The sequence below is a fragment of the Thalassolituus sp. genome (assembly GCF_034111725.1).
In the GTDB taxonomy this organism is placed as follows: Bacteria; Pseudomonadota; Gammaproteobacteria; order Pseudomonadales; family Oceanobacteraceae; genus Thalassolituus.
In genome coordinates this window covers 1-55,079 of the sequence record NZ_JAWUWR010000011.1, presented here as the reverse complement: position 1 = coordinate 55,079, position 55,079 = coordinate 1, and the positions used below count along the sequence as shown (strand labels likewise).

Below are 55,079 nucleotides of genomic sequence, written 5' to 3'. Positions count from 1 at the left end.
TTAACTAGCGGAAAGCTGACGGCGGATTTGGGATTGGAAGATCTTAATCCTGAAACTGATCGTTTCATGCTGTGCGGCAGTCCTGCCATGCTGGCAGACTTTACGAAAATTCTTGATGAGCGCGGATTCAAAGAAACTCGCAGTGGTGAATTAGGTCACTACGTGATTGAACGGGCCTTTGTAGAAAAGTAAGCGGGGTTGGCTGTGGGCGTTATTCAAACGCTGACAGCCACTTTTTAAGCAAGGTATTCAATTGTGTTTGATCATCTTGTGTCAGGTTATTCAGAAGTTTAGTTTCTATCTTTAAGTGCTCTACGATCATTTGATCTATGAGTGCTTTGCCGTCTTTTGATAATTGTACGAGTAAACTACGACGATCATTTTGATCGTGGATACGCTCAATCCATCCCGCTTTTTCGAGGTGATTCAGGCGATTAGTCATTGCTCCCGATGTCAACATAGCTGAGCGGAACAACGCCGTTGGAGTCATGCAATAGGGTTCGCCATTTCTCAGTAATGTCGCTAATACATCAAACTCGCCGGTCGCGAGCCCGAACTGCTGGTGGACGGTCTCGATTGCGGTTCTCAAGTGCTGATATAGACGATAAATCCTTCCAATTGGCAGCATAGGGTTTGGGTCTAGATCGGGTCTTTCTCGTTGCCATTGTTTGGCAATCTCATCGATATGATCATTAATTGATGTATGTGATTCGTCATCTGTCACGGGTTGCTGCTCTTATCTGGATAGACTGTAAAATTATGCCGTTAGATTTATCTTAATGTAAAGGTAATTGCCTCTTGGTGTATAACCATTTATCTTTCAATAAAGAATCTTTATATGAAGGTAGTTTATGCAGCTGCAACCACAAAGTACGCTATCTATTTGGCTGATGGCTTTAATGGCGCCAATCATTTGGGGAACGACTTATTCGGTTACTCAACGATGGCTGGTTGGAATTGATCCTTTTTGGCTGGCCGCTTTAAGGATCAGTATTCCTGGATGCTTAATGGTATGGATGGTTCCCAAGTCGGTATGGATCCAATTCGGTTGGCGCATTGCTTTGCTAAGTATGCTGAATATTGCCATTTTTACATCGTTGCTATTTATTGCGATCGGGCGTTTGCCGGGTGGTATTGCAGCAACCTTGGTTGCCACGTTACCTCTGCAAGTAATTATGATTCGCGCGATCTTCGGTATACGCCCAGAGATGCATCATGTGTTTGCCGCTATCGGTGGCGTGCTTGGGGTCGCTTGTTTAGTTTGGCAATCAACAGAATCGTTAGATTCATGGGGTGTGGCTGCGGCTTTATCGGCGAGCTTTATTATGGCGTGCGGTAGTTTGCTGACGGCGCGTTGGATTAAGGATATCCCGCCGCTGCAATTCACCAGTGCTCAGCTGTTTATTTCTGGGGTGGTTTTGCTGCTCTACGTAATTTTAAGTGGTCGCGAGGTTCCCGATATTACGCCAAGTGGCATGCTGGCATTGGCTTGGTTAGGCCCTATTGGTATGGGCGTGGGTTATTGGGCGTGGTTTCGGGCGATGAAAGCTATTCCAATTCAACGGCTGAGTTTTTTAGGATTGGTCAATCCTGTTGTTGCGGTGCTTGTCGGGATATTTTTTATGTCCGAAGAGATTAGCATGGGACAGCTCTTTGGCATGTGCTTGGTTTTGCTATGCGTTGTCGTAGGTCAACGCAAGTAGCGTTTTAGAGTTGCAAACTAAGCCTATCAAATTTGGCACCAATTCTGCTGTATCCCTCTAAATATTGGGTTTTGACGGCTTTTCGTCAGAATTTCGTCGAGTTTTGAATGCTCGAACGCCATAAAAAGAATGATAGAGGTGATTATATGGCAGGTCATGGGAAAGTTAGCTCGGTATTAGATTGTTTACAGGGCGCGTTAGAGATTGCCCGCTTGTTTCGTGCATCGGGTTACGTGCTCGATAAAAGCGAGATGAAGCGTCTATTAGCCGAACTGGTTGGCTCTATTTCAGAAGCTAAGATGGAGCTGTCGATATTGCAGGGCAATGTTGAAGACAAAGACGCTGAGCTGATTCGCTTAAATGAGGTCTTAACCTATCGCGGCAATATGCGGCGTCGCGGCGATGCTTACTATCGTACATTGGATAGCAAGCCCTATGGCCAGCCGTATTGTTCCTATTGTTGGGAGAAGGACAGCCAGCAGTATCACTTGCACAATCGTATCTTGAGCAAAGAAGTTCGTGTTTGCCCGCATTGCAAAAACGAGTTCCAAGCTGCGCGCACGCCATATTTCGAAGCAGACAAACTTGCCGTGTGAATAGCTAGCGCGTGAATTTTTAATTCCTCATAGCGGCTGGCTTACTTGGCCGCTATCATGAGCGCTAATTTGGTTTGCCTATAGTCGTTAATGCCATGCGTATCTCTTTGTTGGTTCCCTTGTTACTAGTATTGTCGTCTCTCCTCTGTGCGCAAGAGGATGACAACCTTCCGGTATTTGGGGCTGTTAATTTTGAATCAGACATAGCCACCGAATCTCAGCGTGTTGAAGTGCTTTCCGAAGAGGAGCTTGATCCTACCGTTCGTCAATTTCGGGGGCTAGTAGAGAAAATACAAACAGAACGTTTAGCGTCATCTAATCCGTATGTGCTGCTTCCTCATCGGCCTAACTATATTTTGCCTCTAACATATCAAGTCCGTCCTAGTGATAAAGAAATAGAGCGAGCCATTAGTAATGTAAGTGGTGGTGATGGTACGCGTGAAGATGGTTTTCAGCATGTTGAAGCCGTGATGCAGTTAAGTATCAAAACAGTTCTTGCTGAAGATGTGCTAGGCAAGTTGAGTAAAGTTGAATTTGGTTATACCAGTGTGTCGTATTGGCAGGTATACAATGCAGCCATCTCTAAGCCATTTCGCGAAACGAACCACGAACCAGAGTTAATGTTTACCTGGCAGTTGAAAAACTATTGGTTGGATTTGGTTGGGGTGTCATTAAATCATCAGTCAAATGGTCAAACGAGCACTCTATCTCGTAGTTGGAATCGGATCATCGGCGACGCCGCTGTTGTTGTTCCTATTGGTGTCTTTCACATGCGCGCATGGTGGCGTATTCCAGAAAGTAAGTCTGCGGATCCTGAAGATCCAAGCGATAACGACAATCCAGACATCGAAGACTACTTAGGATACGGTGAATTAACGTATTTGCATGTGATGAGACATCACCAATTTATGATCACTTTACGTGATAACTTAGATTGGAATGAAAATCGAGGCTCGGTTAATTTAGGTTGGAGTTTTCCATTGACCCGTAAAATGAAAGGGTACGTACAGTATTTTAATGGCTATGGTGAAAGCTTAATCGATTATAATCGATACCAAGAACGCTTTGGTATTGGTATTAAATTGAGCGATTGGTTCTAGCATTACTAACAATAGTTATTTCACCAGTTTAGAGAAATTGCATGTTGACCTTTGGTCTGATTATTAACCCTTTTGCGGGCATTGGCGGCGCTGTTGGTTTAAAGGGGAGTGATGGTGAACTCGTTGTAGCTGAAGCTTTTGCTCGTGGTGCTGAGCAGCGCTCCGGTGTGCGTACCGAACAAGCTTTACAAGTGCTTTTGCCCTACCGAGATCACTGTCGATTTATAACTTGTCCAGATGATATGGGCGAGAATTTGTTGAAGAAGCTTGGCTTTGATTATCAAACCTTGCCGATATCTATGGCTCAACCAACCTCTGCTCAGCAAACCCGTGAAGCCGCTGAATTCATGTTGTCGGCAAAACCAGACGTCCTTGTTTTTGCCGGTGGCGATGGCACTGCACGCGATATTTGCGCTGTGATCGGCGAGCAACTTCCTGTACTCGGCGTCCCTGCCGGCGTGAAAATACATTCTAGCGTTTATGGTGTTACCCCAGTGGCGAGTGGCGAAGTATTACGTCATTTGTTGGATGGCAAGCTGGTGGATATCCGCGCAGCAGAAGTACGTGATTTAGATGAAGATGCATTTCGCCAGAATCAAGTTCGCGCCAAACACTACGGTGATATGCGGGTTCCTCAGGCCGGACATTTTGTCCAAGCTGTTAAGCAGGGTGGAGTAGAGGATGAATCGTTAGTTGTTGCTGATATCGCTGCGGATATCATTAATTCTATGGACGAGGACGTCGTGTATTTGATCGGCTCAGGTAAAACGACGCTAGCGATCATGGATGAACTTGGTTTAGACAATACTTTGTTGGGTGTTGATGCCGTACTTAATCGTGAATTAATAGCCCATGACATCAACGAACAACAGATTTGGGCACTGATGCAAGAGCATGCACATTGTAAAGCGGTAGTGAGTAGTATGGGGGGGCAAGGACATATATTTGGACGCGGAAATCAACAGTTTAGTCCCCGAATTTTGCGAGGAATGGGTAAAGACAATATTTTAATTATCTCTACCAAAACGAAAATTACAGCGCTTACTGGGCGGCCTTTAATTATTGATAGCGGCGATACCACTCTCGATCAAGAGTGGCATGGAACGGTTGAAGTCATCACAGGCTATAACGATCGTATTGTGTATCCTATCGCGTAATTACAGGCGCTTTAATCGACTTTTAAACGGGCAGTATTGTGCGACAAGCTAATCGCCAGTTCCTTTAATTTACTGCCTGCACCAGAGGCATCTTGTGCCTGATAGTGACAAGATACTGCGAGTCCATTGATTCGTCCTACATTACGATTTATTTCTGCTGCCGCAACCGTTTGTTCCTCTGCTGCTGTAGATTACTGGCTTTAGAAACTTCATTGGTAATGTGCGTCAGCGTTACCGATGCATCAGATACTGAATTTGATGTGCCTTTAACAGCAACAGTCGTATCACACAGTACTCCCAGCAAATGATCGAAGGAGTTCGACAATGAACCAATTTCATCACGCGAATTGAAGTTGACTCTTTGGGTGAGGTCGAGATTTTGTGAAATATTGCGAATTTTGCTGGTAATCAATTGAATGGGTAAATAGATAGTTCGAGATACCATGGTGATTAAAACAACACTAATACCAATAATAGCGGCAATGACGATGCCAAGTGTTATAAAAACATTGGTTTGAAGCTTTGCTACTGCGTCTCTCAAAGCGTTTTGCATGATGTTTAACGCGTCTTCGGTGGCATGAATTTTGGTGCGCATATCACCAATTAACCCTTCACTTGGGCTCATGCCTACGGCTTCTTGTTCAGCAACTAGGCCTAAGAATTCGGTTTCATAGTTCTTCAATGAGGCATTAAGGTGGGTTAAATCTTAACTGACGGAACTCTGCCATTTGGCTAATAAATTTATCGCGATACTTGAGATCAAGACGCAACATAAAGTCCTTTTCGTGGCGACGAAGCATGAGTACTTGATAGAGTACATCGTATTGATTGTCTGCCTACGCGTCGTCCTCGATTTGATGTACGGCCTCACGCAGCCGTCCGTAACGCCCTGTTGTTGTTACTAACTACCGCATTAAATTGAACAGCATATGCAGCAATGATATCGCTCAGCTGGCTAACTGGAGTGGTGCTTAAATTTAACGCTTCTAGATCTTTTAACAAGCTGGTGATGTGAGCTTGCATTGCTGTAACGCTATCGTTAAATTTGGCCTGATAGGACACGTTGTTGCGAGCTAGAAAATCCTTTTCATGGCGACGTAATAACAGAATATCGCTTTGCACTCGCTCGATATTGATCTGTGTTTCACTAAGAAGTTTGGTTTTAACGAGCTGCTGAACACTAGCAAAGGCCATGATCCCAAGCCCAACAACGACAAGTCCAATGATGACGCTGTGGCGCATCTTGATGTTTAGGTTGTCTAATAGCATGTCCAAAATCCTCTACGTAGTGCTTATAGCCTAGCAGGCTAAAAAGCAATGTGCAGAGAATCTGCGGAGAAGTAGTATCGACACTCTCGTGGGAATCAGACGATCAGTTGATTACATTTCGATAGGATAGGCCGGTTTTTTCTGAATCAGTTCTATCTTATAGCCATCGGGATCTTCAACAAATGCAATCACAGTGGATCCTCCTTTTACTGGCCCTGCTTCACGAGTGATTTTGCCACCGGCAGCGCGAATGGCGTCACATGTCTCGGCGGCATCATCGACTTCGATTGCGATATGACCGTAGCCACTGCCTAAGTCATAGCTGTTTTGATCCCAGTTATAAGTGAGTTCTAACACAGCTCCTTCAGACTCGGATTGAAAGCCAACGAAAGCTAAAGTGTACTTGTATTCCTCATTGTCGCTGCGACGCAGAAGCTTCATACCCATAACTTGGGTGTAAAAATGAATGGCAGCGTCGAGATCGCCAACACGTATCATAGTGTGCAAAATTCTCATCGTTAAATCCTCTTACCGGTTAAATATTTAATCGCTCGTTTTGTCTTTAAACTCACACAAATCTTCAATCAAGCATGAACCGCACTTAGGTTTTCTGGCGACACATACGTATCGTCCATGAAGAATGAGCCAATGATGTGCATCCATTAAGTATTCTTGTGGTACCAAGCGCAAGAGTCGTTGTTCTACTTCATCAACGTTTTTTCCAGGAGCGATTTTAGTACGATTCGATACCCTAAAAATATGAGTATCCACTGCCATCGCAATCTGCCCAAAAGCGGTATTCAACACAACGTTGGCTGTTTTACGTCCCACTCCGGGTAAGGTAACAAGATCATCGCGGTTATCCGGCACGATACTGTTGTGGCGTTCGATTAGCAGTTCTGCCATCTTGATGACATTCTTGGCTTTGCTATTAAATAAGCCGATCGTTTTGATGTACTCTTTTAGGCCTTCTTCGCCTAACTTCAGCATAGCTTCTGGGGTATTAGCGACAGGAAAGAGCTTGCGTGTTGCTTTATTGACACTCACGTCGGTTGCTTGAGCGGATAGCGTTACGGCCACTAACAACTCATAGGGTGAGCTGTATTCTAGCTCCGTAATGGGGGTCGGATTTTCAGCCCTAAGTCGGTTGAATATTTCGATGCGTTTTTGTTTATTCATAAAAGTAGACGCTAGCAATTTCAATTGAGGCAATGGTATCACAGCCAGAAATAGTCGCTTCTTTACACTTTATTATTAATTTTATCATTAGTGCGCGACATTGAGATCGAGATGCATTAACTTACACGGCAGATCCATTCCTGCCAGCAGTTGAGTTTTCGCTATGCACATTGGGCAATCCTACGTTTTTAATTACCGCGTTACCGAATCAGATACCTGCGCATTGACCGCGACGGACCAGGCTAAAGTTCTTTCAACACCGCAAATTGTGGCCTTGATGGAGCATTCGGCTCGTGAGTTGTTGCAACCCGCGTTAGTCGATGGCGAGGCATTGGTTGTACAAACTACCATTCTATCGGTTATCTCACCGGTCAGTTTAGGTGCCGAACTGATGATTGAGGCTAGTTTTCAGGGGGTGTTGCACGGTCTGTACGAGACCGACATTTCGATATCCGATCTCGCGGGCGTTGTTGCACGCGCTCAGCTGGTGCTGTCACCTGGTAACACTAAAGAATACTATCAAGCTGCGTTGAAACGGCAGCGCGGTATTTCAGCTGTTTGAGTTGGAATAGGACGGCATTTAAAAAATGTTCATACGATTATTAATGTTAAGTAAAGTTCCTGCAAACTAACCTTCTAAGCTTTACAAAACTACACATTCGGGGTGTCTTTTTCTGTCAATTCGGTACTATGCGCCAAATTCAAATTTGTACCGTGTAAACAAGGACTGAACATGAATAAGCATCCAATCTTAAAAGCAGGCTTGATCGCACTAGGCGCTCTTGCGTCTACCTCTGCCATTGCCAATGAAAATATGTATATGACGTTTGGTGCAGGTTATTTTGACAATGATCCGTTCGGTGATGTTTACGACGAACAAGGTATTAGAGCTCGTCATAGCTACGAAATTGAAGCATCACTAGGCTATATGTTTAACAATAATTTCGCGGTAGAGGGTTCAGTTGTTATGCCATCTCCGACCCAAGCCTCTGAGCGTGCTGATATCAATCAGTTTCGTTTAAGTGGTTTGTACTTTTTCGGCGAAAAAGCATTAAAGCCATACGTGGCACTTGGTTTAGGTCAGGAAGAGTTTGAAAAAGATGGTTATCCATCGCTCGACTCTCGAGGTGGCTTTTTGTCGCTAGGTGCTGGCATACAGTACGAAATGAACGATGAGTTTTTTGGTCGTGTGGAAGCGCGCATTGATGATTTACAAGACAATATTTCATACCACGCCGTATACATGTTGGAAGTCGGTTATCGCTTTGGCATAGAAAGCAGCGATCGGGTTGCCAGCTATGACGCGGAAAAATCTGCTGTTGCCGCCAATGACTTCTCATCGGAATACTATGATGGCTGCTGCACCGAGGGCAAAGCCGAAGATGCTGGCTCTGCAGAAGCAATGCAATTGGATACCGAGCAACTTGCCGCTTTACCTGCGACAGCAGCGGGTTCGAATGACGATGATCATGGCGGTATTGCTAACGATCTTGATCAGTGTGCACTGACGGCTAAAGGCTTAACGGTTGATGCCAATGGCTGTGCTCAGTTCACAGGTTCTATCAGTAATGTTTTGTTCGAGGTCGAGTCGTCGGTGTTGTCAGTATCGATAAAGTAGATGCTGGACGATGCTGCGAACGAGCTAGCACAATATCCAAATGCTTCTATCACTGTGTCTGCCTTCACCGATAACACAGGTCCTGAGACGTTTAATAAAAACCTCAGCCAAGAACGTGCTAACAACGTGCGTGCTTACCTAATGAAGAAGGGTGTAAGTGCTGATCGTATTGATGCAAAAGGGTTTGGTGAAACCAGTCCTGTTGCGAGCAATGATACTGCTGAAGGTCGTGCTCAAAATCGCCGCGCCGTCTTTGATATTAAATAAGATCTCTTAGTTATTAGCGTTAGAAAAACAAAAGGCCTCGATTTGTTTCGGGGCTTTTTTGTATATGTATTTTGGATTTACGGGCTTAGAAATGAAGAGGGCCTAACACATGTTATGTTAGGCCCGAGCAGGGAGTGTCTGAGCTTTATTCTTGTATTCGTCGCCGTTGTTATTTTTATTCTATCGGTGACGTCGCTCTTTTTATTACTGCTGTTGTTATCGTGGTGAGAGGCTGTTTCGCTTCTTCTGATTCTAATGTTAGTCATGTTTTTTAGGTTTACATTGGCTGTGAGCAAATCGACACAAATAGCCACCTACTGAGTTACATATCAGTACAGGGGTTTACAGTGTCGGGAAAATGACTGATTTACAATTGTTCAAAATACTATTTTGGTCAAAACTTTGACCAAGCAATAGGCGGCGTGCTTAAAAAATTACGAAGGGCGTTGCGGTGTTGAGAGGCCAAAACTGCGTTTACAGCTTCAGCCTCGCGAAGGTCTAACGATCGTTAGACCTGTTGGAGTAAGCGGACGCTTAGTTATTCGCGTGTAATTCTTCGTTTAGAGCAATTGCACTCTTGTTGGTCACACACTCAACAGCACCAGAGATAGAGTTACGACGGAACAGTAGGTCCGATTTACCGGCAAGATCACGACCCTTAACAGTATCGACAACTTGCTTTTGATCATCCAATACTTGGATCTTAGTGCCTGCAGTAACGTACAAACCTGATTCCACCGTACAACGATCACCTAGTGGAATACCGATACCAGCGTTCGCACCTAGTAAACATTTTTCGCCGACTGAAATGATGATGTTGCCGCCACCGGATAGGGTGCCCATTGTCGAACAACCGCCACCTAGATCTGAGCCGTCGCCAACAACAACTCCAGCAGAGATACGACCTTCGACCATAGAAACGCCCAATGTACCGGCATTAAAGTTAACGAAGCCTTCATGCATGATGGTTGTGCCTTCACCAATATGAGCACCTAAACGTACACGCGCAGTATGCGCAATACGTGTGCCGCTTGGCACTATGTAATCGGTCATACGTGGGAATTTATCAACGCTGTTAACGCTGAGTAATTCGCCATTCAAACGTGCTTTTAACTGTGCTTCGGGAAGTTCTGCTAGATCAATTGCACCTTGGTTTGTCCAAGCAACGTTTGGTAGTAGACCAAACATACCGGCCAGATTAACACCGTGTGGTTTAACCAAACGGTGCGACAGAAGATGCAGCTTGAGATAAACCTCTGGGGTGCTGGTCGCTTGTGCATCGGTATCTAAAATTGTCACAGTGATTGGACGAACGCTTTCTGTACATGCGCGTGCTAACGCAGCTTGCTCTGGGGCTACTGCTTCAATGGCATCAGCGAAAGCGGTTAGTTCACCACCATCGACATCCAGTGCCACGTTGCCACCTTCGTAGCCCAAGGTTTCAAGAGCCGCATTAACTAAGCTATCGGCAGGGTGTAATAATGGCTTTTGGAAGTACACTTCCAACCATTCGCCTTTGCTGTTTTTAGTACCTACACCGATAGCTAGTGCAAAAGTTGTCATGGGAATTCCTCACATTATTTCTTGTAGTAGATGTTTGTATTCGTCGGCTTTAAAACCAAGATGTCGAGTGCTGCCGGTATCTAATAGCGGACGCTTAATGATTGATGGGTTCTCTAGCATAATGGCCCGAGCAGAAGTCTCATCAATGGCTTCTTTAACGTCGTCTGGTAGCTTCCGCCAAGTCGTGCCTCGGCGATTTATTAGCGCATCCCAACCAGGGCTTGCTAACCAAGCGTCCAATAACACCGCTGGTAGGCCATCTTTTTTGTAATCATGGAATTCATAGGCAACGCCGGCATCATCAAGCCATGTGCGGGCCTTCTTCATAGTGTCGCAGTTTTTTATGCCGTAGAGGGTAATCATATCCAGTCCTACAGGGCTCTGTTCTTGAGTCTTGGCTAAATTCATTTGGCCATTTGAGGATGCGAAGGATACCAGAAGGCAGGAAGAGGTTCAGCCCAAAGAGGGGGAATTGGCGTCTTGAAGCAGTTATCGGCTTAGTTCGTGCTTAGTAAGGTTCACAAACAAATGATATTCGGTCTCTAATGACTCATATAACAAGTTATCTTTGGCGCTTTGTAACTCTTCTTCGTTTGCCGACTCAAGCTGCAGCGCAATTTGAGCAACTTTAATGGCGCCAACGGTCAACGCTGGACTTTTTAACTTGTGGGCTTGGCGATGGATGGCATCGATATCCAATTTGTCTAAAGCTAACTTCAATGACGCCAGTATTTCTGGACTCGTTTCGCAGAAAATATCGTAGATACTTATCAGTAGTTCTTGGCTGTTGTTGAGGCGAGATAACGCGCCTTGTCTATCCCAAATAGCGTCTATATCTAGAACTGGATTTTGGATTGATGTCGAAATATCTTCTACGTTTTCTATATAAAACTTAAGTTTAAATATCAATTGATCGAAGTCGACGGGTTTCGCTAAGTAGTCATTCATGCCAGCAGCTAAACACCTCTCTTTTTCCCCCGACATTGCGGCAGCTGTTAATGCGATGATGGGTATAGCAGCGTACTTTTGGCCTACTTCGCCATTCCGAATGCATTGAGTTGTTTGATAACCATCCAGTTTTGGCATCTGACAATCCATTAAAATGATATCAATGGAGCTCTTGTTGTATGTCTTCAATATATTTAGTGCATCTTCACCATCAACGGCTTCGAGAATAGTGCCATTTTGTGCCTCCAATAGCCCTAGAACAACGGATCTGTTTGTGAGGTTGTCATCTACAACAAGTATGGTGCAGTTAGCCAAAAAATCACCTATGTCTGGCGTGATAGACCTTGTTGAGCTAGCAATATCTACAGTAGGTTGAGCTAACGGTATTGTAATTGATAAGAGATTAGAAGGTAATTGGTGGTTCAACAAGGTTGGTTTTAAACTACTTGGCACAGACTAACGTGTTACTGAGTTCAATTATATTACAGATAGTTTAGCCTAATTTTCTGTACCGTTATTGCCAAAACAGGACGCTTTGCTCGATATTGGCCTGTTTAGAGCTATTGCTATTGTGTGTTAGTCTATTCTTACTAGGTTCAGTTGTTATTCCACGGCTATCATCGAGTGCTTCCTGAGCTGGTTAAAGCCATCATCAATCAAGTACAAACTATTATTGTTGATTGCGGCTCCCTTGTTAATGATCTCTTGTTTTAAGTTGCTAGATATCGCGAATATTGCTAATTAGAGACCGTACAAGCAGCGGTAGAACTAACCCCGATCAATAGCTAACTGGCTCTCGAGCTGTAGAAAGAGGGAGGCAGGACCGCCGACTTTATCGGCGATTACGTCAGGGTATTTGTTTTGGAAGCAGAGTAGATAGCTACATATTTTTTAGTTAATCAGCGCTGTAAACACTCGCGAATAAATTCCAAAATAATATTGATTTCCTTCTCGCATACTTCATGTGCCATCGCTAAACGATGGCTCTGTGGTTTTAATCCCAGCTCTTGCAGGGCGATGAGGGTGTCATCGGCCAAGGGTATTGGTACGACCATATCCTCAGTGCCATGAACTAATAATATGGGCAGTTCGCAATGAGATACGTGTTTTGGTGCCTTGATCAAATAGGTCGACAACGCCATTAAACCGGCTAAGGCCTTGGGATGGGTTAATGCACATTCCAAGGCCACGGCGCCACCTTGTGAAAATCCGGCTAATAGGATGCGGTTAGCTGCAATACCGAGCGCTATTTGTTGATTTATTAGTTCGTTTATTTGCGCGCAAGTTTCAGCCACATGTTGTGGGTTAACAACACGAGAGGGATTAACAGCTAATATGTCATACCAACACGGCATAGGCATACCGCCATTGATAAAAACCGGCCTAATCGGTGCTTGTGGAAATATCCAACGAATAGCGTGTTCAGCTAAAATAGGACTAAGCATCTTTCCTATGGGATAAAAATCGGATGCATCTGCCCCTAGGCCATGGAGCCAAATAATACAGCTATCTGCCTGTTTTTCAGGCTCAATAGATAGTATTTTTAATGAGTTATTTGTCTTCATTTTAATGGGTAAATTTCCGCTGTAGGGATATCAGAATATACCGGCGGTTGTTCGATGTCGTTCTCTTGAAACACATTCCACCAAGCGGATATCCTGCCATCTTCATAAACACCTATGGTACCAAATTGTAGGAATACCGATTCGCTCTGCTGCGGAGTCATAAAAATAAAGTCATCTTGCTTTATATCGCTATCCACGGGAATGCCATACATTTCTTGATTGCTTGAGCGACCAAAAATTTTGCAATGTTGGGTATCTTCAGGGTAACAAGGATCTGCTAGCCAGTTGCCGCCATAGATAAAACAAGCCCGCTTAGGCAATACACCAATAATACGCAACATGGTTGATATAGCAGGTGTTAACGGAATTTCTGGTTTAGAAATATTTTTTAGTATCGGTGCGGCGATAAAGGCTGCCTTGTGGTGATGCTCTAATGTTTCGGCGGAAAAATTAGAGGGCATTACTAAGGCCGCGCCCGCAGCAATTTCATTCACGAGTTTAGAATTGTGGTACAGGGTGTAGGTAGTACTGCCGCCAGTATTAATGCATAGGTTGTCGAGAATGTGATCACCCAATTCTGCCTTTGCCGCATTTAAAAAATTTGTATAGCGACCTTGTGTATCGGCGAAGGCGCCTTTTATGCCACCTAATATCAGCGGCATTTTAGTGATATGGGCTTCGTAACCCATTAAGCCACTGAGCGTAAGATAATTAGAGCGACGAATAAATCGAAGGGCTGCAGTGAAGTCGGCAGTATTGCGAAACCCTCCTCGATGCAAACCAACGTCGATTTCCAAGCATATGCGAAGGCGCAGATTACGTTGACTCGCTAGGTTTTCGTATTGCTCTAAACGTTCCATGCTGTCGATCAGCCATTGGAGTTGTAATTCGGGCGCAAAGCACATGCTACTTGTTTGCCCTGAATGCCAATCGTAAAACTCCTGAGCGGCACGCACAGGCATAGGTTTGCCCATCAAAATGTCGGACGATGGAATATGATTAACCAATTGCAGTAAAAATGGCAGGTGAAAGCACATAAGGCGCTGGGTTCCCGTTCTCCGCATAACATACTGGAGTAGCGGGATAGATGGCAGCGACTTCGTTACAAGGCGATATTCAAAGCCTTTGTTTAATACATCTATTACGTGATCAATGTTTCTGTCGAGACGTGCTCTATCTATGATTAGAGTCGGGGTGCAGACGCCGGCGGTGTGTAGTGCTGCAGTGATACCTTTAAAATACGCGTCGTTCATTAGGAACCCGAGTCAATTAACATTATTACTGTTGTTATTATGACAACACTATAATGCCAGTGAGACGAATAATCCACGGTTATGCCCATTTGGGCCAATCTCTAGATGAACGACGGTGAGTTTAGAAGAATAACCCTGCTTCTAGCTGAGCTTCTTCGGTCATCATGTCACGATGCCAAGGGGGATCGAAAACCAGTTCAACACTGACTTTAGTGACGTTTGGCACCTTAGCTACGCGGTACTTAACATCGGATATCAACACTGGTCCCATGCCACACGTCGGCGCTGTCAGAGTCATATCAATGACGACTTCTGTGTCGCGAATCTTAATACCGTAGATTAAACCAAGATCGAGTAGGTTGATTGGGATTTCAGGATCATAAATCGTGCGTAGGGCTTGGCGAACTTGTTCTTCATGAACGGCACCATCATCGTGATTTTCAAACACGATCTCTTCGGCTTCTAAGCCTAACGCTGCGGCATCAGTACCATCAACACGCACCATATTGCCATTCATGGTGACAGTGTAATTACCACCAAGGGCTTGGTTAATAGTTACGAAGGTGCCCGCGGGAATAACCGTGGGTATGCCAGATGGAACCTGACGAGCCGGACATGCTTCTTGCGCGACCACCATGCGGCGTTCCATATTCTTCTCCAAAATCGTTTTAGCCGCAGGGGCGATTAGTAAATAGACAGGAACTAATATTACCTATTTTAAAAATTTAAACCGAAAACGACTCGCCACATCCGCACAAATCTTTTGCATTCGGGTTATTGAATTTGATTGTGCTGTTTAACCCTTCTTTGGTGAAATCGATCACAGTACCACGTAAGTATGGCCGTGCTTCTTCCGACACAAACAAGGCAACATCGTCGGCTACTTGAATGGTTTGATCGCCATCAGTTGCTTGTTCAACAAATTCAATATCGTATTTAAAACCAGAGCAGCCGCTCTTTTTAACGCCTAAGCGAATGCCCGCCATATTAGCGTTTTTAATTAGTTGTTTACGAATATGCGCGATAGCGGTGTCGGTCATGCTGACATCGGCCATAGCATTAGGATCAAAGGTTTCGATACTCATAGTGTTTCCTTCTATCCGTTACAGTAAAAACATTTTGGCTTTTTCAAGGCCAGCAAATAAGCGTTCAACATCGTCTAATGTGTTATAAAAACTGAACGACGCTCGTACTGTACCTGGTATTGCATATTGATCCATCAATGGCATTGCACAATGATGACCCGTGCGCACGGCAATACCTTGTTGATCGAGTAGGGTGCCTACATCCCCAGGATGTGCATTAGCGAGTAAAAAGCTAAACACACTGGCTTTTTTTGCAGCAGTACCAATACGACGAATATCTCCGAGCTGCTCAGCTAGTTCATTCGCTTTCAGTAATAACGAGTCTTCGTGCTTGGCTAATGCTACGCGATCGAGCGTATTTAAATAATCAATTGCCGCAGCTAAGCCAATGGCACCGGCAATATTTGGCGTACCGGCTTCAAATTTATACGGCAATACATTGTACGTCGTTTTCTCAAACGAGCAGTGCGCAATCATCTCGCCGCCGCCTTGGTATGGGGGCATTGCATTGAGTAAATCTTCTTTGCCGTACAATACGCCGATGCCGGTAGGCCCGTACAATTTATGACCAGAAAATGCGTAAAAATCGACGTCTAAAGCCTGCACGTCGACATTCCAATGCGATACCGCCTGAGCACCATCGACCAAAACTTTAGCACCAACTTCGTGTGCCATCTTAATAATGGTTTCGACTGGGTTTATGGTGCCAAGTGCGTTCGATACATGCACGACAGATACTAGCTTCACCTTATCGCTCAACATGGTGGCAAAGGCGTCCATATCAAGCTCGCCATTTTCCTTTACTGGAATTGGGCGCAATTTAGAGCCAGTTTGCTCACACAGCATTTGCCACCGCACTATGTTGGAGTGGTGCTCCATGCCGGTGACTAGAATTTCGTCACCCGCTGTTAAATTCTGACGACCCCAAGTGGAAGCCACGAGATTGATGGACTCGGTTGTGCCGCGTGTCCATACAATTTCTTCAGATTTCTTTGCATTTAAAAACTGTTGTAATGTGACACGAGCCCCCTCAAATGCTTGAGTCGCTCGGTCGCTTAAAGTGTGCGCACCACGATGCACGTTCGAGTTGTCGTGCGCGTAATAATGCGCAAGCGCGTCGATGACGGCTTGGGGCTTTTGCGTCGTCGCACCGTTGTCTAAATACACTAATGGCTTGCCATTAACGTCTTGGTTTAACGCTGGAAAGTCGGCACGAATTCGCAGTATATCTGCATTGGTCATGCATGTTCTCCCGCTAATGCCTTGGCCAACTCAGGACTACGACCAAAACGTTCAGAAAGAATAGGGTAAAGCCATTCGCCTACACCGGTATGAACCGTGGCAGCTAATAGTTCGTTAATAAAACCAAAGCTCAGCATGATCTCAGCATCTTTGGCGCTGATGCCACGGCTTTGCAAATAGAAACTGGCTTTCTCATCCAGTTGTGCAACGGTTGCGCCGTGAGCACATTTTACATCGTCGGCGTAGATTTCTAATTCTGGCTTGGTGTAAATCTCTGCAGTATTGGTTAGCAACAAATTCTTATTGCTTAATTCAGCCAAGGTTTTTTGTGCATCCGGGTGAATATGAATACGACCGTTAAATACGGCTTTGGATTTGTGATTCATAATCCCACGGAAAACTTCATTGCTAGTGCAATGTGCCGCCTTGTGTTCGATACAGGTGTGAAAGTCGATCAACTGCTGGTTTTGCGGAACATAAATACCCGCCATTTCGCAGTGCGAGCCACCAATGTTGTGATTTACCACCACATCATTACGGGTTAAACGAGTACCTAAGCCAAGGTAGAAGCCGTTGTAATTGGCATCGCGTTGCAGATCAATGTGCGTGCTACCAATATGCAGTGCATCTTCTTGCATCAGCTGTAAGCGGTAATGTGTGAGACGCGCATTATCTCCGACAACAATTTCGGTTACTGTATTCGTGAAGCTATTTTGATTTTCGTTAGTCGAGCCAAAGTGTTCAATTATATTGGCACTGGCACCTTGCTCTAACACCACCAATAAGCGCTCGTTTAAGGTGAATGCGCTTTTTTGTTGCGTCGTAATGTAGCTGATTTGCAATAGGGTCTCAGCTTGCACATTGCGATTAACCAGCACAAAGTAACCATCACTAATCGCAGCATTGTTAAGCTGGTTGAATACATGTCCGCTTTTGTCACTTAGGGTTTGGCCTAAGTACTGAGCGATCTGATCTTTTTGATCTGCGTTGGCATCGGCAAAACGAACAATGCGATTAAGCGCAGCTTCGTCGGATAGCTCTGCGCATAACTGGCCATTAACGAGTACCAAACGATCAGCGTTGATATTTGGAATCGTTACTAAGGTACGAATCGCATCAATATCAAAATCGGCAGACTTTGCTCGAGAGGCGAAATTGCCGGTTAGCAAGGTATGTAGCGATGTATATTTCCACGCTTCTGTTTTACGGTTAGGCATACTGGCTTGGGCAAATGCACTGCGGCCACGCTCATTCAGCGTGCTCAATAGTGCCAATGGTGTTTGCGCTGTGGCTAACGCCAGTTGCTGATTTTGAAACTGCTCAGGCATGTTAAGCGGCTCCGTTGTCTGCGGTTTCTAACCAGCCATAACCTTTTTCTTCTAACTCTAAGGCCAGTTCTTTACCACCTGATTTTACGATGCGGCCGTTAGCCAATACGTGAACATAATCCGGTACGATGTAATCCAACAAACGCTGATAGTGAGTAACTACAATAAAACTGCGGTTAGCATCACGCATGGCATTAACGCCTTCTGCTACTACTTGTAATGCGTCGATATCTAAACCTGAATCAGTTTCATCAAGAATGCACAGGCTCGGCTCTAGCATCATCATTTGCATTAATTCGTTACGCTTTTTCTCGCCGCCGGAGAAACCTTCGTTAACACCGCGCTTTAAAAAGCCTTGGTCTAAGTTAACGGCTTTGCATTTTTCTCGTGCCAATTTCAAAAACTGCACAGAATCCAATGCTTTTTTGCCTTGGTGCGCACGTACCGCATCAACAGAGGCGTTTAAAAATTCGAGATTCGATACACCCGGAATTTCAACAGGATATTGGAATGCCAAAAACACACCTTCGCGGGCGCGTTCTTCTGTATCCATTGCAAAAATATCTTTACCGTTCAGCGTTGCTGTGCCGCTAGTCACTTCGTAACCTGGGCGACCGGCTAGTACGTTACCAAGAGTACTTTTACCGGCACCGTTAGGCCCCATGATGGCGTGTACTTCCCCCGGCTTAATATCCAATGATAAACCTTTCAGAATATCTTTTTCTTCAACGCGGGCGTGTAAGTTATTAATGCTGATCATGCTGTTACCTTGTTTTCATTAGCCTCACTTAATTCGTTTTATTGGTTGATTAAGTTGGGCGTTAAATTTTAATTTCGACTCATGGAATTAGCGGATTGGCCATCGCCACTGCTCGCTTCGCTCCCTGAGTACCTCCTACAGGATCTGACTACTTCAATTCAACGAAGTAATCGGTTAACCGACAGAACCCTCAAGCGAAATCTCTAATAGCTTGCCTGCCTCAACCGCAAATTCCATCGGCAACTCTTTAAATACTTCTTTGCAAAAGCCATTAACAATCATAGAAACGGCTTTTTCAGTATCTATACCGCGTTGCTGACACAAAAATAGTTGGTCATCACTTACCGTAGAGGTCGTTGCTTCGTGCTCAATAATTGCAGAAGGGTGCTTGCTCTCGATATAAGGGAAGGTATGTGCGCCACACTTATCACCAATTAATAGCGAGTCACACTGGGTGTAGTTACGAGCGCCTTCGGCTGTTGGATTCATTCGCACTAAACCGCGATAGGCGTTCGAGCTTTTACCCGCTGAAATACCTTTCGAGATGATGGTCGAGCGCGTATTTTTACCCAAATGAATCATCTTCGTGCCAGTATCGGCTTGCTGATAATTGTTGGTTAACGCGACGGAATAAAATTCACCGATGGAATTATCGCCTTTTAATACACAACTTGGGTATTTCCAAGTAACAGCAGAACCAGTTTCCACCTGAGTCCAACTGACCTTAGCGTTGGTATGGGCAACCGCACGTTTAGTCACGAAGTTGTAACTACCACCTTTACCTTCGGCATCACCTGGGTACCAGTTTTGTACTGTGCTGTATTTGATTTCAGCATTATCTAACACAATCAATTCAACGACGGCGGCGTGCAATTGATTTTCATCGCGCATGGGTGCAGTGCAGCCTTCGAGGTAGCTCACATAAGAACCTTCGTCGGCAATAATCAATGTACGTTCGAACTGACCCGTTTTGGCTTCGTTAATACGAAAGTAAGTTGATAGTTCCATTGGGCAACGCACACCCTTGGGAATATATACGAACGAGCCATCACTAAATACCGCACTATTTAACGCCGCAAAATAGTTATCGCGTTGAGGCACCACACTGCCCATGTACTTTTTAATCAGCTCAGGGTGCTTATGTACCGCTTCTGAAATTGGCATGAAGATGACGCCGGCTTCTTCTAGCTTAGCTTTGAACGTTGTACCAAGAGACACAGAGTCGAATACCGCATCGACGGCAATACCTGCCAGCGCCATCTGCTCGTGCAATGGAATGCCGAGCTTGTCGTAAACTGCCAATAACTCAGGATCGACCTCATCTAAGCTCTTTGGCATGTCGGCCAAGCTCTTGGGGGCAGAGTAGTAGGACACCTCTTGATAATCAATCTTCGGGAAATGAACATGAGCCCATTCAGGCTCCTTCATATCCAGCCACTGGTGATAGGCCTTCAAGCGCCACTCCAGCAACCACTCAGGCTCGCCTTTTTTGTTCGAAATAAAACGGACAGTATCTTCGCTCAGGCCCGCAGCAAGGGTCTCTGACTCGATATCACTGATAAATCCGGCTTTGTATTCCCCGCCCATGCGGCGTTCGATTTCGGCGTTACTACTCATGGCGATCTCTCTTGGGTGTCTGGCTCATGAATGCTCCTGGCGTGCCTGCGGGTTGCGCGAAGACGAGCTAAGAACCATGCTTGTGGCGCTGATTTGCGTGTGCGTTCTAATGCGCATCATTCTACCAAATCTCAACGCTGTATCGGAGTATTTTACTCGGGTATCGCAATCAATACCAACTTGGTATGATTTGATTTATGGTGATTCTATCAAAGAGAATGAATTCTGACCAATCTACTGGGGTATTTGTTCTCAAAGTCTCGCAAAATCGACCTGTCAGATGGTTCATACAAGCAAAATAAGGCGTTAAAAGGTGGGATTATGCTGAAGATCGGCAAACTGACAGATTATGGGATCGTGGTACTTAACCACCTTGCCCAGTCGGCCTCGTTGCAGCAATCGACCGACGACATAGGTCTTGCCACTGGTTTGGCTACCGCAACGGTACGCAAAGTGATGAAAGCGCTGGCCGATGCCGGCCTAGTGATTACCCGTCGCGGTGCTCATGGTGGCTATCGCCTAGCACGTTCGCCATTGCAGATTAGCGTACTAGATGTCGTAGAGGCCTTTGAAGGCCCAGTCGCGCTGACCGAATGCAGCACTGACGACCATCACTGCGATATTACCGAAAACTGCTCACTCGCCAGCAACTGGGGTGGAATCAATCAACTTTTGATGCAGGTGCTATCCCGAGTGACGCTAGAAGACCTGCGTAACCCACATGTGCAAGACAGGTTGTATCGCGAATTAGTGCAGCAATCGCCACGGATACAGTTGGTGAATTTGTGAGGGGAGAGGGATCTTTTTAACTGTTTGTGCCGATGTCTTTTTTGTAAGAGCACTCAACGAATCCATTTGCTCGTATTTCCTACCACATCGATATGAATCCATTTCACTATTTCAATCCAACTTTTTCACAGGGTCGGCTTTTCTAGCTCTTGAATTAGGTAACTCAATTCGTCGGCTTTTTCAGAAAACAGCGTCTGTGCATCAGATAGGCCTTGGTTGTAAAAGTAGGCTCCGATTTCTTTAGCGAAAAAGTCGATTAAAAATTCAGCTTGAAATCCACCAATGTCTTGGTTTAATTCAGCATTGAAGTAGTTTTTTACTTTACGGATCACTCGATCTTTCTCTTCCGTAGATAATTTAATATCGGTCATTGTTACCTCATGGTTTATCTGCGTTATGGCGAACGTCTATATTGCAGGTTTTAGCATCTTGAGCAATGTTTTTGCTCATCATGCTCAATCGCGGATAAGATCCTCTCTTTCAGCCTAGATTCGCTCGCAAGAGACTCGTGTTGCTCAATAAACCCATGTCCCGCAAGTCGTTCGCCTATATAATCGGCATATTGTTTTCATCCCAAACTCAATAGGAATCCGCGTGACACCTGATTATCTCGATCGTTTTGGTGGTATTGGTCGCTTGTATGGCACTGCTGGTTTGCAGCGTTTGCACGCTGCGCATGTATGCGTGATTGGTATTGGTGGTGTCGGCTCTTGGGCGGCGGAGGCCTTGGCGCGTTCCGGTATTGGCCGTATCACCTTGATCGATATGGATGATATCTGTGTGACCAACACCAACCGTCAGATTCATGCGATGAAGGGCACGGTCGGGCAATTGAAGGTGGAAGCCGTGGCCGAGCGTATTCGTTTGATCAATCCTGACTGCCAAGTTGATGCCCGTATGGCGTTTGTGACAGCGGCGAATTTGGAGGAAATGATCAGTGCGGATATGGATTACGTGGTCGATTGCATCGACAGTGTGAAGAATAAAGCCGCGCTTATCGCTTTTTGTAAGCGTCGTAAAATTCGCATTGTGACTACCGGTGCCGCGGGTGGGCAAACCGATCCTACGCAAATTCAAATTGGTGACTTAAATAAAACCTTTAATGATCCATTAGCGCGCAAAGTGCGGTCTTTATTACGGCGCGAATACAATTTTTCCCGTAATCCATCGCGTAATTATTCGATTCCGTGTGTGTTCTCGACTGAGCAGCTGCAATATCCGCAGGCGGATGGCACTGTGTGTCAAACCAAGCGTTTTGATGGTGATAGTACGCGCTTAGATTGCGCCAGCGGTTTTGGTGCGGCCACTATGGTCACCGGTACTTTTGGTTTTGTGGCGGCGTCGCGTGTGGTTAAGCGTATTGCTGAAGATGCGGGGAAAAAGGCATGAGTAAGCTTGCGTCGTTATTAATGGATTTGCTCTGCCACATTACAATTGAGCCCGACGATGGCCTAAATCCAGACGATACGGCTGATCTGCAAATTGATACTTGGCAGGCGTTAATTCACGATCTTTCTGATTCCGAATTGAGCTTAGTTAAAACCGCCGCGCAGGCCAAGCTAACGGCGTTAGAAAGTATTTCACGGCCATCTGCAGACGAGGAGCAGTTGATGGCGATTCTCGACGCCTTTATCAACAATGAGCTGCAATAAGTCGCTATTATTCCACTGGTGTTTGACTAGTCATTATCTGCCACTATTCGACATTATGACCCCTTGTTGTTTCTGTGAGTCAACTTATCCTCGTGTTTATCTATAACTGTCCGAACCTAACCTCAAAGACGAGTTCTTATCGCTGGTAGGATGTGGGTCTGTTTGCGTTGATGAGGCATTCCTCGCGGCGGCATAACTTTTTGGCAAAGGATTATAACAATGACAACTCTCACGAAAGTTTTGGGGCATGGCGCGGTTGCGATGGCAATGGCACTGAGTTTAACGGCGTGTAATTGGGGTGATGAGGTTATCGACGAAATCGGTACTGATGATCCAACAACGGATCCAGTCGATCCAGATCCGATTGATCCAGCACCAGTTGATTTGTCGGGCTTACCTGCTGCGAACTCTGCGTTAAGCACCACCTCTCCAGAAGGCATCTGGATGTTGATAGCGACTGAAGACTCAACGCTACCAAACGATGCCGACAGCATGAACCCATTTAATTTTACTAGCACTAGCCGCGAGCTAGTCGCTATCAGTGTAAATGCTGATGGTATTTATACTGTTACTCGTTGCGAAGGCGGCTGGCGTGATGCGTATACGTTAACAGCTACCGCTGATGGTTATACCGCTTCTTTAAGCGAAACGACGGCCGCTGATTCGTCAGGTGTGTCTTACACCACAGATACGAATTTCACTGTGACTTATAGCGCGGACTTCCAAACACTAACCGTGAACGGCAGCGCGATTACCACGCCAGTGGGCGAGAACTTAACGTTAGCTATTGAAGGCGTAAAGGTCAGCGACAGTACTGATTTCTCGACGGCTCCTGAGCTGACCTATAGCTACAACTTGGATTACACCAACTTAGGTACGGCGGGCGAGCAAACGTCGGCTATTGCGCAGTGTATTGGTGTGCAAACGGCAACGAAAACGACCGAGCAACCGAATGATGTTTGGCAGGTGGATCAAAGCGAATACACCTTTTACAACGCCAGCAATCAGCAGCTTCAGTACTATCGTTTTGATCAAAACATTGATGGTGTGATCACAAATACGTTAGGTGCGACGATTAATACCGCCGCGGTAACGACTTTGTACATTAATACCTGCAATGACACTGAGCCAGACTGCAATGCAGCTGCGAACTGGGCAGAGGCTATTTCAAACGATGCGACGACCGTTGCCTTTGATGTTAATTACGAAGTAGTGAATAACGACTATGTGATTAATCCATTAGCGTTAACGCCGTTTACTGCATTCTTGTGGCCACATGATGGTGACTTTATGCATGGTGCTGCTTCTGTGGTTATTAACCCCGTTGCTCCTTGATCTTAAGTGAAATATTAATTTGCGTTGATTAGCAAATAATAAAAACCCGCGAAAGCGGGTTTTTTTATACTTGTTCGTTGGTCATTCTCAGCACTGCTGAGCTTGGCGTAACCGCTATTTATTAACCAGTCGTAATGCTAAGCTTTCGAGTCATTGGTTCGCAGCGGGTGGATAAGGGTGTCACTGGATTACCGTGAGAAAATAGAGATTGAGCAGTTACGGTCTATCGAGCAACAGAGTCAAGCATTGACCATACGTGCCCAGCCGGCCTCAAGTTTTGAGGCGTTTCTACGTCAGCGAGTTTCACAGAGTAAGTTACAACCTGAATTCGAGAGTGCCCTTGATCAAGCGCAGCATTGGTTTCGAACCTTATTGTTGGGCAGTTGTTTGCTGGCTGGCCTAGCGGGTATGTTCGCCGTTGTTCAAGCGGTTAGCGGTGCTGGCACTTTGAATGTGTTTTGGGTGTTGATGGTTTTGTTAGGCTTTAATTTGTTGTCGTTTGTGCTTTGGTTGCTGTTCACTTTTGTATTACGTACACCGGCAAGCAGTCCGCTCGTGTCGATATTTATGCCTTGTTTGAACTGGACTATAAAGCTGGCGGCAAAGGGTCATTATTCGCAATATGCGAGCAAAACTTGGTTGCATATTCAACTGTCCAATCCGCAAGGAAAGTGGTTTATAGGGCGCGTCGTGCATAGTGTTTGGTTAAGTTATTTAGCGGGCGGTTTTATCGCTTTACTGTTGGTATTGATGACGCGCCAATACGATTTTATTTGGGGGTCAACCATATTAGACCAAGCAGCATTCCAGCAGTTAACCGCTTATTTAAGCTTTTCTATGGATGTTATTCATTGGCCGACACCCTCGGTTGATGAGGTTATTGCCAGTCAGCAAGGGCTGAACGAAATGAGTTCAACCTTGCGTTCTTCATGGGCCTATTTTTTGTTGGGATGTTTGCTATTTTACGGTTTATTTCCTCGGTTAGTGGCATGGGTTATGTGTCGCGTACTCGGCGCAGTTCAATTGCGTCGGTTTTCTCTGAATTATCAAGATCCCTACTATCTTGCGCTTAAACGTGAATGGCAGCCACTGAGTGGCCAGGGTGATATTTTAGATGCCGACAGTCATGCGCAACCTCATCAGTCGTTGCAGAAGACGAAGCAAAGTTTTCGAGCATTACCTAGCGAAGCGCTGTTCTTAGGCTTCGAGCTACCTAGGTCACTGGTCACCCAATTACCATCCCAATTGACTACTCCGGTACTGGTCAATGTGGTTAATAAAGATACAACTGACCAAGCATTAGCGTTTATTAAAAATAGCGCGGGTAGCGTGGTGTTTTTGGTCAATGCTAATAAGCCACCCGACCGTGGGACATTGCGGTTGTTGCAGAGCCTGATGCCGAAAGGTAAGAAATATTGGCTCGGGTGTATTGAGGATGGGGCAATGCGGATTGCTAGTGAAAATACTTATGCGCAATGGCAAGAGCAGGCGCAAATGTTGAGTATTCAGCCCCAACACTGTGTGTTATTACAAAGTACGGATGGCGCTCATGACTAATAAGCAGATTTCGTTACCCATCATTTTAAGCGTTGTCGGGCATACTAATACGGGTAAAACCTCGCTAGTGCGCACGCTCATGCGCAATTCTGATTTTGGTGAAATTGATAATCGCGCTGGTACTACTCGACATGTAGAGTCGGCGCAGATTTTTCTAGCCGATAAAGCCTTTCTCGAATTGCGTGACACGCCCGGATTAGAAGACTCCGTAGCGCTGGCGGAACGTTTGCAAGCACTTACATCGGCTAACTTATCGGGGCGCGATACTCTGGTTAGTTTTGTTAGAGACTCTGCTAATCAACAAGAGTTTGATCAAGAGCTAAAGGTTCTCAATCAAATTCTAATCAGCGATATTATTTTGTATGTTATTGATTGCCGCGAACCCGTATTGGAAAAATACCTCTTTGAGTTACGGTGTTTGAGCATGGCTGCAAGGCCGATTATTCCTGTGCTTAATTTTATTGAAAAGGGCGGAAATCACAAAACTGAATGGCGTAAAACCTTAGCCGATTTTAATTTCCACTCCTTGGTCGAATTCGACACGGTAGCATTTAGCTTTGATGCGGAAAAACGCTTGTATCGAAAGTTCCAAACCGTACTTGAGCCCTATTATGCGCTGCTAGAAACCTTCATCCAGCAGCGCGAAGAAGATTGGTTGGCATTAAGGCACGCATGCATTCAATGCAGCAGCGAATTTATGCTGGCAGTCAGTAAAATTCAGGTGACTGTCGATACCACTGCGGCAGACAAAAATGCTGAAGTTGAGGCCACCACTCGGCTACAAAATACGGTGCGAGCTAAAGAAAAAGAACAGCTGGGGCGCATTTTGCAGTTACTGCAGTTCTCTGCAGATGATATCCAATACGCCAATGTTCCGATTAAAGACGGGCGTTGGACACTGGATTTATTTGCCCCTGAGGCATTGAAAAAATTTGGTATTGATACCGCGTCTGCGGCGGCAACGGGTGCTGCTATTGGTGTCGGCGTTGACGTCATGCTCGCTGGCTTGAGTTTAGGTACGGCAACGCTTGCCGGTGCCGTTTTGGGTTCGTCCTGGAGTACTGGTAAGCGGTTTGGTAAGCAACTATTAGCAAGGTATCGAGGGCAGTATGTCGTTGGGCTTGATCAGCCAACGATAACCTTGTTACTTGCACGTCAGTCGCACTTGTTGGATGCCTTGTTTCATCGCGGCCATGCCGCGCAGCAGCAACTTATGCTGGATGACGATGCGGTGACCAAACTTGATTATTCTGAGCCGCTGCAAGCGTTAAAAAAGATACAGAATTTGGCGGTGGGAGATGATGAAGAACTGGAAGCAGATATTAAACAGGTGTTAAACAACTGGTTTACGACTGTGATATCTGCATAGAGATGAGCATCTAAATCAGGCGCTAGCCTTCGTCGTCGTATTTCGATTTGCCTTTAAGCTGCTTTAGCAGGCTCTCGGGTATCGCGTTAACGATAAGACGCTTATTGGGTGCGTCGAATTCGATGCCTTCGCCCATCAAGTTAGCGGAAAAACTAATGCTTAAATCTTTGTTCTTACCGCTGTAACGAATAAATCCACGTAATTGTTTTCTATCTGGGATTAACTCGGCTTTTACCGCTTCGGCCACTTCAATCATTGGCGCGCCTTGGGCGGCTAATTGCTCAGGGCTTAGGCCCGAATTACTGCGCTGTTGTTGGCGCGTTTCTTTTTTCTTCTCGATAATGTAATGCGAAAATGCTTCCGCTGGATGCGACTTGGTTTCGGCGGCTAAATGATCGGCAAGCTCATCAAATACAACGGGTTCACCGCGTAAATCATGCTCCATGCAGTAGCCCACCACTTTGGCCTTGTACTCAAAGCGTTGTTCTTCAGGCAGCGTTTGGCTGTATTGATCCACTATCGACAAAAACTCTTCAGTTTCGGCTTGGGTGTTGAGGGTATCGGTAAAACCAATGCCTGCAGCCATATGATTTTGCAGTGGCTTATCACCGCGCCCAAATGAGAAGGTGATGTACTTGCTATCACTATCTTGCTGCCAATCCGTCAGGTTAATACAAACGCCAAAGCCAGTATTGGAGAAGTCGATGTAGCGCGTTTCCGTCAGGCTCATGTCTGCGCCGACGCTCACACTCTCTTTGTGGCGTAAGTGAAATACATACAGCTTGTCGTGATCAGCTAAGGTTTCGTAAAAATAGGCAAGATAACCTTCCATCTCAAATTCGCTGCTATCCAGAGTCGAGCTTAAGTGCTCGGTTAGGCGCTTGGAGAAGCTTTGGAACGACATGCCATCGCGTTGCCAATCTTTGATGAGGCCGCGCACCGTCGGCTGCTCGTCGGAGAACACGCCATAGCGTTTGCCGCTGCGTTGCATCAGTATGCCTTTCAGCTGAGATGCCGCTTGCTGATAATACGGCGCCAGAGCACCTTCGTCGGCATTGCCTTCTAGCACGCTACAGTTAAGTTTCGCAGCCGGATCGTTGCTCGCTTTAGCGATTTGGTGGGTAATGAAAAAACGTAATGCCATGATGAAGATGCCGAATTTGAGAGCTGCATATGATAACACGGCAAAATGCTCTGACACCGTTACGGCGATAGTAATTCATCCTTCGATTTCGAGCATTTCAGCGCTGAGAGCGTTACACTTAGGTCTTTACATGAATTGCTTTAGCCTTTGTATTGGAACTTCAGATGACTTACTCATTATCTAGCAAAAACCGTCAAGCATCCTTGGCGTTATCCGACAACAAGCGTTACGAACTTTTTGTTCGCAAAGTTGCAGAAGAGGGTGAGATTTGGAGTCTAGCGAATGACGAAGGTTGGGTAACCGTTACCGGTGAAGATGGTGAGAACTGCTTGCCTGTATGGCCGCATCCTGACTATACCTTGGATTGGGCGAATGGCGATTGGGCTGACTGCAAGCCAAAGATGATAGATTTAGCGACTTGGTTAGAGCGTTGGACCCCTGGCCTAGATCAAGACGAAACTTTACTGGTAGTACTACCTAATCTGAAAGAAGAGGCGGTTTTAGTTGATCCTCTCGTACTTGATGAAGACATTCGCGCAGCATTGGATGCAGTAGAATAATTGTAACGTTCGTTGCTTAACAAATGAATACAAAATAGAAGGGTGTTGCGGTGGTAGTATCCTATCATCAGCATTACCAATGTTCTGACGTTTAAAGCTAGGAGAGCAATATGAAGCTTGATACATTGTTAGCCGTCTCAGCGTTTTTGTTTGCGCCATTTGCGTTTGCAGAAGAGATGCCTGTGATGCCTGCAAAGGTTTATCCAGATAGCTGCCCTGCAATTTTTCATTACACCATGAAGCAGCTGCATAGTAGCAAAATGCTGAATCTTTGTGAGGTGACGAATGGTCACCCTGTGTTGTTGGTGAATACCGCGAGTCACTGTGGATTTACCGATCAGTTTGGTGATTTACAGAAAATTCACGATAAGTTTAAAGATAAGGGTTTAGTCGTTATTGGCGTATCATCGGATTCGTTCAATCAAGAAGCCGACGATGAAGCAGAAGCGGCTGACGTTTGCTTTAAGAACTTTGGTGTGAGTTTTACCATGTTAGCTACTGTGCCGGTAAAGGGGCCAGAAGCGCATCCTCTATTCATACAAGTGGCAGAACAGGATGTAGCACCCCGTTGGAACTTTTATAAATATTTAATTGATCCTCGGGGTAAAATCGTACAATCTAACTCTAGCTTTAAAGTACCTAGCGACAGCGAGATAGAAGCTTTGTTGGAGCTATAAATAGTAGCTTATATGGGCTAGTTGATGAAAAAAGCGGGTGATGCCACCCGCTTTTTTCATTTTAAAATCCACCTTGGCAATTGTATTTTTGTTCTTATGACGCTTACAGATATTATTAGTATTGCTCCCCTTGATTGGTATGCCATTTTCTCGGCCCTTGTATGCGGCACTATCATTGGTCTTGAGCGTCAATTGCGCGGTAAGCCTGTTGGCATTCGTACCTCTTCTTTGATTGTCTTAGGTACTTATACTTTTGTCGCCTTATCGCAATCCCTCAATAACGAAGTAACAGACACAACCCGTATTATTGGGCAGGTGGTTACTGGGGTTGGTTTTTTGGGGGCTGGGGTTATGCTATCGAAGGATGGCGTGGTCATGGGGGTGACATCTGCCGCTACTATTTGGGCGCTTGCAGCAATCGGTGTATGTATTGCTGTCGCAGGCCATGTGGTTGCCATTAAATTAGCCGTATTGGTCGTGCTTATCTTAGTGGGTGTTGATATCCTCGAAAACTATTCAGCAGCGCTTACCCGTGGCGTGCATTCTAAAATAACCGATTGGCGTAAGCGTCGTTAAGCCTTTTATTGGTTAGATCCTAGGAAAAATTTAATGATTTGCGGTTTTGACTACGGCACCTCTAACTGTGCCGTTGGTGTAATCAATTCAAAGCTTGATGTGCGCTTGTTGACGTTAGATCAAGGCAAAGCCTTTATGCCATCGGCCTTGTATGCCTTGGAACGAGAGTTGATTTGCGAGGCGGTTGCAAACAATATCTCATCGCCTGAATTACAGCAGCAGTTTATTGATTTGCGCGTTAATCCTTTGGCGCAAGCTCGCCGCGTGCGTCGTGAACATGACATTGCTGGAAATGAAGAAATATTGTTTGTCGGTTCGGAAGCCTTCGAACAGTATTTTTCTTTTCCAGAAGAAGGCTATTTCGTTAAATCTCCCAAATCCTTTTTAGGCGCTAGCGGTTTACGCTCTGAGTTTATTCATTTTTTTGAAGATATTGTTACGGCCATGATGCAGACGGTAAAGCGTCGTGCGGAAACTGAACTCGGTCAAGAACTTACTCATACCGTGATTGGTAAACCCGTTAACTTTCAAGGAATGAATGCCGAAAAGAGTAATCAGCAGGCGTTAGATATTTTGCGCGTAGCGGCGCAACGTAGCGGCTTTCAACAGATTGAGTTTTTGTTTGAACCTATTGCTGCGGGTTTAAATTTTGAACAGAGCTTAGCTACGAATCGAACCGTGCTGGTTGTCGATGTAGGTGGCGGAACCACCGATTGTGCCATGGTGCGTATGGGGCCCGATCATCGCGATCAGGATATTCGCGATAACGATTTTATCGGTCATAGCGGCGAACGTATTGGTGGTAATGATCTTGATATTCAGATCGCCGGTAAACAATTGATGCCGCTATTTGGTATGACCGCACCGTTAAAAACTGGTAAACCGATGCCAATGCAAACCTTTTGGAATGCAGTGAGCACAAATGACGTCGGTGCGCTTGCTACTTTTAATAGTTTGGATACCGCCTTATATCTGGATCAACTGCAGCGCGATTGTGCGCAGCCTGAATTAATCAAACGCTTTATAAAAATGCGTGAAGATAAGCAAAACCACCATTTGGTGCGTAGCGCCGAGCAGAGCAAAATTGCTTTGTCGGATGTGAGTGAGTACGAATTAGATTTGGCCTATATCGAAGCTGGCTTAGGTATTCGCCTTACCCGCACTGACTTGGCGCAAGCAATTGCTTGGCCGCTAGAAAAAATGACCAATTTAATGTCAGAGGCTATTAATCAAGCAGGTACACAACCGGATGTAATATACATCACAGGTGGTAGTGCTAAGTCGCCTGCAATTCGTCATGCGGTTGAGCAAAAGCTAGGTAATATTCCGGTGTTAGACGGAGACCACTTTGGTAGCGTCGCCGCCGGGTTAACCGTGTGGGCCAACCGCTTATTTCGCTAAATACTAGCGAAATAAGCGCTTTAATAATTAAGCGTAAGCGTATGGACCGCCTTTTTCCAACGCTGCTTTGTATGCACCGAGCGCGTGAACTTTTTTCACAAATGCCAATACATGTGGCAATTTATTCGCCACTTCGGAGCGACTCATGGCTGCTTCGAGTGGGAAAATCATTTGGAAATCGGCACCACTAAGTTCGTCGCCAGCAAACCAAGTGTTTTTGCTCAAATGATTTTCAATAAATTGCAGGTGATTGGTAACGTTTGGATCAACGTAAGACTTTAACACCTGATTAGCAATGCCTTTGGCTACAGGGCGAACAAAGAAGGGCATAGGCGATGTTTTTACTTTCTGAAAAATCAGCGCCATAACCAAGAATGGCATTAATGATCCTTCGGCATAGTGCAGCCAGTATTGTAACTGGTTGTATGCATCACTGCCGACTTCCGGCATAAAGCGATCTTTACCGTAGGTATTAATGAGGTAATCGATGATAACCGCGGATTCTGCGATGGTTTTACCGTTGTCGGTAATCACCGGTGATTTCCCCAGTGGATGTATGGCTTTAAGGCTTGGCGGTGCTAAGTTAGTTTTAGGATCACGTTCATAGCGTTTGATTTCGTACTCAACGCCTAGTTCTTCTAACAACCAAAGTATGCGTTGTGAGCGTGAGTTTTCTAAGTGATGAAGCGTGATCATAAGTATCCTCAAAAGCGAGTGAATGGACTGGTAGACATCAATATAATAGAAGGGTGTTATAAACGACCCCCGCGAGTATTGAAAGAGCTAGGTATGCCGTTAGTCAGGGTTGAACTTTTACCTCGATTGGGAAGATCCAAGGTGTAGAAAGCATCGAGTAAGCATAGAATATGTAGAATTGTTCGCTGACGGTTGGCCCTTTGTACCAACCTGTCTTTCGGAACAATAATAAGTAACCCATCAGTAAGAGAGAATGTTATGGAGCGTGTTGAACGCGATTTCTATGCTCGCGAGCAAGAAGATCAAGAAGCCTTTTTAAGCCAAACATGGTGTAACACCTGTATGGAAGCCGACTTAGGCATGAAAGATCCAAAAGAATACGAACAAGATGGCGTTATCTTCGTTGAAGGCGCATGTGTTAAGTGTGGCGAGCCAGTGTGTACTGAGATTGCTGACGACGATACAGATGGCGAGTGGGAAGACGAAGCGTAATTGCTAATCGATGCACTCGGCGGTGCGTGCAGGCCGAGTGCATATGTATCTACTCCAAGTGCATACGTAACTAAGCCAAGTGCATCAACTAGATGTCACTCAGTTGCGGCTAATGTAGTTCAGAATTTCTACAATTTGTTGCGGAGTTTCGCACACAGCCATAGCAGCAGCGTCTACTTCCTTTAACGGATGCGTTAGTTCAGGATCGTGCTGGACAATCAAAGATTTCCCTAAGGCGGCAGCATAGCCTGCATCAAATGCCGCATTCCATTGCTTGTACTTCTCACCAAAACGCACCACCACAATATCGGCATCGCTGATTAACTTGCGCGTGCGCAAGGCATTAATCTTGGCCGCTTTGTGGTCTTTCCAAAACGGCAGCGTTTCAGTACCTAGGATCTCATCGCCACAATCATCGCTAGAAGCGTGATCAGTATTCGGTGACGTTAGGGTTACTTGCAGATCTTTCTCGGCGAGACCGCGGGCAATCTCGTCGCGCCAATCAGTGTGGATTTCGCCAGATAGATAAACGGTTAATTTCATTCTCATTCCTCTTTACGAGTTTTGTTCAGCTTGTAAACGCAACGCTGCTTTCTGCCAGCGCGTGAACAATAGGGTGGTTACAAATACGGTGAGTGTCATCGCGATGAGCAGCCAGCCCCAAAGCTCAGTCCCTTGGGTGAACAGCACGGTAATCGCGAATACGAAATACAGCATGATGACATACGCCAACCACGACGCCGCTTTGTGAGATTTTTTTAGCAAACCCGGAATAAACAGCAGCAAAGGTAGCGAGCGCAAACTCCAGTATAAGGTTCCGGTTGCGTACAACACTGCAGTGGAGTCGAAAGTTTGTGGCGGGCTTCTAAAGGTATACGCCAGCAATACCAATAGAGTTCCTAAATAGCTTGCTAGCATGAGCTGGTAGACACGGGTTAATTTCATGCATCTGCTCCTAGGCGTTTGGCCAAGGTTGCAATGCGCTTACCTTGAGCTTTGCAAAGTGCAATCTCGTGCTCAGATAATTCATTGCTGCCATCTTGGCCGCTGTGATGGCTTGCACCATAAGGTGTTCCACCCGTTTGGGTATTGGTTAAACCCGCTTCGCTATAGGGTATGCCCGCGAAGACCATGCCGTGATGTAGCAGTGGCAGTGCCATGCTCATTAGGGTCGTTTCTTGACCACCATGCAATGACGATGTTGAGGTGAATACTCCTGCAGGTTTGTCGATTAATGCGCCGGTTAACCAGAGGTTGCTGGTGCTATCGAGAAAATATTTAAGCGAGGCAGCCATATTGCCAAATCGGGTAGGGCTTCCCAGTAGTAATCCAGCGCAGTGTTTAACGTCGTCGTGGCTGCAATAAATCGCCCCTTCACTTGGAACCGCAGCGGAGGTTGCTTCATTGGTTGGCGATACTTCAGCAACCGTGCGAAGGCGCGCTTCAAGGCCTGCCGCTTCGATACCGCGAGCCATGTACTTCGCCATTTCTGCAGTTTTGCCGTGGCGACTGTAGTACAGCACCAAAATATAAGGCTGAGACATTATAGAATTTCCAAAACCTGTTGCGGTGGACGACCAATACGCGCGTTCTTACCTTTGATTACGATAGGGCGTTCAATCAGCTTTGGATGAGCGCACATAGCTTCTATTAATTCGTCGTCACTCAGGCTAGTGTCCGCTAGGTTTAATGCCTTGTAATCGTCTTCTTTAGTGCGCAGCAGTTGGCGCGGCGTTAAGCCTAGCTTAGCAAGTACGTCGCGCAGAGTAGCGGCGGACGGAATGTCTTTCAGGTACTCTACTACCACTGGTGTGATGCCTTGTTCTTCAAGTAAGGCGAGGGTCTCGCGTGATTTTGAACACCGAGGATTGTGATAAATAGTGATTTCGCTCATGCTTTCTGCTGCCCTGATTTTATTTTCAATGCCGGTATTGTAACTACATTTTCAAAAGGATGCGCATGAAGCCCCGACTAAACCTGAAATGGCGTCGTACCGCCCATATCATTTGGAGCACTTTAAAACGGTTTGAGAACATGGAGCGCCGCCGTGATGCTGCTGCCTTAACTTATACAACGCTATTTGCGTTAGTGCCTATGTTGACCGTTAGTTATTCGATTTTGAGTGCCTTACCGGCTTTGCAAAGTTGGGGCGAACAGGCCAATGCGCAGCTATTTGCGTATGTGATGCCTGAAGGCAGCGAAGTCATTTCGGAATATTTACAGCAGTTCAGTCAGCAGGCGCGCAAGTTAACTTGGGTCGGTTTGGTGTTCTTATTTATCACGGCGTTTATGCTGTTGCAGACGGTTGAAACCCAGTTTAATCGTATTTGGAATGTACAAACTTCGCGCTCGAAGATTCAAACTTTCTTTCGCTATTGGGCTGTGCTCAGTCTCGGTCCGCTCTTTTTCGGTGCTGCTTTTGCCACCACTTCGATTGTTGCATCTTTGCCGTTGTGGGGTGGCGGTTTAGCGAAAAGTATCGAGTTTATTGCTCATCTACTTCCTTGGGCACTTAGCAGTATCGCCATAGCTTTACTCTACATTGTAGTGCCTAATTACAAAGTGCCTGTCACCCATGCTTTTATCGCTTCTACTTTTATTGCCAGTATTTTTGAATTAGCTAAATTTTTATTCAGCGAAACACTCGGGATGTTTCCTTCTTATAAACTTATTTATGGTGCTTTCGCTGCCGTGCCTTTGTTTCTTTTGTGGATGTATGCATCTTGGATGTTATTGCTGTTGGGCGCTGAATTGACGTTTAGTTTAAGTCATCACCGTGCGGCGAGAAAAAATCGCAATCCTGCGCTTGAGCGTTTGCGCGTCGCGGCCACGCTTTATGAGGCCCAACAAAAAGGTGGTTTGCTCTCTGAAGATCGCTTACGCAAACGCCTTGATGACATTGGTGCTGAGCGAATTTCGACGATTTTGAGTGATTTTCAAAACGAACGTTGGGCTACTATCTCACATGAACAAGAATGGACTTGGTTGCGAGATCCGCGTTCGCTGACATTGGCCGAGTTTTTTGCACACGAGCCTTTAAAGGCAATGAGCCAGTTAGAGGCCAGTGGTAGTGTGACCAATGATCCATTGAAGCAACGCTGGGTTGCTTGGCAACACGATTGGCAGCACACGATTACTGATGACACAGGGCGTTCGTTAGATAGCTTGTTTCAGTAAGCAATACTAGAAACCTTGATCTGTAAGCTGGTTATTGCATTTTGAGTTACATAGAATCGAGTCAATTTAATTTAGTCAGGATGATTCATGAAGAACGCTCTGCAAGAGTCAAAGCTAGAAAACGCCTCTCCGGAAATTGCCGCACCGAGCGTGTCATTGCGCGTGCATCCGTTGCGTTCAAGCTTGTACGAGGAGCTGCACAATCGACCCTCGCCGATTATTGATCGAGACTGTCATGTCGCACATTTCACCGTTAAGTTAAGCGATAATCGGCAGGAGATGTACGACCATGTTGTCGATTTATGTCGGCGCTTTAGTGTGCCTTCTCCGGCACCAGAATCGAGCTGCTTGTACCAAGATTTTGGTGGTTTTGAATTGCGCTGGGAGCGTCACTTAGAGTTCGCTAACTTCACCTTTATTTGTTATGACGTGTTACCGTTTGATGCTGATGCGCTGAGTTTCATCCCTAAAGATTGGCTGGCTGCGCTCCCCGGTGAACTGGTGGTGGCGGTTAATATCTCAGTGCTGCATGAAGAACCTAACGAAACATCAATTCGTCGCTGGTTTGAAGGCCAGCGTGTTTCGGGTGCTTGGGTTGCTGATGATAAAGCTCAGGTGTGGACCGCATTCAAGTTACACAGTGATGGTTTTGGCCGCATTGTAACGTACAGCAAATCATTAACCAGCTATCAAGTTGGGCGTTTAATTCAACGTTTGTGCGAATTAGAAACCTACCGTTTAATGTCATTGATGGCCCTGCCTATAGCACGCCAAATGGGTCCAGAGCTTAGCCGCATTGAAGATTCATTGGCGACGCTAAATCAGAGTATCTCTGAGATAGATGTCGAAAAAGATGAACGTATATTATTGCAAGAATTATCGCAGCTGGCGGCGGAAGTGGAACGTCATCGCTCGAATACTAACTTTCGCTTCTCTGCGGCGGTGGCCTATCATGATTTAGTTCGCGACCGGTTACGACAATTAAAAGAAAGCCCTGTGGATGGAACGCAAAGCTTGCGTGAATTCCTTGAACGCCGACTAACACCAGGGATAAAAACCTGTAACTCTGTGCGCGACCGCTTAGAAGATTTGTCGCGTCGTATTCACCGCACCACCAGTTTGTTGCGCACGCGGGTGGATTTATCCATTCAAGAGCAGAACCAGCATTTGTTGTCGTCGATGAATCGGCGCAGCCAGTTGCAGTTGCGCTTACAGCAAACCGTCGAAGGCTTATCGGTTGTAGCTATCGGCTACTACATACTCGCCTTGCTAGGAATTGCGTTTGCTGGTTTGCATGATTTTGGCGTTCCAATCGAAGAGACAACCGGCAAAGCGATCGCTATGCCATTTGTTTTAGGGGCTGTTTACCTTGGTGTGCGCAGTTTGCGCCAACATATCACTCGTAGTAGTCGCGGTAATGAGCGGCAAAAAGATGACGCTAAGCGGTCGTGATTGGCCGCTAATATTCTTAACTTACTGATTTTAAAAGACCTTTATAGACTGGCTTAGTAATTGCTATACCTCATTAATAGCGAACTTAATGAGGTATTCGCATGAACCAATCGTCTTCTACTTCTACACAATCTTTATCCCAGCTTTCAGAGGTGTTAGCCCGCTGTTTAACGCCGAGTCTAATGCCTGTTCGTTATCTTAATACCCCACGACCGCAACCGTGCCCGGTGATTTGGGCGTTATCTTTTTTACGTCGTAGCATGATTCATGAGCGCGATTTGGGCGATCAATATGGTGCGATGGCGTTAGCCAGCGTAAGCGAAGTGCTGCAAAACATGGATGCACCGACCGATGCCTTGCGTCGTCGTGCCGACGCCGACGCGTACGACTATATTGCCAACTATACTGATTTACTGGCAGAGGCCGGTGCATCGGCACAACTGCTCGAAGGGTATCAATGCGTGTTGCATGTACTGGCAGCGTTGGATTTGGTACGCAAACAGGAATTATTAACCGGGGTGTTGACCAGTTATGCCCGAGTTCAAGAAGTATATGAGGCTATGTATGTGGCGCACAGGTAGTATTTTATTGTTGTCGATTATTTCGGCGGCTGTTCAGGCTGAAGGTCTTTATTGGCGTAATGACGTGAATGGCAGTGTTAAAAGTGGCGCGGGAACGCGATTTTCGTCGAATGAATTGAGTTTGACCGTTCCTCTGGAGCGCAAAAGAAATAGTAGTGAAGATGTATCGACCGCACTCAATTTAGATTTAACAGAGTTCCGTTGGTCGGGGACTACCGCTGCGCAAAATGAATACTACTGGATATCAATGCCGATCAGTTATCGTCAGCAGCGTGTCAACGGACAGGAGTTTTATATCCGTGCGGAACCGGGGTTAATGACGGATTTAAATGCCTTGGAAGGTAAAAATATCGGTGTTAATTTGGAGTTAAGTGGACGTACCTATATTTCTAAAAATGATTTTTGGCAATACGGCATTATTATTGATCGTGAATTTGGTGATTATAACCCACGGCCTTTAGTTGGATATGCGACTAAGCCTACCGCACAAACGGAAATGTTATTGGGTTTTCCTAAAACATTAATTCAGACGCGTTGGTCACGTGAAGTTTCAACATATTTATCGATTCGCCCAGCTGGTGGGGTATGGCGTGAAGAAGTCACATTGGATGCTGCGGCCACCGCAACTCCGAGTATTACCGATGTTAAATACACGAACTGGCGGATGGGGGTCGGTGGTGAATTTCATTGGCGCGAACGTTTTTGGTTAAACGGAGAAATTGGTCAGTTGCGTAATCGTCGCATACGCGCCACCGACAATACTGGTGTTGAGGTTGTCGCAACACCGGGGCAAGACGCATATTGGCAAATTGGAATTACTGCTCGGATGCCTTAATCAAAGGGGCGGTAATTACTGACTCAACTCGATCCTGCTCGCTAGTTAAAGATGAATTAAAGGCCGCTGAGTTATCAGTGGCCTTTTCATGTGTTAATGGTGGTTGGTTATCGCGTATTTTTCGCTGCGTTGTCCAATCATTCAATAAACGCTCAAGCTCTTTCGGCGTTACTGGCCCAAAACTTAATAGTGCGCTATGAAATTCTTTTAAATTAAAGTTATCCGCTAATTGTTTTTTAGTTTTTTTACGCAACTCTTCTAATGCCCAGTTTCCCATAACAGCCGAGGTTGCTGCGCCAGGGTGGGTATTGATATGTTGCAATAAGGCGCTCATCTGGGTGTCGGTTAGAGGCGTGTTCGCGTTAACAAATTTACGCGCATCGGCGGTGCTCCAACCTAATTGATAGATGCCCGTGTCGACGGCGGCGGCAACTAAAAGGGTCAGTTCGCTGACTTGTTGGCCAAATTTTTCTTCGTCGGTGACGTATCCGCCCATATCAACCGCAAATTTTTGTGCATATAAAGACCATCCTTCGGTAATAGCCGGATGCGGCACTAGACGCATGATCTCTGCGTTGTCGGGATCGGCGAGTACGGCGCCTTCTTGCATGTGACGACCAGGAATAGTCAGTGCGAAAATCTCAGCCGGTTGATTCTCTCGTTGTACTTGAAGCTGCGCCGTAGGATTTAAATAATAAATGCCGGGCGTTTCATCATTAAACGCAGGCGCTGAATAATAAGCTGAAGGCGCTAGCCCTTGACGCTCCATCGAAACTTCTTGAATCGCAAGCGCATAAGAAGGAAGTACGGCAAAAAAGTGCGGAACTTGCTTTGCCATGTAGCGAATGCGTTGGCGTTGAAAATTAACCAAATCCTCACGTCCAGCGGTGCTCGCTGGGAAGGTATATGACGCCGCTTGCATGCGTTGATAGAGTGCTTTCAGGGCGGTGTTAATGTCCTCAGATGTTGCATTGGGCTTGATGGCATCGCTAGGTAGCATGGCTAAATGTAAAGCTGCTATCGCATCGCGCGCACGCTGATGTATCTCACTCGGGGATACTTCGCTACCGCTAAAATAGGCTACTCGTTCGTTGTACTCTTCGTCCGACAATGGCGAATTATCTTCACGCGTAGGTAATCCAGCTAAGAATAGACCTAAGCGGTCATAAGCAGGTTTTACATCATTCAGTAAGGCTTCCTTTGCTTTGTTTTTTAATATGCGCGCACTTGATGGATGTAGTTGAAGATGTTCGATTTTTAATGAAATATCGCGCCATAAAGGTGAGTCGCTGCCTGCGGTAAATGGAGCTCCAGCGAGTATGCCTGAAATAGCAGCTTGAGCGTCGGCCAGAGTTGCGGCCGTTGGGCGTTTTCCTGCACTGATTTCGTCTTGTATTTGTAATTGCCAGTTACTAAATAGTAAGGGGATACCTTTTAAGCGCCGAATGTATTCGTGAGCATCACCAATATCGGCTACCGGATGGTGGTTAATTAACACATCAAGAGCATGCAAATGCCAGCTATCGGCGCTGCTCAAGCTAGTACGAGCACCATCATTGGTGGTAGCGCCTAGCCGGAATTCCAGCGTTTCGTTTAGAGTAACGGCAATCGCTCGCTGGGTAGGCGGAAGGGCTGCAACAGGCAAGCTTATAAGTTGCTGACGAATATCGCGCAAACGTTGTTGGCGCAGTTCGCGCTGTGTTGTCGTGACGTCATCCCAACGGTCGCTATCGCCTAGGCCTAACTGGCTTTGCAATGCCGGATGTTGATCAATCTCAAACTGGTAGAAATCGTTGAAAATTTGGTTGGCTGTAGCAAGTGTTTGTGCTTTTTCATCGTCGCTGTAATGAGGAACCGATTCATTGTTGATGGATTGGAGTGGCAAGCAAGCGGAGAGTGCAAAGAGGGAGGCAAGTGCCGTCAATCGGCCAAGTACAGGCAAAATCATGGTGGTAAAAAGCTCAAAAATTTCGTTGGATAGAAGTGTAACAGCAGTTAGGCTGTTTGGTCAGATTTGGACCGTCGTTTGTCCTGCGTATGCGTGTTAAAGTCATGTTTTGCAATAGGAAATAGAATTCATGTTGTTTCGCCGTATGGTAATACCATTCGCCTTTATGCTGCTAGGTGGCATGAGCTTAACTAGTCAGGCCCTAACGCCTTTTCCGGAATCGAAGCAGATCGATTCTGTGGAAAAGGACGTTACTCGTTACCGTTTGGTTTTATCTACCTTGAAAACAGAACAAGCAACGACATTCGGCCAAGATGAACGGCGCTTGTCAGGTACGCTAAATCGAACTGTTTGGCGTTTACAGGATGATCTTAGCATCGATGAGTTGTTTTCATTTTATCGCGAGCAATTTAATGGCGATGAGCGCGTGCTATACGAATGTGTGGGGCTAGATTGCGGCAGTAGTGCGTTTTGGGCAAATGAAGTATTTGATAATCCGCGCCTTGTGACGCGTGATAAAGATCAGGCCTATATTGCGACGTTAAGCGATCTTGAAGACGGAAAGCAAAAAGTTACTGCGGTGTATATTGCTCGTCGCGGATCGCGTCAGACCATGATCAATGTTGATGAAATGATCACTGCTGACGCTGTATCAGATCGACAATCGTTGGCCGCTAAAATAAAAGACGAGTTAACTCGCAGTGCCGGCTGGTTACCGGGCTTTAAAACCAGCAAAGATCAGCTGGATGAGAGTGCAAGTCACGAGTTGCTGAATATTTTAGCGAACTTGAATCCAGCGCTAAAAAGTCGCCTTAACTTGGTAGTGCATTGTTACAGCGCATCGTATATGGAAGATAATCTACGCTGTTCTGAACGCTTGGCAGAGTCACTTCGCCAGCGTGTCTCTAGCCCAAATAATCCTGTCCAAATATATGCTCAGGGAGCATTAGCATTGACGCCAAATAATGATTTGGCTCCAGCGCTACGCTTTGTATTTTGGCCTAGGAGGTAATTGTGAAGAAACGTGTTGCTCTTGCGCTTGGTAGTGGTGGTGCTCGTGGTAATGCTCATATCGGCGTAATTGACGCTTTGTTAGAGCGCGGATATGAAATTGTGAGTGTGTCAGGTTGTTCGATGGGATCGATTGTCGGCGGTTTCTATAGCGCTGGTAAGCTTGAGCAGTATCGCGAGTGGGCCTGTGGATTAGGGTATCTAGACGTACTTCGTTTGGTTGATTTTAGTTTACTGTCGAGCGGTGCCATTCGTGGCGATAAAGTGTTCGGTGTGCTAAGCGAGATGCTCGATGGCTGCCTTATCGAAGATTTAGATATTCCGTTTACGGCGGTGGCAACCGATTTGCGCGATAAAAAAGAGATATGGTTTCAGCGTGGTCTGTTGCGTGATGCGGTAAGGGCTTCGTCAGCCATTCCGACGGTGATGAGTCCAGTTCTTTTAAATGGACGCATGTTAGTGGATGGCGGTGTATTGAATCCATTGCCAATAACACCATGTGTCTCTGCGCATGCTGATCACATTATCGCGGTTGATTTAAATACCGATGTGCCTATGCCTCATGATTTGATGAATACTTTGGCCAAGGTAGAAAGCGAGAAAGACGATTGGTTTAATGTGGTTTTGGATAGAGCCAGTCATTGGTTAGGTAAGCATTCTAAGGGTGCTCGTGAGCAGGCCGACGAGAATTTAGGCAAGATCGAAATCCTCAACCAGATGTTTGAAGTCATGCAGTCGTCGCTAACGAAATTTAAAACGGCGGGTTATCCACCTGACTTGATGATTAAAATTCCTACGTCTTGCTGCCAAATGTACGAGTTTTATCGAGCAGAAGAGATGATACGTATCGGCTACCGTATCGCGAACGAAGCACTAGATGCCTATGAAATGGGGCACAGTAGTCTTTATGGTGAGCGTTTAAACTGAGGCGCGGTCGCCCTAGGGATAGTCGCTAGCGCTCGAATTCGGTAAACTAGTAGGCTTTAAACGCCAGCGAATAGCATCAATCCATGAGTCATACCGATATGAACTTTCAGCAACAAGCGTCCCAAGCGATCGATGAGTTGCATACCGTACAGGACATGATTCGTTGGGCGGTTAGTCGCATGTCAGAAGCGCAGCTATTTTATGGTCATGGCACCGACAATCCTTGGGATGATGCTTTGCAGTTGGTGACGCACGCGCTGAGCCTACCGTGGAATTTGGCAGAAGAGTGGCGCCACTCTCGCTTGACTCGTTGCGAGCGCGAAGCCGTTATTAATGTGTTGCAAGCACGCATCGAGAATCATGTTCCAACACCTTATATCACCGGCATTGCTTGGTTCTGTGGTCAGCCATACAGCGTCGATGAGCGTGTGTTGATTCCGCGATCACCCATTGCTGAGCTGATCGAAGAGCGTTTTGCTGATTACTGGCAGGCCAATCAAGACCCAACGCGCATACTCGATTTGTGCGCCGGCTCTGGCTGTATTGGCATTGCGTGCGCGTTGACCTATCCGGAAGCGGAAGTCGAATTGTTGGATATCTCTTTTGACGCGTTAGAAGTTGCCGAAGAGAACATTCATAATCATCAAGTTGAAGATCGCGTAATTGCTTTGCACTCCGACTTATTTGCCTCGGCCTCGGGTCGGTACGACATTATCGTATCGAATCCGCCGTATGTGGATGAAGACGACATGGCATGTTTGCCAGAAGAGTTTTTACATGAGCCAGAATTGGCGTTGGCCGCGGGCGAAGATGGTTTAGACTTAGTCCGTATCATGCTCGCCCAAGCCAGAGATTACCTAACCGATGACGGTATATTCGTGCTTGAGGTTGGCAACAGTTGGCCAGCGTTACGCGCAGCGTATCCAGAATTGCCATTTAGTTGGCCCGAATTTAAACGTGGTGGTCATGGCGTGTGTGTCATACATGCCCGCGACTTAGAGCAATTAGCCGAAAGCGCCCTTACTCAGTAATAAGAATTCAGAAACGAGAATTTTATGTCTGGAAATACCTTTGGAAAAAGCTTCACCGTTACAACCTTCGGTGAAAGTCATGGTTTAGCATTGGGCGCCATTGTCGATGGCTGCCCGCCAGGAATTCCTCTAACAGAAGAGGATTTACAAGCGGATCTGGATCGTCGTAAGCCGGGTACATCGCGTTACACCACGCAGCGTCGTGAGCCTGATCAGGTTAAAATTTTATACGGTGTTTTTGAAGGTAAAACCACCGGTACACCGATTGGTTTATTGATTGAAAATACCGATCAGCGTTCGAAAGATTATTCCAATATTGCTAAGACATTCCGCCCAGCACATGCGGATTATGCCTACACACAGAAGTATGGCTTTCGCGATTATCGCGGTGGTGGTCGTTCTTCGGCGCGTGAAACGGCTATGCGTGTTGCCGCCGGTGCGATTGCCAAAAAAGTATTGGCAGAGAAGGGCATTCAAATTCGTGGATATCTGTCTCAACTTGGTCCGGTAAAAATTGACTATGCCCATTTTGATTGGGAGCAGGTGAACGAAAATCCATTTTTCTGTCCCGATCCAACCAAGATAACCGAAATGGAAAACTACATGATTGCCTTGCGTGAAGAAGGCAATTCGGTCGGCGCTCGCATCAGTGTGGTGGCGAGTGGTGTTATGCCCGGATTAGGCGAACCTATATTTGATCGTCTTGACGCCGAACTTGCCCATGCCCTGATGAGCATCAACGCGGTTAAAGGTGTGGAGATTGGCGATGGCTTTGATGTCGTAGAGCAAAAAGGCACAGAACACCGCGATGAGATGACCGCAGCAGGATTTTTAAGCAACCATGCGGGCGGCGTTTTGGGTGGTATCAGTACCGGCCAAGATATTATTGCTCATATTGCGTTAAAGCCGACGTCGAGCTTAGTAATTCCGGGTCGTTCAATCGATAGCGATGGAAAAGAAATTGAAGTCATCACTAAGGGCCGTCATGATCCTTGTGTTGGTATTCGTGCGACACCAATCGCTGAAGCTATGATGGCGATTGTGATCGTGGATCACCTGTTACGCCATCGTGGTCAGAATGCCGATGTGAATTGTTTGACTCCTGTGATTGCTGGGCAAGCGCCTGAGTAGTGTATGGTGATTGAAATAAAGCGGCTGAGGCCGCTTTTTTTGCATCTGTAAAATCGTATCATCGCGTTCTTACTTTTAGGGTTAGTTTTCTCCTCTTCGTTTTCCTAAAGACACTACAAGCACTTGTTATGACGATGAATTCAACTGCCGCACCAACGACTCGCTTGTCGCTATTTTATGGCTTGTACTTTGCCTTGCTAGGCTGCATTGCGCCTTACTGGGGATTGTATTTAACCGAACTTAGTTTTACACCGCAGGAAATCGGTTCGTTGATGGCTTTGTTCGGCACTGTGCGCATTCTAGCGCCAAATTTGTGGGCTTACTGGGGCCGAAATGTCAGTGCGCCCTTGGCGATGGTTCGGGTTGCAGGACTGTTAACTTTGTTCTGCTTTGGCGGGATATTCTTAGTGGATAGCTTCACTGGTGTTGCCTGCATTATGGTTTTGTACGGTTTTTTTTGGGCGGCGATGCTACCGCAGTACGAAACAATCACTATGCAAGCATTAGGCAATAAATTGGACGAATACAGCCGAATTAGAGCATGGGGCTCAATTGGGTTTATTGCAGCTGTGATGATGTTAGGGCGGCTATTCGACGACATCAGTATCAAGGCATTGCCCATTTTTATGCTGTTGTTAATGGCTGCAATTGTACTCAATAGTTGGTTGTTAAAGTCAGCCACTGTGCGCCATAAGGCCGTGTTAGCTACGGGTAACATGTGGAGTTTCTTGCGTCAGCGCAAGGTAATTGCCTTTATTCTTGTTACCATTCTTCTGCAAATAGCGCATGGACCTTACTACACATTCTTTAGCATTTTCTTAGAGGAAAATGGTTATTCGAACTCGCAGATCGGATTCTTATGGTCTATAGGTGTATGCGCCGAGGTTGTTCTGTTTTGGCAATTTGGTCGGGTGATGAAATTGTTGACTTGGCAGCAGTGGTTTCTTGTCAGCTTGGCTCTAACAGGAGTACGCTGGTGTCTAGTTGCTTGGGCAGTTGATAACGTTTGGGTGTTAGTTTCTGGCCAAACCTTACACGCGTTCAGTTTCGCGGCAATGCATGCCGTATCGATGTGCTACATACAGATGTTTTTTCCGGCAGCAATGCAAGCCCGCGGACAAGCTCTGTATTCTAGTGTGGGATTCGGTTTGGGTGGTGCCATCGGGGCAATGCTAAGTGGTTTGCTTTGGCAGCCTCTTGGCGGGACTGGTGTATTTATGCTGGCCGCATTAGTCGCGTGTTTGGCGATGTTTGTTGCTTGGTGGGGGCTGCGCGATTCGCAGCATATATGTAACACCCAGTAGATAAGATTTTAGAATGAGAGGGAACATTTGATGCAGATTAATGTCACTTTTGATATGACGCCGGAAGAACTTCGCCGCGTGGTGGGCCTACCGGATGTTCAGGAGTTTCAGCAAGAGCTGTTTGCTAAAATGATGGAAAAAATGAATTCAGGCGAAGAAGGCTATGATCCGATGAGCCTCTATCAGCCATTGCTGAACGGTGGTGTGAATGCCATGTCCGAATTTCAGCGCATGATGTTTGCCATGATGTCTGGCAAAAATGGCGGTAGCGGCCAGTCGTAGGACAAAGCCGGTCAGCTAACCTTAGCAATGTAAGCTTTGCTCAGAGCGATTACTGCTTTCGCGTGATTTTTCTGGGGAAATTGCTAATTTAACTGGCAACCGTCATGCAGGTGTAAGATAAATTTACGTAGTATGAACGATCACATTTCGATTCAACCATTGAAGGAGCAAGACCATGCAAGAGAACATTCTGAACGCTTTCGCTGAACAAGCCAAAACCATGTACTCACCCATGGCTAAATTCAACAGTTTGTTTGTTGATAACATGGAAAAATTAACTGAGTTTCAAATCAGTGCAATTAAGAGTTACGCGGAAATGGGTCTTTCTCAGTTGAAAAGCGCAGCTGAAATTAAAGATGCTGATACCATGCGCACTTTCACTTCCGCACAAGCTGAAACTGCTACTTCTTTGAATAAGAAAATCATGGAAGACGCGAAAGCTATGTCTGACATGGCGATGGAGTTCAAAACTCAGATCGAAGGTATTATGGAGGAAGTTCGCAGCACTGCTGCCACTACTGCTTCGACTGCTGCAAAGCCAGCACCTAAAGCTAAGACAGCGGCTTAATTAGCGCTAGTCTTTAAGGCCACCAATGGGTGGCCTTTTTTAATGGACGATTTTTGAATTACTTGAGACTTCCTCAGGGTGAAGGGAAATGGGTGGCGTATGAGTGTTTCAGCGGATAAGTTAGAAACAGCTGTTGGTGATATTTTGGAAATGACAGCTAAGGCAACAGAGCAAGGTAGTAAGCTTTGGGAAAAATTAATAAATCAGCCAACGACTGCAGATGATCCTGCTGCGTGTGTTCTAAACGATTTCAGCGAAGCGTTCCGCGAACTAGGAGAAGCCATGATGGCTCATCCAGGTAAGATTGTTGCGGATCAAATGGAAATATTGAAAAAGCAGCAGGAGCTTTATCAGCATACAGTATTGCGATTTTTGGGTAAGGACATAGGTCCCGTTGTTGAGCCCGAAAAAGGTGATAAACGTTTTGCCAGTGAACAGTGGTCAGAAAATCCCTTATTCGATTACATTAAACAATTATACTTATTGCAGAGTAATGGCCTAATGCAGATGGTTAAAGATACCGACGGTATCAGTGACCACTCTCGCAAAAAAGTAGAATACTTGATGCGTCAATACGTGAATGCATTGGCACCATCCAATTTCGCCGGTCTTAACCCAGATGTTATTACCAAAACTTTGGAAACCGGTGGTGCGAATCTAGTCGCAGGTATTGAGCAATTAATGGAAGACTTAGAGGTCAGTGCACAAGGCTCTCTGAATGTAACGATGACAGATACCTCGGCGTTCCAAGTGGGTCGTAACGTCGCCACAACGCCCGGTAAAATCATCCACCAAAATGACATGATGCAGTTGATTCAATATGAGCCAACGACCAAGACTGTATTCAAACGTCCGCTGCTGGTGATACCGCCGTTCATCAACAAATATTACATCATGGATTTACGTGCCGATAACTCCATGATCAAATGGTTGGTAGATCAAGGACACACAGTGTTTGTGATTTCTTGGGTTAACCCAGGACCGTCATTGCGCAATAAAGGTTTTGATAATTACATGTTAGAAGGTCCTGTGGAGGCTTTAGATGTTATTGAAACCATTACCGGTGAAAAAGAATTTAATGCTATTGGGTACTGCTTAGGTGGTACTTTGTTATCGGCAACTCTTGCTTACCTCAAGAAGAAACGTCGTGAACCAATTAAGTCGGCTACCTTTTTAGCCACCCTAATTGATTTTAGTCAGCCGGGTGAGATCGGCGTGTTAATTAATGAAACCGCAATTGCCGGCATTGAAAAGCAAATGAATATGTTGGGCTATTATGACGGTCGTCAGATGGCATTTAGCTTTAACTTGTTACGTGAGAATGATCTGTTTTGGTCATTCTTTATCAATAACTACTTGAAAGGCCAGCGTCCTGCGGCATTTGATTTGTTGTATTGGAACTCTGATAGCACCAACCTTCCAGCGACGATGCATTCGTATTACTTGCGTAATATGTATCTGAATAATCGCTTGGTCGAGAAAAATGCGCTAGAACTTGATGGTGTTAAGATTGATTTGTCGGCAGTGAAAATACCAACGTATTTCTTGTCGGCCTCTCAGGATCATATTGCGTTATGGCAGGCGACCTACAAGGGTGCGCAAGTCATCGGTGGTAAGCCACGCTTTGTGCTTGGTGGCTCAGGGCACATTGCCGGTGTTATCAATCCTCCAGCTGCCAATAAGTATGGTTATTGGACTAATGACGCTGGCGTGTTACCAGAACAAGCGGACGATTGGTTTAAAGCAGCCGAAAGTCATTCTGGTTCTTGGTGGGTTGATTGGGAAGAGTGGATTCAAACTCAAGGTGGCACTGAAGCCGTTGAACCTCGCGTTCCTGGTAAAGGTCCAGTGGCTGCGATTGAAGATGCGCCGGGTAGTTATGTGAAGCAACGCATTGTTGATGTGTTGGGTAAGTAATCTCTAGTGCGTGAGTTTTGCCAATGCTGAATTAGTAAGTATTAGCCAAATCATTGAAAACAAACAAAAACGGCGCTTCGGTGCCGTTTTTGTTTGGACGGATTTCCGTTATTATCAACGCCATAACAAGTGCTGGGTCGCCACCAGTAAGCAAAGCATTAAGAGGAGCATACGTGTCTCAATTTGATCAAGAATCCATTGTTTACGGAGTCATACGCCATATTCCGGCGACTGATCCTTTTGGTTCTCGTCGCGAGCGTCGTGTTAACTGGGCCGCAATTCAGGCGCTACCGTTAGGTCTTGATGAAGATTGGTCGCTGTTGAAGCGCGAGATGTTTTCTATGCCTGGTGAAGATGTTTTCAGCGGCACTTATCAAACTCAGTTAATGCATTTCGCCGCATCTTACCGTGCGGTCGAGTACGAGTGGGAAAACTGGTTGCGCCAGTTTGAAGCCTTGTTAAAAAGCATGTACTGGGTGTCTGCCACAGTGCATCTTGAAACTGAATTGTCGGGCAAACACACCTTTAGCTGGCAAGCTGACGAAGGCCACTTACCATCGGATGCTGAGCTTCGTATGAGCTGTGAATGGGAACGCGAGGCGTCTTTTGCAAATTGATGATGCGCCTGATGAAGGCGTAATTGCGATTCCTTACGAACGTCTCGATAAGGCCACGCTTGATGCCATCGCCGAAGATTTTGTTACCCGCGAGGGTACCGATTACGGCGATGTCGAGTATTCTTTGCACGATAAAATTGCCCAAGTAATTGAGCAGCTGCGCCGTGGTGAAGCAACTTTGCTTTATGATCCCGTGCAGCAGACTTGTCATATCCAACTCACCGCAACCCTGCGTCAGTTTGGCTGGCAGCCATAGGCTTTAACACCAGTCGCGCTTTTTAGGCTAGTCGTAATAATCGCTTGGCACTTTTCTCCGCGCGATATCACGTACCAAAAAACGCACTGGCAATACGGCTTCTAAAATCGTGCGACTGACGCAAGAACTGCGACCGGTTATAACGTCTGTCAGTATTTCTGCGCACAATGGTGCCGATACTAGTCCGCGTGAGCCATGACCAATATTCACGAAAAGTCCGGGTATTAACGGCGCCTCGACCTGCGGTATTTGCTTGGTGTTTTTACTTAACTGCTTAAATGCTTTGGCAAAAGGACGAGTGTCCGCAAGTGGGCCAACCATAGGTAAATAATCGGGAGTGGTGCAGCGAAACCCTACACGTCCACCGACAATCTTGTTATGTGTCGCCATCGACTGCCACTCATCACCAAATTCTTTGAGATGATCAAGATTGGTTTGATGATCACTGTCGCGCAGTTCTGTGCTGGGATCATTCAAATTATAAGTAGCGCCCAAACATAATTGCCCCGCAACTGGCGGAGCCATATAACTGTTAGCACACAGTACATGAGGCATAGCGGGTGCTGAGGTTGCGTCTAAATACGTTAATTGGCCACGAATATTCTTTATCGGTAAATAAGCATCCGCGAGTAATTCTTTCGCTTGCCAAGCAGTGGCGATCACTACAGTAGACGCTGAGCGTTGCTCGCCAGAGGCAAAGCTGAGCTGCCATAGGGCATCATTTTGATCAGTAGGGGTTAGACCGGTTAATTCAGCCTGTTCAAAGCGAATGTTGGGATGCTGCACTAAGGCTTCGCACAACCGAGCGGGCGCCACCCATCCCGCTTGCGGATAAAATAAACCGTTATCGCGGACCTCAATTAAAGCTGATGGTGGTTGGCGGATAGCGATAAACTGCGCTTGGCGAGCGGCTTCTTTTTCGCTGCTTGCTAGCTGCATTACCCCACAGGATTGCCAGCCAAAATTTTGCTCATCGCCGTCGCCTAATTGTGCTTTAACAGAGCGCAGAGCGAGTTCGTAAGCTTCAAGATAGAAGTCAGTATGAGTGGCTTTGTCATCGGCCGCCAGCTTTACGTATAAGCCACCTTGCGGATTACCTGAGGCGCATTGAGCAATGCCTAGGGCGTCTATCAGAGTAACCTTAAAACCGGCCTCTGCCAGCGAACGAGCGCTGTGACAGCCCGCAAGTCCGGCACCGATAATAGTGACTTCTCGATTACCCCTCGGGTTTGGGGCTATTAGCCATGGCTCTTGTTGAAAGTATGGTGGTTGTTCCGGCCCGCTCTGCGCATGATAAATGCCCGCGAGCATATGACGTTTACCGCCGAAGCCTTCGGGATTACGTACTTTAAAACCGGCACCTTGTAGGCCTCGACGAACTTGGCTGGCGGCAGTAAATGTGGCGACACTCGCTTCCTCACCCAGTTGTGGGTTACGGCTTAAGTGACGCATCTGTTGATACAGTTCATCTGTCCACATTTCTGGATTTTTAGCAGGTGAAAATCCATCCAAATACCAAGCGTGAACTGGTCCTGTGAGTTGTGCCAATGCGTCGTGAACATCGGCAAAGACCAAGGTCAAACTGATGCGTTGCTCGGGCCAACGTAGATGGTGAAAACCTGAAGTTAAGTGCGGGTATTGCTCTAATAATGCTTGTGTAAGATCTGCAAGTTCAGGCCAAAGCGCCAACGCTTGGGCTAATTGTTCTTTGCTAAGCGGATATTTTTCGATACTGGTGAAGTGCAGCCAAAGATCGTTTTCTGTTGCTGATTCTTGTTGATCTTGCTCATTGCGCTGTTCATTACTTTGTTGAAAAGCACGCCATGTTGCTAAAAAATTCAGCCCTGTGCCAAATCCGGTTTCGACAATGCAAAATGGCCCTTGCCACGTCGTCCAGCGTTCACGTAATTGGTTGTGTTGAATAAACACATAGTCGGTTTCTGCTAGCCCATTTTTTAACGAAAAGTAGGGGTCGTTAAATTGAGTCGACAGGGGTAATCCAGCGTCGCTCCATTGCAAGTCTTGGTTTGCTGCGTTGACGCTAGCGTCAGAAACGTTGCTTATTTCAGACATTTGGTTTTTTTCTGACACTGGCGGCGCTATGAGTTAGAGAATAGGGCCGGTAGTTTACCGTGCTGTCGGTGCTGACGTACACTCGCGGCTTGTTTAGCTGCCTGTTTTGGAGATTAGGGCTGTGATGGACATCCTAACTGTTCTATTTCCGGTGCTGGTATGTGCTCTAATCGGTGCATTGTGGGCGCGTTCGGGCACGAATTTCGACACCGATTTTATCTCGCGCTTGGTACTGAATGTGGGTGCTCCGTGTTTAATGCTGTCGGTTCTAGGTGGTGTTGAAATAGACCTTATTGCGTTCAATCAAACCGCTCTGGCATGTATTTTAATCGCTTTGCTGATGTCGTTGGCAGGTTGGCTCATTCCAAAAGCCTGCGGCGATGATGTACGTACTTACTTTCCGTCGTTTGTTTTTCCTAACGTGGGCAATATGGGTCTTCCCGTTTGCCTATTCGCATTTGGTGACGAAGGGCTAGCGCTGGCTTTAGCTTTCTTTATGATGCTGTCGGTTGCGCACTTTCCCGTGGGAATTTTAGCGGCAGGGGGGAGTCAAGCAGGGGGTTGGCGTGGCTTGTTTAAAATGCCGATTCTATATGCCATAGCGTTATCGCTGTTATTGCTTTGGTTTGATGTGCGTTTACCCGAATTGTTGCAGAATCCCATCGTGCTGATTGGCGGAATGACAATCCCTTTGATGCTGATTACGCTTGGCGTGTCGTTAGTACGTTTACAAATTACAGCATGGCGTAAAGCGTTGTTCTACAGCGCTTGTCGAGTGGCTGGAGGCTTATTGGCAGGGTTGCTGGTGGTATGGTTATTGGAGCTAGAGGGGATTGTACGGGGCGTGGTGTTATTGCAGGCATCCATGCCCGTAGCCGTATTCAATTACCTATTTGCCGTGCGCTATCAGCGTCAGCCCGAAGCCATTGCCGGGCTGGTGGTCACTTCGACTTTATTATCGTTCGTGACCTTACCGCTTATGCTTTGGTGGTTACTCTGATGCTTTTGGTGGTTACTCTGATGCTTTTGGTGCATCGTCAATAATACGCACATCGTGCAGAATAATCGGTTGTACAGGAACATCGCGAGCGGCGGTCTGGCTGTTTGCCATAGCATCCACTACGGCCATACCGTTGACGACTTTACCGAACACGGCATAACCAAAATCACGTACGCCATTGTTCAAAAACGTATTGTCTTTTACGTTGATAAAAAACTGGCTAGTAGCGCTATCAACGGATGCAGTGCGTGCCATCGCAATGGTGCCACGACTATTTTTAAGACCATTGTCTGCTTCGTTTTTAATGGCTGGTTGAGTAGCTTTTTGACGCATGTCAGGGCCAAAGCCACCGCCTTGCACCATGAAATCTTTGATGACGCGGTGAAACACAGTGCCGTTATAATGACCCGAGTTCACATAGGATAAAAAGTTTGCAACGCTGATCGGTGCTTTGGTTTTATTCAGTTCTAATTCAATATAACCGACGCTAGTGTTCATTCCGACCAGCACAACTTCGTCGGGGGCGGTGGCTTTGCTATCGGCTGCAAAGCTAGAAATACTGAACAGTAGAGCGCACAGTGTCATCATCAAACGCATGGTTAATCTCCAGAGATAATTTGAATGTCTAAACCTACGGTAAGAATACGCTTTTGTGAAGGCTGTAAATGGGGTTTGCGTGCAGGTTGGTACGCGCAAGAGCTATTTAGTACATTTAATGGCCAATTAGCGGGCATTTTTATGGAAGTTGGAGGTTCTGGCGACTTTCAGGTGTGGGTAGACGATGTTTGCTTATGGGACCGAAGACAGGACGAGGGCTTTCCAGAAGCCGCCGATTTAAAACGACGTTTGCGCGATGCGATATCGGTGGAAATGTCTTTGGGTCACTGCGATCTACCAGAAAGACAGATCGCAGATAACGCTGGTGCTGACCAGAGCTAACTCAGCTCCAGCCACTATTATTACGCTTGGTGCGTAATCCCGGTAACACGAGTCCGGCAAAGATACCGATAAATACTAGGCCGCCACCATAAAGCAAAAATGTCTGGCGGCTGTCGTCGCGCAGCTGAGCATTTTCATTGGTCATGGTTTCAACTTGAATTTCCAGTTCTTGATTGCGTAGTGTGAGCTTTTTGGTTTTTTCGTCCAACGCCAACGCGTTGTCGGAGATGCTCATAATTCGCTCTAATTCTTTTTCTAATTTGGCGTTGTCACGAGCCAAAGTGGAACGTTCGCTCTTCACCGTTTCAAGTTCGGTTTGTAGTTCACCACTCTGACTTTGCGTCGTGGATTTTTCTGCACGCAACTGTTCAAGTTCGCGATTGGCTAAAATCAGCTTCTCTTTCGCAATGGGCTCATTTTCAAGGAAGCGGGTTAGTACCCAGCCTTCGACCCCTTTATCAGTTTTTACTTTGGTGTAACCTTCGGTTTCGTTTTCTTCGATAACGATTAAGTGTTCACCACTTTGAATCACTTTTAGAATTCGGTATTCCTGACTAGGACCCGAGCGCAGTTGAATATAGAGTTTGTCGGAGACATAGCGCTTCTCAACGGCAGAGGCCGAGATAGCTAGCAATAAGCCAGCGAATAACAGGACGACACGTTTCACAATCGATACCTTTATTGTTGTTGTAAAAATTTAGGGAAGTACACGCTTAAATGGTTTAACGACTACCCGTTCGTATACACCAGCACTTACGTAAGGATCTGCATCAGCCCACTCTTGGGCATCGTTCAAACTGGCAAATTCTGCAATCACCAAGCTACCGGTAAATCCTGCATCACCAGGATTCTCGCTATCAATGGCTGGGTGAGGTCCCGCAACCAGCAATCGACCTTCTGCGGTCAGTTCTTGCAAACGTAATAAGTGTGCGGGGCGAGCCGCAAGACGCTTCTCTAAGCTACTACTGACATCTTGGCTAATAATGGCATACCACATACTTATTCGTCCTCGTGGTTGATGTAACGGTACAAAAACAGCGATTGACCTACAATAAACAGGATAGTTAGGCCAAGCAAACCGAATAACTTAAAGTTAACCCAAGTATCTTCGGAAAAATGGGCCGCTACATACAAGTTGGCGGCTCCACTGAACAAGAAGAAGAGCACCCATGCATAGTTCAAACGTACCCATAATTCGGGGGGCAACGACATATTGCCGCCCATCATGCGTTCGAGAATGGATTTTTCTGTAAACAACTGGCTGAACAAAAATGCCGCGGCAAATAACCAGTTAACGATGGTGGGCTTCCATTGGATAAATTCTTTATTTTTAAAGGCCACAGTTAAACCACCTAGCACGATCACTAGGGCGAGGGTTACTAATTGCATTTTTTCAACATGCCCGGTTTTGTACACCGTATAAGCAATTTGCATAATTGTGGCGGTAATTAGCACCGCGGTGGCTAAAATAATGGGGTCGAGAGATCCTAATATGTCGGCATTTCCTGAACCGATAAACGGCGTGACGAGTT

At 46.1% G+C, this 55,079-nt stretch carries 64 protein-coding genes (1 of these 64 running past the window's edge); 35 read left to right on the top strand and 29 right to left on the bottom strand.

What is annotated here, in order from left to right:
* On the top strand, window positions 1-192 hold the 3' end of the coding sequence (locus tag UXZ23_RS01860; RefSeq protein WP_320818957.1) for a ferredoxin--NADP reductase. It extends 582 nt beyond the left edge of the window; 192 of the gene's 774 nt are visible here — the last part of the coding sequence; its start codon lies beyond the left edge, outside the window; it ends in the stop codon at window positions 190-192.
* A gap of 19 nt (window positions 193-211) precedes the next feature.
* On the opposite strand, the gene UXZ23_RS01855 is transcribed toward UXZ23_RS01860, so the two are convergent.
* On the bottom strand, window positions 212-724 hold the full coding sequence (locus UXZ23_RS01855; protein ID WP_320818956.1) for a MarR family transcriptional regulator: 513 nt from the start codon (window positions 722-724) through the stop codon (window positions 212-214).
* 127 nt (window positions 725-851) lie between these two features.
* Here UXZ23_RS01855 and UXZ23_RS01850 point away from each other — a divergent pair, with 127 nt between their 5' ends.
* The 4 genes from UXZ23_RS01850 (at window position 852) to UXZ23_RS01835 (ending at window position 4,556) form a co-directional block, all read left to right on the top strand.
* Complete coding sequence (locus UXZ23_RS01850) at window positions 852-1,703, top strand: DMT family transporter (RefSeq protein ID WP_320818955.1); 852 nt, start codon at window positions 852-854, stop codon at window positions 1,701-1,703.
* 146 nt (window positions 1,704-1,849) lie between these two features.
* On the top strand, window positions 1,850-2,299 hold the full coding sequence (locus UXZ23_RS01845) for a hypothetical protein (RefSeq protein ID WP_320818954.1): 450 nt from the start codon (window positions 1,850-1,852) through the stop codon (window positions 2,297-2,299).
* Between the two features lie 95 nt (window positions 2,300-2,394).
* On the top strand, window positions 2,395-3,399 hold the full coding sequence (locus UXZ23_RS01840) for a phospholipase A (protein WP_320818953.1): 1,005 nt from the start codon (window positions 2,395-2,397) through the stop codon (window positions 3,397-3,399).
* 41 nt (window positions 3,400-3,440) lie between these two features.
* On the top strand, window positions 3,441-4,556 hold the full coding sequence (locus tag UXZ23_RS01835) for an ATP-NAD kinase family protein (protein WP_320818952.1): 1,116 nt from the start codon (window positions 3,441-3,443) through the stop codon (window positions 4,554-4,556).
* Window positions 4,557-4,704: 148 nt separating this feature from the next.
* On the opposite strand, the gene UXZ23_RS01830 is transcribed toward UXZ23_RS01835, so the two are convergent.
* The 4 genes from UXZ23_RS01830 to nth all read right to left on the bottom strand — a co-directional run bounded on the left by UXZ23_RS01830 (window position 4,705) and on the right by nth (window position 7,004).
* The gene (locus tag UXZ23_RS01830; RefSeq protein ID WP_320818951.1) at window positions 4,705-5,181 is read right to left on the bottom strand and encodes a methyl-accepting chemotaxis protein; all 477 of its coding nucleotides are present in this window, start codon (window positions 5,179-5,181) and stop codon (window positions 4,705-4,707) included.
* Window positions 5,182-5,423: 242 nt separating this feature from the next.
* Window positions 5,424-5,825, bottom strand: coding sequence for a hypothetical protein (locus tag UXZ23_RS01825; RefSeq protein WP_320818950.1), 402 nt, complete (start codon window positions 5,823-5,825; stop codon window positions 5,424-5,426).
* Window positions 5,826-5,936: 111 nt separating this feature from the next.
* Window positions 5,937-6,341: a lactoylglutathione lyase gene (gloA, locus tag UXZ23_RS01820; RefSeq protein WP_320818949.1), complete on the bottom strand. Its 405-nt coding sequence runs from the start codon at window positions 6,339-6,341 to the stop codon at window positions 5,937-5,939.
* A 27-nt stretch (window positions 6,342-6,368) separates the two neighbouring features.
* Complete coding sequence (gene nth, locus UXZ23_RS01815; RefSeq protein WP_320818948.1) at window positions 6,369-7,004, bottom strand: endonuclease III; 636 nt, start codon at window positions 7,002-7,004, stop codon at window positions 6,369-6,371.
* A 163-nt stretch (window positions 7,005-7,167) separates the two neighbouring features.
* On the opposite strand from nth, the gene UXZ23_RS01810 reads away from it, so the two are divergent.
* The 3 genes from UXZ23_RS01810 to UXZ23_RS01800 all read left to right on the top strand — a co-directional run bounded on the left by UXZ23_RS01810 (window position 7,168) and on the right by UXZ23_RS01800 (window position 8,889).
* Entirely contained in the window at window positions 7,168-7,566 is a 399-nt protein-coding gene (locus UXZ23_RS01810; RefSeq protein WP_320818947.1) for a thioesterase, FlK family, read from the top strand.
* 171 nt (window positions 7,567-7,737) lie between these two features.
* Window positions 7,738-8,622 carry a porin family protein gene (locus UXZ23_RS01805; protein ID WP_320818946.1) on the top strand — a complete coding sequence of 295 codons (885 nt, stop codon included), beginning with the start codon at window positions 7,738-7,740 and terminating at the stop codon, window positions 8,620-8,622.
* Entirely contained in the window at window positions 8,623-8,889 is a 267-nt protein-coding gene (locus tag UXZ23_RS01800; RefSeq protein WP_320818945.1) for an OmpA family protein, read from the top strand.
* A gap of 534 nt (window positions 8,890-9,423) precedes the next feature.
* Here the strand turns inward: UXZ23_RS01800 and dapD are convergent.
* The 11 genes from dapD to sufB form a co-directional block, all read right to left on the bottom strand.
* Window positions 9,424-10,452, bottom strand: a complete 1,029-nt coding sequence (gene dapD, locus UXZ23_RS01795; RefSeq protein ID WP_320818944.1) for a 2,3,4,5-tetrahydropyridine-2,6-dicarboxylate N-succinyltransferase — start codon at window positions 10,450-10,452, stop codon at window positions 9,424-9,426.
* Window positions 10,453-10,461: 9 nt separating this feature from the next.
* Window positions 10,462-10,815: an ArsC family reductase gene (locus tag UXZ23_RS01790; RefSeq protein ID WP_320818943.1), complete on the bottom strand. Its 354-nt coding sequence runs from the start codon at window positions 10,813-10,815 to the stop codon at window positions 10,462-10,464.
* A 126-nt stretch (window positions 10,816-10,941) separates the two neighbouring features.
* A complete protein-coding gene (locus UXZ23_RS01785; protein ID WP_320818942.1) occupies window positions 10,942-11,853 on the bottom strand; it encodes a response regulator in 912 nt (303 codons plus the stop codon).
* 446 nt (window positions 11,854-12,299) lie between these two features.
* Window positions 12,300-12,965: a carboxylesterase gene (locus UXZ23_RS01780; RefSeq protein ID WP_320818941.1), complete on the bottom strand. Its 666-nt coding sequence runs from the start codon at window positions 12,963-12,965 to the stop codon at window positions 12,300-12,302.
* Window positions 12,962-14,218, bottom strand: coding sequence for an alanine racemase (locus UXZ23_RS01775; RefSeq protein ID WP_320818940.1), 1,257 nt, complete (start codon window positions 14,216-14,218; stop codon window positions 12,962-12,964). Before UXZ23_RS01775 ends, UXZ23_RS01780 begins: the two co-directional genes overlap by 4 nt.
* 121 nt (window positions 14,219-14,339) lie before the next feature.
* Window positions 14,340-14,867, bottom strand: coding sequence for a putative Fe-S cluster assembly protein SufT (gene sufT, locus UXZ23_RS01770; protein WP_320818939.1), 528 nt, complete (start codon window positions 14,865-14,867; stop codon window positions 14,340-14,342).
* 76 nt (window positions 14,868-14,943) lie between these two features.
* Complete coding sequence (locus tag UXZ23_RS01765) at window positions 14,944-15,303, bottom strand: HesB/IscA family protein (protein WP_015487471.1); 360 nt, start codon at window positions 15,301-15,303, stop codon at window positions 14,944-14,946.
* 18 nt (window positions 15,304-15,321) lie between these two features.
* Window positions 15,322-16,545, bottom strand: a complete 1,224-nt coding sequence (locus UXZ23_RS01760) for a cysteine desulfurase (protein WP_320818938.1) — start codon at window positions 16,543-16,545, stop codon at window positions 15,322-15,324.
* A complete protein-coding gene (sufD, locus tag UXZ23_RS01755) occupies window positions 16,542-17,873 on the bottom strand; it encodes a Fe-S cluster assembly protein SufD (protein ID WP_320818937.1) in 1,332 nt (443 codons plus the stop codon). Before sufD ends, UXZ23_RS01760 begins: the two co-directional genes overlap by 4 nt.
* Window position 17,874: 1 nt before the next feature.
* Window positions 17,875-18,633 carry a Fe-S cluster assembly ATPase SufC gene (gene sufC / locus UXZ23_RS01750; RefSeq protein WP_320818936.1) on the bottom strand — a complete coding sequence of 253 codons (759 nt, stop codon included), beginning with the start codon at window positions 18,631-18,633 and terminating at the stop codon, window positions 17,875-17,877.
* A gap of 174 nt (window positions 18,634-18,807) precedes the next feature.
* Window positions 18,808-20,250 (bottom strand): Fe-S cluster assembly protein SufB, encoded by a 1,443-nt coding sequence (gene sufB / locus UXZ23_RS01745; RefSeq protein ID WP_320818935.1) that lies wholly within the window; start codon window positions 20,248-20,250, stop codon window positions 18,808-18,810.
* Window positions 20,251-20,571: 321 nt separating this feature from the next.
* On the opposite strand from sufB, the gene UXZ23_RS01740 reads away from it, so the two are divergent.
* Window positions 20,572-21,039 carry an SUF system Fe-S cluster assembly regulator gene (locus UXZ23_RS01740; protein WP_320818934.1) on the top strand — a complete coding sequence of 156 codons (468 nt, stop codon included), beginning with the start codon at window positions 20,572-20,574 and terminating at the stop codon, window positions 21,037-21,039.
* A 125-nt stretch (window positions 21,040-21,164) separates the two neighbouring features.
* On the opposite strand, the gene UXZ23_RS01735 is transcribed toward UXZ23_RS01740, so the two are convergent.
* Window positions 21,165-21,410: a DUF2164 domain-containing protein gene (locus UXZ23_RS01735; protein WP_320818933.1), complete on the bottom strand. Its 246-nt coding sequence runs from the start codon at window positions 21,408-21,410 to the stop codon at window positions 21,165-21,167.
* Between the two features lie 223 nt (window positions 21,411-21,633).
* Here UXZ23_RS01735 and tcdA point away from each other — a divergent pair, with 223 nt between their 5' ends.
* From tcdA to UXZ23_RS01710, 5 genes are all read left to right on the top strand, one after another.
* Window positions 21,634-22,428: a tRNA cyclic N6-threonylcarbamoyladenosine(37) synthase TcdA gene (gene tcdA / locus UXZ23_RS01730; protein ID WP_320818932.1), complete on the top strand. Its 795-nt coding sequence runs from the start codon at window positions 21,634-21,636 to the stop codon at window positions 22,426-22,428.
* Window positions 22,425-22,691 carry a hypothetical protein gene (locus UXZ23_RS01725; RefSeq protein ID WP_320818931.1) on the top strand — a complete coding sequence of 89 codons (267 nt, stop codon included), beginning with the start codon at window positions 22,425-22,427 and terminating at the stop codon, window positions 22,689-22,691. Before tcdA ends, UXZ23_RS01725 begins: the two co-directional genes overlap by 4 nt.
* A gap of 219 nt (window positions 22,692-22,910) precedes the next feature.
* A complete protein-coding gene (locus tag UXZ23_RS01720; RefSeq protein ID WP_320818930.1) occupies window positions 22,911-24,026 on the top strand; it encodes a hypothetical protein in 1,116 nt (371 codons plus the stop codon).
* A 177-nt stretch (window positions 24,027-24,203) separates the two neighbouring features.
* Window positions 24,204-25,583: a DUF2868 domain-containing protein gene (locus UXZ23_RS01715; protein WP_320818929.1), complete on the top strand. Its 1,380-nt coding sequence runs from the start codon at window positions 24,204-24,206 to the stop codon at window positions 25,581-25,583.
* A complete protein-coding gene (locus UXZ23_RS01710; RefSeq protein WP_320818928.1) occupies window positions 25,576-26,952 on the top strand; it encodes a DUF3482 domain-containing protein in 1,377 nt (458 codons plus the stop codon). The genes UXZ23_RS01715 and UXZ23_RS01710 overlap by 8 nt, the downstream gene beginning before the upstream one ends.
* Before the next feature lie 22 nt (window positions 26,953-26,974).
* On the opposite strand, the gene UXZ23_RS01705 is transcribed toward UXZ23_RS01710, so the two are convergent.
* A complete protein-coding gene (locus UXZ23_RS01705; protein WP_320818927.1) occupies window positions 26,975-28,096 on the bottom strand; it encodes a nucleoid-associated protein in 1,122 nt (373 codons plus the stop codon).
* Between the two features lie 164 nt (window positions 28,097-28,260).
* Here UXZ23_RS01705 and UXZ23_RS01700 point away from each other — a divergent pair, with 164 nt between their 5' ends.
* From UXZ23_RS01700 to yegD, 4 genes are all read left to right on the top strand, one after another.
* Window positions 28,261-28,656 (top strand): DUF2750 domain-containing protein, encoded by a 396-nt coding sequence (locus tag UXZ23_RS01700; protein ID WP_320818926.1) that lies wholly within the window; start codon window positions 28,261-28,263, stop codon window positions 28,654-28,656.
* A gap of 110 nt (window positions 28,657-28,766) precedes the next feature.
* Window positions 28,767-29,333 carry a glutathione peroxidase gene (locus tag UXZ23_RS01695; RefSeq protein ID WP_320818925.1) on the top strand — a complete coding sequence of 189 codons (567 nt, stop codon included), beginning with the start codon at window positions 28,767-28,769 and terminating at the stop codon, window positions 29,331-29,333.
* A gap of 24 nt (window positions 29,334-29,357) precedes the next feature.
* Window positions 29,358-29,909 (top strand): MgtC/SapB family protein, encoded by a 552-nt coding sequence (locus UXZ23_RS01690; protein WP_320818924.1) that lies wholly within the window; start codon window positions 29,358-29,360, stop codon window positions 29,907-29,909.
* Window positions 29,910-29,942: 33 nt separating this feature from the next.
* Complete coding sequence (yegD, locus tag UXZ23_RS01685) at window positions 29,943-31,310, top strand: molecular chaperone (protein ID WP_320818923.1); 1,368 nt, start codon at window positions 29,943-29,945, stop codon at window positions 31,308-31,310.
* A 27-nt stretch (window positions 31,311-31,337) separates the two neighbouring features.
* Here the strand turns inward: yegD and UXZ23_RS01680 are convergent, their stop codons facing one another.
* Complete coding sequence (locus tag UXZ23_RS01680) at window positions 31,338-32,006, bottom strand: glutathione S-transferase (protein ID WP_320818922.1); 669 nt, start codon at window positions 32,004-32,006, stop codon at window positions 31,338-31,340.
* Window positions 32,007-32,264: 258 nt separating this feature from the next.
* Between UXZ23_RS01680 and UXZ23_RS01675 the strand changes: the two genes are divergently transcribed.
* Window positions 32,265-32,498 carry a hypothetical protein gene (locus tag UXZ23_RS01675; protein WP_015487450.1) on the top strand — a complete coding sequence of 78 codons (234 nt, stop codon included), beginning with the start codon at window positions 32,265-32,267 and terminating at the stop codon, window positions 32,496-32,498.
* Between the two features lie 99 nt (window positions 32,499-32,597).
* Here UXZ23_RS01675 and UXZ23_RS01670 read toward each other — a convergent pair whose 3' ends face one another.
* The 4 genes from UXZ23_RS01670 to arsC are packed head-to-tail and all read right to left on the bottom strand — an operon-like array spanning window position 32,598 to window position 34,392.
* Window positions 32,598-33,041, bottom strand: a complete 444-nt coding sequence (locus UXZ23_RS01670; RefSeq protein ID WP_320818921.1) for a YtoQ family protein — start codon at window positions 33,039-33,041, stop codon at window positions 32,598-32,600.
* Between the two features lie 12 nt (window positions 33,042-33,053).
* Window positions 33,054-33,443 (bottom strand): DUF2069 domain-containing protein, encoded by a 390-nt coding sequence (locus UXZ23_RS01665; RefSeq protein ID WP_320818920.1) that lies wholly within the window; start codon window positions 33,441-33,443, stop codon window positions 33,054-33,056.
* Complete coding sequence (gene wrbA / locus UXZ23_RS01660) at window positions 33,440-34,042, bottom strand: NAD(P)H:quinone oxidoreductase (RefSeq protein WP_320818919.1); 603 nt, start codon at window positions 34,040-34,042, stop codon at window positions 33,440-33,442. The genes UXZ23_RS01665 and wrbA overlap by 4 nt, the downstream gene beginning before the upstream one ends.
* Window positions 34,042-34,392, bottom strand: coding sequence for an arsenate reductase (glutaredoxin) (arsC, locus tag UXZ23_RS01655; RefSeq protein ID WP_320818918.1), 351 nt, complete (start codon window positions 34,390-34,392; stop codon window positions 34,042-34,044). The genes wrbA and arsC overlap by 1 nt, the downstream gene beginning before the upstream one ends.
* A gap of 65 nt (window positions 34,393-34,457) precedes the next feature.
* Here arsC and UXZ23_RS01650 point away from each other — a divergent pair, with 65 nt between their 5' ends.
* The 4 genes from UXZ23_RS01650 to UXZ23_RS01635 all read left to right on the top strand — a co-directional run bounded on the left by UXZ23_RS01650 (window position 34,458) and on the right by UXZ23_RS01635 (window position 38,543).
* Window positions 34,458-35,675 carry a YihY family inner membrane protein gene (locus UXZ23_RS01650; RefSeq protein ID WP_320818917.1) on the top strand — a complete coding sequence of 406 codons (1,218 nt, stop codon included), beginning with the start codon at window positions 34,458-34,460 and terminating at the stop codon, window positions 35,673-35,675.
* Between the two features lie 87 nt (window positions 35,676-35,762).
* Window positions 35,763-37,127 carry a DUF3422 domain-containing protein gene (locus tag UXZ23_RS01645; RefSeq protein WP_320818916.1) on the top strand — a complete coding sequence of 455 codons (1,365 nt, stop codon included), beginning with the start codon at window positions 35,763-35,765 and terminating at the stop codon, window positions 37,125-37,127.
* A 101-nt stretch (window positions 37,128-37,228) separates the two neighbouring features.
* The gene (locus tag UXZ23_RS01640) at window positions 37,229-37,708 is read left to right on the top strand and encodes a hypothetical protein (RefSeq protein WP_320818915.1); all 480 of its coding nucleotides are present in this window, start codon (window positions 37,229-37,231) and stop codon (window positions 37,706-37,708) included.
* Complete coding sequence (locus UXZ23_RS01635; protein ID WP_320818914.1) at window positions 37,692-38,543, top strand: hypothetical protein; 852 nt, start codon at window positions 37,692-37,694, stop codon at window positions 38,541-38,543. Before UXZ23_RS01640 ends, UXZ23_RS01635 begins: the two co-directional genes overlap by 17 nt.
* On the opposite strand, the gene UXZ23_RS01630 is transcribed toward UXZ23_RS01635, so the two are convergent.
* Window positions 38,524-40,491 (bottom strand): DUF885 domain-containing protein, encoded by a 1,968-nt coding sequence (locus UXZ23_RS01630; protein WP_320818913.1) that lies wholly within the window; start codon window positions 40,489-40,491, stop codon window positions 38,524-38,526. The two genes, UXZ23_RS01635 and UXZ23_RS01630, sit on opposite strands and share 20 nt — an antisense overlap.
* 130 nt (window positions 40,492-40,621) lie before the next feature.
* Between UXZ23_RS01630 and UXZ23_RS01625 the strand changes: the two genes are divergently transcribed.
* From UXZ23_RS01625 to UXZ23_RS01580, 10 genes are all read left to right on the top strand, one after another.
* Complete coding sequence (locus UXZ23_RS01625) at window positions 40,622-41,503, top strand: DUF4892 domain-containing protein (RefSeq protein ID WP_320818912.1); 882 nt, start codon at window positions 40,622-40,624, stop codon at window positions 41,501-41,503.
* Between the two features lie 2 nt (window positions 41,504-41,505).
* Window positions 41,506-42,429 carry a patatin-like phospholipase family protein gene (locus tag UXZ23_RS01620; RefSeq protein ID WP_320818911.1) on the top strand — a complete coding sequence of 308 codons (924 nt, stop codon included), beginning with the start codon at window positions 41,506-41,508 and terminating at the stop codon, window positions 42,427-42,429.
* Between the two features lie 83 nt (window positions 42,430-42,512).
* Window positions 42,513-43,460: a 50S ribosomal protein L3 N(5)-glutamine methyltransferase gene (prmB, locus tag UXZ23_RS01615; protein ID WP_320818910.1), complete on the top strand. Its 948-nt coding sequence runs from the start codon at window positions 42,513-42,515 to the stop codon at window positions 43,458-43,460.
* A 24-nt stretch (window positions 43,461-43,484) separates the two neighbouring features.
* Complete coding sequence (gene aroC / locus UXZ23_RS01610) at window positions 43,485-44,591, top strand: chorismate synthase (RefSeq protein ID WP_320818909.1); 1,107 nt, start codon at window positions 43,485-43,487, stop codon at window positions 44,589-44,591.
* A 128-nt stretch (window positions 44,592-44,719) separates the two neighbouring features.
* The gene (locus tag UXZ23_RS01605) at window positions 44,720-45,895 is read left to right on the top strand and encodes an MFS transporter (protein WP_320818908.1); all 1,176 of its coding nucleotides are present in this window, start codon (window positions 44,720-44,722) and stop codon (window positions 45,893-45,895) included.
* Between the two features lie 30 nt (window positions 45,896-45,925).
* Window positions 45,926-46,177: a DUF6489 family protein gene (locus UXZ23_RS01600; protein ID WP_320818907.1), complete on the top strand. Its 252-nt coding sequence runs from the start codon at window positions 45,926-45,928 to the stop codon at window positions 46,175-46,177.
* Window positions 46,178-46,352: 175 nt separating this feature from the next.
* Window positions 46,353-46,745 carry a phasin family protein gene (locus UXZ23_RS01595; protein ID WP_320818906.1) on the top strand — a complete coding sequence of 131 codons (393 nt, stop codon included), beginning with the start codon at window positions 46,353-46,355 and terminating at the stop codon, window positions 46,743-46,745.
* A 99-nt stretch (window positions 46,746-46,844) separates the two neighbouring features.
* Window positions 46,845-48,662 carry a class I poly(R)-hydroxyalkanoic acid synthase gene (phaC, locus tag UXZ23_RS01590; RefSeq protein WP_320818905.1) on the top strand — a complete coding sequence of 606 codons (1,818 nt, stop codon included), beginning with the start codon at window positions 46,845-46,847 and terminating at the stop codon, window positions 48,660-48,662.
* Between the two features lie 173 nt (window positions 48,663-48,835).
* Window positions 48,836-49,279, top strand: coding sequence for a hypothetical protein (locus UXZ23_RS01585; protein ID WP_320818904.1), 444 nt, complete (start codon window positions 48,836-48,838; stop codon window positions 49,277-49,279).
* A complete protein-coding gene (locus tag UXZ23_RS01580; RefSeq protein WP_320818903.1) occupies window positions 49,269-49,535 on the top strand; it encodes a YheU family protein in 267 nt (88 codons plus the stop codon). Before UXZ23_RS01585 ends, UXZ23_RS01580 begins: the two co-directional genes overlap by 11 nt.
* A gap of 27 nt (window positions 49,536-49,562) precedes the next feature.
* Here the strand turns inward: UXZ23_RS01580 and mnmC are convergent, their stop codons facing one another.
* Window positions 49,563-51,608, bottom strand: coding sequence for a bifunctional tRNA (5-methylaminomethyl-2-thiouridine)(34)-methyltransferase MnmD/FAD-dependent 5-carboxymethylaminomethyl-2-thiouridine(34) oxidoreductase MnmC (mnmC, locus tag UXZ23_RS01575; RefSeq protein ID WP_320818902.1), 2,046 nt, complete (start codon window positions 51,606-51,608; stop codon window positions 49,563-49,565).
* Window positions 51,609-51,732: 124 nt separating this feature from the next.
* Here mnmC and UXZ23_RS01570 point away from each other — a divergent pair, with 124 nt between their 5' ends.
* The gene (locus UXZ23_RS01570; protein ID WP_320818966.1) at window positions 51,733-52,608 is read left to right on the top strand and encodes an AEC family transporter; all 876 of its coding nucleotides are present in this window, start codon (window positions 51,733-51,735) and stop codon (window positions 52,606-52,608) included.
* 12 nt (window positions 52,609-52,620) lie between these two features.
* Here the strand turns inward: UXZ23_RS01570 and UXZ23_RS01565 are convergent, their stop codons facing one another.
* Window positions 52,621-53,196: a peptidylprolyl isomerase gene (locus tag UXZ23_RS01565; RefSeq protein WP_414491419.1), complete on the bottom strand. Its 576-nt coding sequence runs from the start codon at window positions 53,194-53,196 to the stop codon at window positions 52,621-52,623.
* Between the two features lie 33 nt (window positions 53,197-53,229).
* On the opposite strand from UXZ23_RS01565, the gene UXZ23_RS01560 reads away from it, so the two are divergent.
* Window positions 53,230-53,547: a SelT/SelW/SelH family protein gene (locus UXZ23_RS01560; RefSeq protein ID WP_320818900.1), complete on the top strand. Its 318-nt coding sequence runs from the start codon at window positions 53,230-53,232 to the stop codon at window positions 53,545-53,547.
* Window position 53,548: 1 nt separating this feature from the next.
* On the opposite strand, the gene UXZ23_RS01555 is transcribed toward UXZ23_RS01560, so the two are convergent.
* The 3 genes from UXZ23_RS01555 to UXZ23_RS01545 form a co-directional block, all read right to left on the bottom strand.
* Window positions 53,549-54,214 (bottom strand): TIGR04211 family SH3 domain-containing protein, encoded by a 666-nt coding sequence (locus tag UXZ23_RS01555; RefSeq protein WP_320818899.1) that lies wholly within the window; start codon window positions 54,212-54,214, stop codon window positions 53,549-53,551.
* Between the two features lie 30 nt (window positions 54,215-54,244).
* Window positions 54,245-54,544: a YciI family protein gene (locus UXZ23_RS01550; protein ID WP_320818898.1), complete on the bottom strand. Its 300-nt coding sequence runs from the start codon at window positions 54,542-54,544 to the stop codon at window positions 54,245-54,247.
* A 2-nt stretch (window positions 54,545-54,546) separates the two neighbouring features.
* Window positions 54,547-55,079: septation protein A (locus UXZ23_RS01545; protein ID WP_320818897.1), on the bottom strand; the 533-nt coding region annotated here is incomplete at its 5' end.

Excerpts from the sequence above, each read along its gene's own strand:
- UXZ23_RS01850 (WP_320818955.1), top strand. The coding sequence starts at position 852 with ATGCAGCTGCAACCACAAAGTACGCTATCTATTTGGCTGATGGCTTTA.
- UXZ23_RS01845 (WP_320818954.1), top strand. The coding sequence starts at position 1,850 with ATGGCAGGTCATGGGAAAGTTAGCTCGGTATTAGATTGTTTACAGGGC.
- UXZ23_RS01840 (WP_320818953.1), top strand. The coding sequence starts at position 2,395 with ATGCGTATCTCTTTGTTGGTTCCCTTGTTACTAGTATTGTCGTCTCTC.
- UXZ23_RS01835 (WP_320818952.1), top strand. The coding sequence starts at position 3,441 with ATGTTGACCTTTGGTCTGATTATTAACCCTTTTGCGGGCATTGGCGGC.
- UXZ23_RS01830 (WP_320818951.1), bottom strand. The coding sequence starts at position 5,181 with ATGAGCCCAAGTGAAGGGTTAATTGGTGATATGCGCACCAAAATTCAT.
- UXZ23_RS01825 (WP_320818950.1), bottom strand. The coding sequence starts at position 5,825 with ATGCTATTAGACAACCTAAACATCAAGATGCGCCACAGCGTCATCATT.
- gloA (WP_320818949.1), bottom strand. The coding sequence starts at position 6,341 with ATGAGAATTTTGCACACTATGATACGTGTTGGCGATCTCGACGCTGCC.
- nth (WP_320818948.1), bottom strand. The coding sequence starts at position 7,004 with ATGAATAAACAAAAACGCATCGAAATATTCAACCGACTTAGGGCTGAA.
- UXZ23_RS01810 (WP_320818947.1), top strand. The coding sequence starts at position 7,168 with ATGCACATTGGGCAATCCTACGTTTTTAATTACCGCGTTACCGAATCA.
- UXZ23_RS01805 (WP_320818946.1), top strand. The coding sequence starts at position 7,738 with ATGAATAAGCATCCAATCTTAAAAGCAGGCTTGATCGCACTAGGCGCT.
- UXZ23_RS01800 (WP_320818945.1), top strand. The coding sequence starts at position 8,623 with ATGCTGGACGATGCTGCGAACGAGCTAGCACAATATCCAAATGCTTCT.
- dapD (WP_320818944.1), bottom strand. The coding sequence starts at position 10,452 with ATGACAACTTTTGCACTAGCTATCGGTGTAGGTACTAAAAACAGCAAA.
- UXZ23_RS01790 (WP_320818943.1), bottom strand. The coding sequence starts at position 10,815 with ATGATTACCCTCTACGGCATAAAAAACTGCGACACTATGAAGAAGGCC.
- UXZ23_RS01780 (WP_320818941.1), bottom strand. The coding sequence starts at position 12,965 with ATGAAGACAAATAACTCATTAAAAATACTATCTATTGAGCCTGAAAAA.
- UXZ23_RS01775 (WP_320818940.1), bottom strand. The coding sequence starts at position 14,218 with ATGAACGACGCGTATTTTAAAGGTATCACTGCAGCACTACACACCGCC.
- sufT (WP_320818939.1), bottom strand. The coding sequence starts at position 14,867 with ATGGAACGCCGCATGGTGGTCGCGCAAGAAGCATGTCCGGCTCGTCAG.
- UXZ23_RS01765 (WP_015487471.1), bottom strand. The coding sequence starts at position 15,303 with ATGAGTATCGAAACCTTTGATCCTAATGCTATGGCCGATGTCAGCATG.
- UXZ23_RS01760 (WP_320818938.1), bottom strand. The coding sequence starts at position 16,545 with ATGACCAATGCAGATATACTGCGAATTCGTGCCGACTTTCCAGCGTTA.
- sufD (WP_320818937.1), bottom strand. The coding sequence starts at position 17,873 with ATGCCTGAGCAGTTTCAAAATCAGCAACTGGCGTTAGCCACAGCGCAA.
- sufC (WP_320818936.1), bottom strand. The coding sequence starts at position 18,633 with ATGATCAGCATTAATAACTTACACGCCCGCGTTGAAGAAAAAGATATT.
- sufB (WP_320818935.1), bottom strand. The coding sequence starts at position 20,250 with ATGAGTAGTAACGCCGAAATCGAACGCCGCATGGGCGGGGAATACAAA.
- UXZ23_RS01740 (WP_320818934.1), top strand. The coding sequence starts at position 20,572 with ATGCTGAAGATCGGCAAACTGACAGATTATGGGATCGTGGTACTTAAC.
- UXZ23_RS01735 (WP_320818933.1), bottom strand. The coding sequence starts at position 21,410 with ATGACCGATATTAAATTATCTACGGAAGAGAAAGATCGAGTGATCCGT.
- UXZ23_RS01725 (WP_320818931.1), top strand. The coding sequence starts at position 22,425 with ATGAGTAAGCTTGCGTCGTTATTAATGGATTTGCTCTGCCACATTACA.
- UXZ23_RS01720 (WP_320818930.1), top strand. The coding sequence starts at position 22,911 with ATGACAACTCTCACGAAAGTTTTGGGGCATGGCGCGGTTGCGATGGCA.
- UXZ23_RS01710 (WP_320818928.1), top strand. The coding sequence starts at position 25,576 with ATGACTAATAAGCAGATTTCGTTACCCATCATTTTAAGCGTTGTCGGG.
- UXZ23_RS01705 (WP_320818927.1), bottom strand. The coding sequence starts at position 28,096 with ATGGCATTACGTTTTTTCATTACCCACCAAATCGCTAAAGCGAGCAAC.
- UXZ23_RS01700 (WP_320818926.1), top strand. The coding sequence starts at position 28,261 with ATGACTTACTCATTATCTAGCAAAAACCGTCAAGCATCCTTGGCGTTA.
- UXZ23_RS01695 (WP_320818925.1), top strand. The coding sequence starts at position 28,767 with ATGAAGCTTGATACATTGTTAGCCGTCTCAGCGTTTTTGTTTGCGCCA.
- UXZ23_RS01690 (WP_320818924.1), top strand. The coding sequence starts at position 29,358 with ATGAAAAAAGCGGGTGATGCCACCCGCTTTTTTCATTTTAAAATCCAC.
- yegD (WP_320818923.1), top strand. The coding sequence starts at position 29,943 with ATGATTTGCGGTTTTGACTACGGCACCTCTAACTGTGCCGTTGGTGTA.
- UXZ23_RS01680 (WP_320818922.1), bottom strand. The coding sequence starts at position 32,006 with ATGATCACGCTTCATCACTTAGAAAACTCACGCTCACAACGCATACTT.
- UXZ23_RS01675 (WP_015487450.1), top strand. The coding sequence starts at position 32,265 with ATGGAGCGTGTTGAACGCGATTTCTATGCTCGCGAGCAAGAAGATCAA.
- UXZ23_RS01670 (WP_320818921.1), bottom strand. The coding sequence starts at position 33,041 with ATGAAATTAACCGTTTATCTATCTGGCGAAATCCACACTGATTGGCGC.
- UXZ23_RS01665 (WP_320818920.1), bottom strand. The coding sequence starts at position 33,443 with ATGAAATTAACCCGTGTCTACCAGCTCATGCTAGCAAGCTATTTAGGA.
- wrbA (WP_320818919.1), bottom strand. The coding sequence starts at position 34,042 with ATGTCTCAGCCTTATATTTTGGTGCTGTACTACAGTCGCCACGGCAAA.
- arsC (WP_320818918.1), bottom strand. The coding sequence starts at position 34,392 with ATGAGCGAAATCACTATTTATCACAATCCTCGGTGTTCAAAATCACGC.
- UXZ23_RS01650 (WP_320818917.1), top strand. The coding sequence starts at position 34,458 with ATGAAGCCCCGACTAAACCTGAAATGGCGTCGTACCGCCCATATCATT.
- UXZ23_RS01645 (WP_320818916.1), top strand. The coding sequence starts at position 35,763 with ATGAAGAACGCTCTGCAAGAGTCAAAGCTAGAAAACGCCTCTCCGGAA.
- UXZ23_RS01640 (WP_320818915.1), top strand. The coding sequence starts at position 37,229 with ATGAACCAATCGTCTTCTACTTCTACACAATCTTTATCCCAGCTTTCA.
- UXZ23_RS01635 (WP_320818914.1), top strand. The coding sequence starts at position 37,692 with ATGTGGCGCACAGGTAGTATTTTATTGTTGTCGATTATTTCGGCGGCT.
- UXZ23_RS01630 (WP_320818913.1), bottom strand. The coding sequence starts at position 40,491 with ATGATTTTGCCTGTACTTGGCCGATTGACGGCACTTGCCTCCCTCTTT.
- UXZ23_RS01625 (WP_320818912.1), top strand. The coding sequence starts at position 40,622 with ATGTTGTTTCGCCGTATGGTAATACCATTCGCCTTTATGCTGCTAGGT.
- prmB (WP_320818910.1), top strand. The coding sequence starts at position 42,513 with ATGAGTCATACCGATATGAACTTTCAGCAACAAGCGTCCCAAGCGATC.
- aroC (WP_320818909.1), top strand. The coding sequence starts at position 43,485 with ATGTCTGGAAATACCTTTGGAAAAAGCTTCACCGTTACAACCTTCGGT.
- UXZ23_RS01605 (WP_320818908.1), top strand. The coding sequence starts at position 44,720 with ATGACGATGAATTCAACTGCCGCACCAACGACTCGCTTGTCGCTATTT.
- UXZ23_RS01600 (WP_320818907.1), top strand. The coding sequence starts at position 45,926 with ATGCAGATTAATGTCACTTTTGATATGACGCCGGAAGAACTTCGCCGC.
- UXZ23_RS01595 (WP_320818906.1), top strand. The coding sequence starts at position 46,353 with ATGCAAGAGAACATTCTGAACGCTTTCGCTGAACAAGCCAAAACCATG.
- phaC (WP_320818905.1), top strand. The coding sequence starts at position 46,845 with ATGAGTGTTTCAGCGGATAAGTTAGAAACAGCTGTTGGTGATATTTTG.
- mnmC (WP_320818902.1), bottom strand. The coding sequence starts at position 51,608 with ATGTCTGAAATAAGCAACGTTTCTGACGCTAGCGTCAACGCAGCAAAC.
- UXZ23_RS01570 (WP_320818966.1), top strand. The coding sequence starts at position 51,733 with ATGGACATCCTAACTGTTCTATTTCCGGTGCTGGTATGTGCTCTAATC.
- UXZ23_RS01565 (WP_414491419.1), bottom strand. The coding sequence starts at position 53,196 with ATGATGACACTGTGCGCTCTACTGTTCAGTATTTCTAGCTTTGCAGCC.
- UXZ23_RS01560 (WP_320818900.1), top strand. The coding sequence starts at position 53,230 with ATGTCTAAACCTACGGTAAGAATACGCTTTTGTGAAGGCTGTAAATGG.
- UXZ23_RS01550 (WP_320818898.1), bottom strand. The coding sequence starts at position 54,544 with ATGTGGTATGCCATTATTAGCCAAGATGTCAGTAGTAGCTTAGAGAAG.